This is a genomic window from bacterium (assembly GCA_018814885.1).
Classification (GTDB): Bacteria; Krumholzibacteriota; Krumholzibacteriia; order LZORAL124-64-63; family LZORAL124-64-63; genus JAHIYU01.
Genome location: JAHIYU010000087.1, coordinates 1 through 55,392, shown reverse-complemented (window position 1 = coordinate 55,392; position 55,392 = coordinate 1). Strand labels below are relative to the sequence as shown.

Sequence of the window (55,392 nt, the reverse complement as noted above, 5' to 3'; positions counted from 1 at the left end):
CTGCTGCGCGGCGCCCTGCGGCGCAAGGCGGCGACCCTGCTGATCGGCTTCGGGCTGTTCTTCGCCTCGCTCTATGCCGTGCGCTGGCTGGGCAACGAGCTGATCCCGCAGATGAGCGAAGGGGAGTTCTTCTTCGAGGTGAACCTGCCCGAGGGGGCGTCCCTGGCCGCCACCGACCGCACGATGGCCGTCATGGAGGAGGCGGCGAGCGCCGAGCCCGCCGTCGCCCGCAACTACGCGACCGTCGGCAGCCGGCTGGTCTCGGGCGGTTTGTCCATCAACACCAAGGCCGAGAACCTGGGCCAGCTGAACGTCGTGCTCGACGCGGACGTGCGCGGCGAGGCGGAGGCCGCCGTGGCCGACCGCCTGCGCGCGCGGTTCCAGACGCTGCCCGACCTGGAGGTCAAGTTCGGCCGGCCCGCCTACTTCAGCCTCAAGACGCCGGTCGAGGTGATCGTCTTCGGCGACGACCTGGATGCGCTGCGCACCTACTCGCTGGAGCTGTCCCGCGAGCTGGAGGCGGTGCCCGGCCTGGTCGACGTCCGCTCGTCCCTGGAGGCGGGCAACCCCGAGTTGCAGGTCGTCTTCGACCGCGAGCGCCTGGCGTCTTTGGGCCTGGACATGGGCGTGCTGTCGGAGACCCTCAAGAACCGCGTGCTGGGCGTGGTGCCCACGCGGTTCAAGGAGGAGGACCGCCAGATCGACATCCGCATCCGCAACCGCGAGCAGGATCGCGCATCCGTACGCGACGTGCGCAACCTGGTGCTGCCCGGCCCCGGCGGCGAACCCCTGCGCCTGCTGGCCGTGGCCGACGTGACCGAGGCCCGCGGCCCCGCCGAGATCCATCGCCTGCAGCAGCAGCGCGCGGCCGTGGTGTCGGCCAACCTGGAGGGACGCAGCCTGGGCAGCGCGATCGTGGACGTCGCGCGCATCGTGGCCGCCACGCCGCCGCCGGCCGGCCTGAGCGTGGAACTGGGCGGTCAGCACGAGGAGATGGAGCAAAGCTTCGCCAGCCTGCGCTTCGCCATCGCCCTGGCCATCTTCCTCGTCTACCTCGTGATGGCGGCCACCTTCGAGTCCTTCCTGCACCCGCTGCTGGTGATGTCCACGATCCCCCTGGCGCTCGTCGGCGTGGTGGCCGGCCTGCTGATCACCGGCACGACCGTCACCGTGATCGTGCTGATCGGCGCGGTGATGCTCGTGGGCATCGTGGTCAACAACGCCATCGTGCTGATCGACACCGTCAACCGGCTGCGCCGCGCCGGCGTCGAGAAGTCCGAGGCCGTGATCCGCGCCGGACACCTCCGGCTGAGACCCATCCTGTTGACCACGCTGACGACCATCCTCGGCCTGACCCCCATGGCCCTGGCCTGGGGCGAGGGCGCCGAGCTGCGCTCCCCCTTGGCCATCACCGTCGCCAGCGGCCTGCTGCTGAGCACCCTGCTGACGCTGGTCGTGATCCCCGCGGCCTACCAGGCGGTGCCGTCGCGGGTGGATGCCACCGAGCGGCCGGAAGATCCGGAAGGGGAGGGCGCGGCGTGACCCTGCCCGAGATCGCGATACGACGTCCCGTGACCGCGCTGATGCTGCTGCTGAGCATGGTGGTGCTGGGCTGCGTGGCGCTGGCGCGTCTGCCCCTGGCGTTCATGCCCGACATCGTCGAGCCGGAACTGTTCGTCAACCTGCCCTACGACAACGCCTCGCCCGAACAGGTCGAGCGCATGATCGTGCGTCCCGTCGAGGACGCCCTGGGCTCGGTCAAGGGTCTGCAGACCATGTGGTCCCGCTGCGGCACCGACGGCGGCCGCATCCGGCTGGGCTTCGACTGGGGCATGGACATGCACCTGGCGCGCGTGGACGTCTGGGAGCGCCTGGATCGGATCAGGGGCGAACTGCCGGACGACATGGGCGACATCCAGGTCAGCTCCAACTGGGACGCCCGCGACGCCGACATGCCCGTCCTCGAGGGCCGCCTCAGCTCCCCGCGCGACCTGTCCGAGAGCTACGACCTGCTCGACCGCAAGATCATCCGGCCGCTGGAGCGCATCCCCGGCGTGGCGCAGGTGCGCCTGGACGGCGTGAACCCCCGCGAGGTGCGCATCAACCTACGGATCGCGGACCTGGAACTGCACAACATCGACGTGCGCAGCGTGGCCCGGATACTGCGCGGCGGCAACTTCGACCAATCGCTTGGCCGGATCGTCGAAGGCGATTCGCGCTATACCCTGCGCACCGTGGGCACCCTGTCCACGGTCGAACAGATCCGCGGCCTGCCCCTGCGCGCCGACGGGCTGCGCGTCGACGACGTGGCCGACGTGCTCTACCGCGAGCCGCCCCTGGAATACGGCCGCCACCTGGACGGCGATTTCGCCGTCGGGGTGACCGTCTCGCAGGAGTCGAAGGCCAACACCGTGGAGGTCTGCGACGCGCTGGAGAGAGCCATCGCGGCCATGAACGACGATCCGGAACTCGAGGGCGTCAACTTCCTGATCTGGTTCAGCCAGGGCCGGGAGATCCGCAAGACCCTGCGCGACCTCGCGTTCACGGGCGTCTTCGGCACGATCCTGGCCTCGCTGGTGCTCTTCGGCTTCCTGCGCCGCCTGTCGACGACCTTCGTGGCCGTGTCGTGCATCCCCTTCTCGCTGATCGTCACCTGCGGCATCGTCTGGAGCCAGGGCAAGTCGCTCAATACGCTCACCCTGCTGGGCCTGATCGTGGGCATCGGCATGCTGGTGGACAACGCCGTGGTAGTCATGGAGAACATCTTCCGCCACCGCGAACTGGGCGCCGACCGCCGCACCGCCGCCCGCCTGGGCGCGCGCGAAGTGAGCACGGCGGTCGTCGCGGCCACGCTGACGTCGGTGATCGTCTTCATCCCGCTGATCTTCAACAAGCCCAGCGAGATGAATCTGTACCTCAAGGAGCTCGGCATCACGGTCTGCTTGACGCTGCTGGCGTCGCTGTTCATCAGCCAGACCCTGATCCCCCTGGCCACCTCGAAGTACATCCGCGCGAAGCCGCGGCCCAGGGGACGGGCCATGCTGTGGCTGGAGGCGCGCTACCAGCGCGTACTCGCCGGCAACCTGCGCCACCGCTGGATCGCGCCGGTGGTGGGCCTGGCGGTGATCGCGTCGGCGGTCTATCCCTTCGGCAAGGTGGAGAAGAATTTCGACACCAGCCAGAGCGAGCTCTTCGTGCAGGTCCGCTACGACTTCAGCGAGGAGATGACCCTCGCGGGGTGCGAGGCCGTGGTTGATGTCGTGGAAGCGGCGCTGGATCCGCATCGCGAGGAGATGAAGGCCCAGTCCGTGTACAGCTTCTGGAACGACCGCTGGACCATGTCGCGCATCTACCTCGAGGACGGCGAGGCCAACGAGGAGAACATCGCCAGGCTGCGCCGCCTGCTGCCCCGCCTGCTGCCCGAGATCGCCGGCGTCACGCTGGAGGTTGAGGAGCAGCGCCAGGGCTGGCGCCATCACGGCGGCGGCAAGCGCATCGGCTTCCAGCTCGTGGGTGAGGACACGGAGGTGCTGATGCGCCTGGCCGAGGAGGCCGTCGCGCGCGTGGAGGCCGTGCCGGGCCTGTTGAACGTGGAGACCCGCCACCAGGAGGCGCAGCAGGAGCTGCACATCCAGCCCGACCGCGACCTGGTCGCCCGCTACGACGTCACGCCGGACCAGATGGCCGAGGTGGTGGGCCTGACCTACCGCGGCCGACGCCTGCAACGCTTCCGCACCGAGGACGGCGAGCGGGAGATGCGCCTGACCCTCGACGAGCAACAGACCGAGAGCCTGTCCCAGCTGCAGAACCTGCCCCTGCTCACGGCCGAGGGTGAGAAGGTGCCGCTGGCCGCGGTCGCCGACTTCGTCGAGAAGGAGGGACGCGAGAACATCCAGCGCGACAACCGCCTGACCAGCATCTGGGTGAACGCCCGCTTCGAGGAGGGCACCAGCGAGCAGTACATGCCCCTGATCGAGGCGGCGCTGGCGGGCCTGGAGATGCCGTTCGGCTACCGCTGGACTTTCGGCGACTGGCAACAGCGCCGCCAGGAGCAGTCCAAGGAGTTCCTGACCAACCTGCTGCTCGCCCTGCTGCTGGTGTTCGCTGTCATGGCGGGCCTGTTCGAGTCGGTGCGCCAGGCCCTGGCCCTGATGGTGTCGCTGCCCTTCGCGCTGGCCGGCGCCGTCTGGACGCTGTTTCTGACCGGCACGTCCTTCGACCAGCCGGCGGCCATCGGGCTGCTGCTGCTGATCGGCATCGTCGTCAACAACGGCATCGTCATGCTCGAGCACATCAACCAGTATCGCCGCAACGGCATGGACCGCACCGAGGCAATGCTCACCGGAGGCCGCGAGCGGCTGCGTCCGATCCTGATGACGGCCGTCACCACGCTCATCGGCCTGGTGCCCATCGTGGTGCAGAAACCGTCGCTGGGCGGCGTGTACTACTACTCCATGGCCCTGGTGATCATGGGCGGGCTCTTCGTCAGCACTTTTTTGACGTCGGTGCTGTTGCCCACCACGGCGACGCTGGCCGAGGACGGGATCGGAGGCGCCGGGCGGATGATCGGCCGCCTGTTACGCGTGCGGGGGGGGGCGGCGTGACAGGAGGAATGGGATGGCTCACAAGCCCCCCCTGGATAGAGCGCGAGCTCGCCTTCGGCCTGCCCACCGCGATGTCCGCCGACGTGCTGGAGCGGCCGCGCGGCACCCCGGCGCGCGTCGATGTCGGCGAGCCCACCAACCACGGCAGCGAACGGGCCGATCTGGCGACCGCAGACGTGCAGTCGATCACGCATCTGGGGATATCATCTGCCGCCGGCAAGTCATTGAAAGTTGTGGGTGTCGCCATCATGAAGGGGATGGTGATCGCATGCTTGCCAGCAGGCTCATCGTGATAGGCTCCGGTTGACACCACCTGTCTTCACCCTTGCTTCGCAACCCACGGTCGTGCACGCTAGAGGCGTTCGGACACCCCGACAGGTTGTGCAACACGGCAAAGAGGCTTCGCGATGACGGATTTCACAAACGTCTACGGCGACGATGTGCGGGCCGCCTCCTACGACAAACTCGAGTTTCCCGGCACGTACCATCTCGCCTATCGCGACCTGCCCGCGCTCATCGCCGGCCACGCGACCGTCGGCCGGGCGCTGGACTTCGGCTGCGGTACGGGACGTTCGACCCGTTTCCTGGGCAGCCTGGGATACGAGACGATGGGCGTGGACGTCTCCCGGCAGATGCTCGCGCGCGCCCGCGAGCGCGACCCCGAGGGTGAATACCGTCTCGTTCCCGATGGCAACCTCGGCGATCTCCCCTCCGGCGCCTTCGACCTGGTCTTCTCCTCCTTCACCTTCGACAACATCCCCACCCTGGAGCTCAAGGTCGCCCTCTTCTCGGACCTGCGGCGCGTCCTGTCCGACCGCGGACGGATCTTGAACCTGGTCTCGTCGCCCGAGATCTATGTCAACGAGTGGGCCTCGTTCTCCACGCGGGATTTCCCCGAGAACCGCCAGGCGCGCAGCGGCGACCGGGTGAAGATCGTCATGCTGGACGTGGAGGACGCGCGGCCGGTGGAGGATATCGTCTGGTCGCCGGAGGACTACGCCAGGGTCTACGCGGCGGCAGGGCTGACGGCGATCGACTTGCGCAAGCCGCTGGGCCGGTCCGACGAGCCCTTCCCCTGGGTGAGCGAGACGGCAATCGCGCCCTGGACCATCTACATGCTGGAGCGGACATGCTGATCAGACCCGAGCAACCCGCCGACATCCCCGCCGTGCGCCTGATCAACGAGCTGGCCTTCGCGCAGCCGGACGAGGCGGACCTCGTCGACAGGCTGCGCCTGACCTGCCCCGACGCCCTCTCCCTGGTCGCCGAGGACGACGCTCAGGTCGTCGGACACATCCTGTTCACGCCCGCCCGGATCGAGGCCGAGGGCCAGACCATCGTCGGAATGGGACTGGCGCCCATGGCCGTGGCGCCCCTGCGCCAGCGGCAGGGCATCGGCTCCCTGCTGGTCGAGCGCGGCTTGTCCGAGTTGAAGACGCGCGGCTGTCCGTTCGTGATCGTGCTCGGGCATCCGGATTTCTACCCGCGCTTCGGTTTCGAGATCGCCTCGCGGCTCGGTCTGACCTGCCAGTGGGAGGATGTACCCGGCGAAGCCTTCATGGCCGTCGTCTACGACCAGGACGCCATGGCGGGCATCGAAGGCGTCGTGAAGTACCGCAGCGAGTTCGACGCGGCCCCGTGATCACCTGACCAGCGTCAACGAACCCGTGCGGGTCCGGCCGCCGTTATCCAGCCTGATCACGTACGTGCCCGACGCCGCGCCGCGCCCGCCGTCGTCCAGGCCGTTCCACTCCACACCGAGCTCACCGGCCGGCAACTCGCCGTCGACCAGCGTGCGCACGAGTCGGCCCCGCTGGTCGAGGATGCAGAGGCGCGCGCGGCCGGTCCGCTCAATCCTGAAGCGCACCGTCGTGGAGGGGTTGCAGGGATTGGGCCAGGCGCGGGGATCGGACGCCAGGACCGGCGTAGCCACGTCCGCCGCCGAGACGGGCGTGAACTCGTAGCAACCCATGTCCACCTCGGGGCCTTCCCGCCGCGGGAAGCCGTCAAGGTCGACCTCGGGCAGCCATTGCTCCGCGAGCAGGTACGATCCGGCGTTGCGGCAGGGCGAGCCCGCGCTCAGGCGGCCCGAGCCGTGGGTCACGAACAGGGGGTCCTGGTCCAGGCAGCCGACGCCCTCCCCGAATCCGGCGATGTCGCAATAGCGCGTGTAGTAGGCCTTGGGCTCGAGCACTTCGTGGTGCTCGTGGTGGTTGGTCTGGTTGGCGTATATCACGCAGCCGGTATACAGGGGTTTGCCGTGGAAGTGATCGACGGCGCCGGCGGTACGGTCGAACATCTCCGGGTTGACGCAACGGTTGAGGGTCAGGGTGTCGTGCCAGAATACCGGATACGCGTAGCTGACGAAGACCGCCCCCGCGCGACTCCAGCTCACGTTGTCCAGCAGCAGCGAGTTCATCACGACCGGCGCGCCGCCGTAGTGGACAGCCAGGGCGCCGCCGCGATCGGCGCAGTTCCGGCGAATCCTACACCCCATCACCTCGACCCGCGAGCTGCCCACGATGCGCAGCGCACCGCCGGCCCCGTCGAAGGCCCGGCCCCCCACGCGCGGTCCGTCGCCGTCGAGTCCCAGGCCGGGGACGGCCTTGGCGTATTCCAGGACGCACCAGCGCAGGTACGACTCGGGCGCGCCGGCGGGGAGGTTCAGGAACGTGATCCCGTTCCAGCAGCCGGCGGTGGACTGGCTCTCGTCGAATGCTTCCGGATAGCTCGTGGTCCAGGTTATCGGGTTGTCCGCCTTGCCCGCCGCCTGGATGGCGCCGTCGACGACCAGGATGCCGAAGTAGCCCGCGAACTCGATCCTGACGCCGGGGACGACGGTCAACAGCGCGTCGTTGGTGATGGTGATGTCGTCGGTGACGCTGACGATCGCCGCATCCCACACGGTGTCGACGGAGATCGTGCCGCCGGCGCGGGTGGTGGCGCCCTGCCGCGCGGGCGGCAGCGATCGGGCGGGCATGCGGCCAGGATCGTCCCGGAGGCCGCCGGCCGGCGGGTCGGGCACGATGCGCGAGCCGTAGCCGATGGCGCGCAAGGGATGGAAGTCGCCGCCCTCGGGATCGACCAGCCCCGGGTCGTCGCCGACGATGTTGTTGTACGGGGCCGCACCGGCCTCGTCCCACGGGGCGGGAATCGTTCAGCCGTATTCGCAGAGCAGGCAGTAGTGGCGCAGCAGCTCGGCGTTGGTTGTGCCGTCGCGGAACCAGGTCCAGTTGTCCCGTACCGCCGGCATGCCGTAGGAGCCGATCTGCACCGACAGACCGAAGGCCAGGCCTGTAGGCAGGTTCTCGCCGGTGATCCCGCTCCAGATCAGCCCGTCAGGCCCCGTATCGACGGCGTCCACCACGATGTTGCGTTCGCAGATCACGCCCGCACCGGCGCCCTCCAGCCGCACCGCGTAGTCGTGGGGGCGGAAGAAGGTGCAGTAGGTGACCGAGCCCTCGGGGATGCGGTCGATGTCCAGCGCCACGTCGCCGCGGTAGCGCACGCCGCCGTCGAGGACGATGCAGTCCTGGATGTCGAGCCTGTTGCCGCAGAATGAGATGCAGATCTGCTGTCCCTGCAGGTCGAGGATCGCGCCGTTGCCCTCGATCATGACGTCGAGACCCAGCTCGTCGTCGATGAACAGCGTGCGGTCCTCGTCCCAGGTGGGGCCGATCAGCAGCCCGCCCGTGTAGACCCGTCCCGTCTCCAGCGCCAGGTAGCGGTCGTAGCCGCCCTGGGCCACGGCCGTCTCGAAGGCGGCCTGCAAAGTGGTGGGAGGGGGGGATCCGTGGGCGGCCGAGGCGGTCAACACGACCAGGACGCCGAACAGACGGGCGGTCTTGCGCAAGGTGCTCCTCCGGGATGCGTGGATGGCCGCCGGTAATGATAACACATCCAGCAGGCGGTGGTCCAATTCCGGTTACCGGGGTATCCGGTAGCAGACGACCTCCATCTCGTCCAGCTCGGCCTCCTCCTCGTTGTCGGCCGCGCCGCCGGCCATGCTGGCGTACATGGCCGGTACGGCGCCCTTGACCAGCACCACCATGTCGTCGCGCGTCCAGAAGAGCCGGTCGTCCAGCGGATCCCCTTCGCAGACGAGGGCCACCTGTCTCTGGAAACGTCCGTCCGCGTCGAAGACGTCGAAGGTCAGGAAGGCCTCGTCGGGGCCGGTCTCGCCGCTGCGGCTGTTTTCGACCCACAGGCGGTTGTCGTCGTCCACGTAGAGGTTGGAGATCGCGGCGGCCATGCCCTCGACCTCGCTCTCCAGGCCGGCGGGGTTGCGGCCCGCCCACACGTCGAACACGGCCAGGACACGTCCAGTCTCGAGGTCGGATCGCCTGCGCGGCTCGAATTCGCGCTCGATCACCCGGACCAGTCCGCCCTCGGGGGAGTAGACGCTGATGGCGTAGTCGTCGTGGTGCGGCGCGATGTAGACGCGGCCGTCGGGTCCGGGCGTGGAGGCGAACATGGCCGGATCGAGGATCTCGAGCTCGCGGATCACGGGCCGGCTGAAGTCGATCACGCACGAGCGTTCCCACAGCTTGACCAGTTCGTTGCCCGCGGCGTCGTAGCGCGAGGCGAACCAGGTCCGCGTCTGCATGTTGTCGCCCATGGTCGCATACTGGCCCACCATCATGAAGTTCTCACCCTTGCACCGCCCCGTGTAGAGGGAGTGGAAACCGCCTTCCGACGCCTCGCCCATCGTGATGTTGCCCAGGGGCGCGCCCTCCAGGTCGATCTTGACGATCATGCCCGGGAAGCGCTGCAGGATCCCGAGGTTGCCGTCGGGCAGCATGGTCAGATCTACGGGCGAGCGCGTCTCGCCCGGACCCTCGCCTTCGCGGCTCAGGGTCTTCAGGTGCTCGCCCCCGGGCGAGAACACCGGCACCTCGCTGAGCTGGGTATCCAGCAGATAGACGTTCCCGTCCGCGTCCCCCTCCGCGCGGAAGATGTGTCCGAAGATGATCTCGTCGTCCTCGCCGCCGGCGCGCCACAATTCCTCCAGCTGGACGACCTGCAGCCCTTCGGCCGGCACGGCGCCGTTGCGCACCACCGGCGCGGAGGGTCCCGCGGCCTGGCTCGCCAGGCCGGACGCGGCGGCGAGGAAGATCGCGGCGAGGACGAACCGGGACAGGTGTTTCATGGCGGACGCTCCGGGTGACGGGTTCCGTGGCGCCGGTTTTCGGTGTATGCCGACGCGGCTCCGTGGATTACGCTCATCGAGGATCGGGGTTGCAAGACCGTCTTCGAGGTTGCCGGGGACCGCGGGATCCCGGCGGAAGGAGAGATCATGATCAAGGTGGAGAAGAAGGACATCAAGCCCGTCTGCCCGTTCTGCGAGGCGCAGCTGGAGCGCCTGGTGATGGTGGACAACGGGTGGTTCTCCACGCATCGCGTCTATTGCTGCCCCAAGTGCCGCAAGATACTGGGGATGGGCTACAACCTGTGATTCGAGGCCGGGTCCCCGGCGCGATCCGGCCGTCATTTGGCGTCCGGGCTGTTGGAGCCGGAGATCACCCGATCGCCTGTTGACGCATCCGTTTTTTGGATGCTACCGTACAATATCGATGACAACACGGATTCGACGCCCGGCGCCCTGTCGGGCTTGGTGGATATCAGCGATGGGTCGGCCAAGCGTACGATCAACTGACGAGAGGGGGATTTCGTGAAAAGATCGAATTCCATGGTGCCGGTACTGATGGCAACGGTTCTCCTCGTCTCGTTGCTCGGCTCCTCGGCGGTCATGGCCAGTCCGCGTGCCCACGACGGCGGTTTGTTCTTGCGGCTGTCGGCAGGTGGAGGATCTGCCACCTCGACACTCGAATCCGGGAGTGGCAAGGCGGAATTCTCCGGCAGCGCCGGTGATTTGAATTTCGCCATCGGCGGGATCGTCTCTCCCAACCTGGCCCTGCACGGAACTTTATTCGGCTGGCTGATGAGCGACCCCGACTTGTCCATCACGGGCCTCGGATCCGGTCAGGTCAACGCGGATGTGGATCTGACCGCGATCGGCGGGGGTTTTACGTATTTCTTCATGCCGTCGAATATCTATCTTTCGGCTTCCCTGGGCATCGGCAAACTGTCGATCGATGCCGGTAGTCTCGTTGGCGAGACGGACAACGGCATGGTCATGGACGTTACCCTGGGCAAGGAATGGTGGGTGGGCGATAGCTGGGGACTCGGCGTTGCCGGCGGATTCAATTACCACTCGGTGCCCGACGGCGACATAGACGAGAACTGGTCGGGCGCCAGCTTCGTCATCCGTTTCAGTGCGACTCACAACTAGCGGACCGTCCCGGAACCAGACTGCCGGGTCCCGCCGGGGATCCGGCAGTCCGGATTTCCAGATCGAGTCCTAGCGCGCACCGTACAGCGCCTTCACGCCGCCCCAGGTCGACGACTCCTGGGACACGTTCGAGTCGTCCAGGGCCACGATGCAGGCCACGAAGGGCATCTGTCCCCAGGAGAAGCCCTCCGCGACGGGAATGATCCCCGATCCCTTCACGTACAGCACCCGCGTCGCGTCCGCGGCCTGGGCCAGCGGGATCACCACGTCGTCCAGGTAGGCGTGGCCGGTTGCCGTGCCGTAATCCCCGTCCTCGATCACCCAGGCCTCGCCCGTGATCGTCAGGCCCAGCGAGGTGTCCTCCGAGCCGTTCAGGTCGGCGGAGAAGTCCGTCGTGAGCGTCATGGCGCCGGTCGACGGGTCGTAGTCGCCGGCGGTGATGTTCGTGAACTGGGCGGTGAAGGGGCCGTGGCCGAAGAAGGGCTCGGTGCCCGACGTCACGTGGAGCTCGGTGAAGAGCGGCTCCAGCGGGGAGAGTCCCCGCGCCACGTCCAGGTCCACCTCGGGGCTGCCGGTGATGAACGTGATGGCGTTGTAGCCGGCGGGCATGCCGTCGTCGGTCAGCCCGCTGTCGAAGTCGAAGGCGTTGTACGCGTACGTGCCCGGGTTGGGCGCGGATCCGTTCACGGGCGACAGGCCGCCGTCGATCAGGTCGTCTGCCGTCCCCACCCAGCCGTCGAGATCCGGCCAGTGGTCGGCCATATCCGTGAAGTCGGCGGTGAAGTCGAAAGTGATCGTGACGGCCGACGCGAACGCCGGCAGGATCAGCGCGGCCAGGATCAATGTGGGTCCAATTGTCATGGGCTTCATGTCTACCTCCTTGTTCCCCTTCGTGCGCGGGAGCGAAATGCGTGCGCTTGGCGACAATCAATACCATATCAATCCGACATGACAATCAATTTCATGGACGAGGCTTTCCAGGTCAAATGTGGTGGCGTACCCTGATAGCGGTCTGCGAACCGGAGGTGGGATCATGGGAAGCAGAACCTTCGCCACCGTGGCGGCGACGATTTTCGCCCTCGTGTCATTCGGGCACCTGCTGAGGATCGTATGCTCGTGGCCGTTCGTATTCGGGGGCTGCGATCTGCCCATGTGGGTCTCGTGGGTGGGGACGTTCGTCGCCGGCGGCCTGTCGGTCTGGGGCTTCGCGTCGGTGTCCAGAGGACGTTGAAAACCTGCCGCCCTGCGAAGCCTCCAGCGGCGTGGGGGACGCGCCGCCCGCGGCCGTTTGCCGTCTCGCCGCTCATCCCAACCCCTTCAACCCGTGTACGGCCATCTCTTTCGTGCTGGACCGGGAGCGGGACGTGGCGCTGTCCGTGGTCGATCTGGGCGGGAGGCTGATACGTTCCCGGGCGGCCGGGTCGCGGACCGCAGGAACCCATCGGGTGACCTGGGACGGCTGCGACGCGGCCGGCCGCAAGGTCCCGTCCGGCGTCTACTTCGCGCGCCTGAGGGCAGGGGCGGCGATCGAGAGCGGCAAGCTGGTGCTGGTACGGTGACGCATCACGGACGATGTCGCGCCGGGGGAGACGCATGGCGCCTCCCCCGGCTTCGGGGTGCGAGTTGCGCGAATCACCTGATCAGGGCGATGCGTCGGGAGTCGGACCGCTCTCCCGCCATCAGGCGCAGGAGATAGATCCCGGTCGTGACCAGGCGACCGGCGTCGTCGCGGCCGTCCCACAGCAGGCTGCGCGTGCCGGCGTCCAGCGTCTCACCGTCCATCAATCGCCGCACCAGGCCCCCGGACAGGTCGTAGACCGCCAGCTCGACCCGCGTCTCGCGGGCGAGATCGAAGGCGATGGTCGTGGCCGGGTTGAACGGGTTCGGGACGTTCTGCCGCAAACGAGTGGTCGGCGGCGTGCTGCCGCCGCCCGCGCCCGTCATGGTGGCGGGCGCGGCGAGCGGGCTCTCGTTGCCTGCGGAATCCACGGCCGTGATCAGGTAGTGATGGTCGTAGGTGCCGGTCGCGTCCGTCCAGGCCTCGTCGATCGTCGTGTGCAGGGGATGCTCCGGGTCGATCTCGAAGCCGGGAGTTGTGCCGCGGTACACCTTGAAGTAGCGAAAGTCGGTGTCGATGCTTGGTTCCCAGGAAAGATCGTTCCCGTTCCCGTAGGCCACGGCGAAGCCGGACGGCGCGTTCGGCGGCAGGTTGTCCACCGCATAGCCGCTGTCCGGCGCCGAGGCGTAGAAGAGGTAGGGATCGGCGGTCACGGCCCGCAGCAGGAACACCGACCAGCACATGCCCCAGGTGATCGTCGAGTCGCAGAGGGTGGGTGCGACGAACTGATAGACGGGATCGCCGTGGGCCGGGACGCTGTCCACCCAGTCCCAGCCGGCCAGCTTGTCCGCGAAACCGCTCCCTGGCGATTCGAGACCCGTGTCGTCGCGGCGGTAGACCTCGTAGGCGGTCACGACTACGGGGTCCAGCGGATCGTCGTGGGCGACCCGGTTCCAGACCAGCCGCACGCGGCCGCCCTGGTCGCCGGGAATGTCCGCGATGCTCGTGAAGGACGGCACGGCGCCGTAGCTGCCGACGAAGGTCAGCACCCCTCCCTCGACCAAGGTCTGGGTCTCGGGTTCCGGCGCCTGCCAGCCGGCGGCTGCCAGCCAGGTGGCCGTGTACGAGCCCGGCGCGAGATCGATCAGGGTGCTGTCGCCGGCGCCCGTCGCCAGGTAGCTGTCCGGGCCGGTCATCTGCCACGGGAATGCCGGCGTGTCGGGTTCGGCATCGATCACGACGGTTCCCAGGATACCCGACTGGTTGGGCGGCAGGGAGGACGAGAGGTTGCCCGCGAAATGGGTGATGACATCGGGATCGTAACCGTCGGTGAAAGCGTCGTCGGGCATGCCGGCGTAGGTCCACTCGAACAGGGAGGCCTCGTTGATCATGAACATCGCGAGACCGAACGTGGTCGGATCGTCCACCGCGCCCAGCGGCAGCGACAGCTCGACGAAGTTGCCCGACACGGCGAAGCTCGACGGATCCGTCGTCGTCGACCAGGACGATCCGGTCCATTCCCAGAACTGCGAGGCCCCGCTCGTCTGCCAGGCGAAGTGATACTTCGGCAGGATGTCGCTGAACGACGGTGATTGCGTGTTGTAGATCAGTCCGGACGCCGCGCCCGGACCGGGGCCGGGATCGATGTAGACCAGCAGCCGGCGCTGCGGGTCGTTGGCGCCGACGTCGGGGCCCTCGCAACCGATGTAGAAGTGAGTCGCATCCCATGTCAGGTAGGCCGTGTAGCTCCCGGACGTCGAGGTGAAAATATCGCCGGAGTTGAAATCGTTCGTGCCGTCAATCACGATCGTGTGGACGTACGGGTCGCCGAAAGAGGACCCCGGCGGCGTGAGAACGGCGAGAATGACGCACAAGAGCCAGACGGACCCGCGGTGATGGTCACCTCGGGCGTGGCGAATGTTGAACATGGCCTCCCCCCTTCGCGATCGAGTACGTGATCATCGTACAGGATTACGCCGTATGGGGTCAATATGGCCGGGATACGGGGCTTGGGGCCGGCGGATCGGCCCGGGGCTTTCCTCCTTCCTCCGAAGGACCAGGAGCGTCACCGCGTCAGCGTCCGCCAGTCCCGCAGTATCGCCCCCAGCCCCGAGGTGAAGGCCCAGACGAAGCCCGCCCGTCCGTCCCGCCAGCACTCCCGCCACGCGTACTGGCGCCAGAAGGTGGCGACGAACGCCACCGGCATGTGGACCACGGCGTAGGCGCGCGAGCGCGAGCCGGCCTCGAGCCGGGCGTAGAGCGCCGTCTTGCGCAGATAGCCGCGCCACGAGGTCATGGTGTGATGTTCGATCCGGCCGGCCAGGTCGCCTGTTTTCGCTCCCGCGGCCGGAACCAGGCCTTCGTGCACCGCCGAGGGGGAGAACGCGGCGGCGCCGGCGCGGAAGAGCCGCGCGCGCCGTTGTCCCTCCAGCTCGCGGCAGCGCATCCGCCGTCCGAGCACGTAGGTGTCGAAGGGAATGCGCCACAGGTCGTTCTCGTCGATCGTGCCGTCGTCCAGGCGGCGGCTCAGCTCGCGGCGCAATCCGGGCGTGAGACGCTCGTCGGCGTCGATCCACAGCACCCAGCCGGTCCGCACCGCGTCCAGCGAAAGGCGGCGGGCGGCGCCGAAGCCCCCGAAACCGGAGCGCCCGACCTCGACCCGCTCGAAACGGTCCGCAGCGGCCTCTCGGGACAGCAGGGCGGGAGTGCCGTCGTCGCTGCCGGTGTCGATCACCACGAGTTCGTCCGCCACGCCGGCCAGGCTGTCCAGGCAGGCGGGCAGCGCGTCTTCCTCGTTGCGAACGATCATGGCTGCCGTTAGCTTTCGCACGTGTTCCTTTCCGCGCGGCCGTCCGCGCAGCGCTCAACATACTACGGAGGCTTGCCCGTGTCCGATCACAATCTCAGCCCCGAGACGGTTCGCGTGGCCCTGCGCGAGGTGCTCGTGCCCGGCACCAAGGTCGACATCGTCAAGATCGACCTCGTCGACGACATCCAGGTGGACGGCGGCGACGTGACGGTCGTCATCAAGCACACCTCGGAGAAGCAGGAAACCATCGATGCCGTGGCCAAGCTGGTCGGCGAGAAGCTTTTGTCGCTGCCCGGCGTGGCGAAGGCCAGCGTGGACGTGCACGAATCCCGGGAGCAGGCGCAGGCCCCGTCCCATGGCCCGGCCAATCCCGACCCCTGGCAGGACCGCCAGAGCCTGCCCGGCGTCAAGCGCATCATCGCCGTGGCCAGCGGCAAGGGCGGCGTGGGCAAGTCCACCGTCGCGGTGAATCTGGCGCTGGCGTTGCAGGCGAGGGGACACCGGGTCGGCTTGATGGACGCGGACATCTACGGTCCGTCGCTGCCCACCATGCTTGGCACTTCCGAAACGCCCCAGGTCGTCCAGGGCGAGGGTATCGTGCCGGTCCAGGCGCTCGGCCTGCAATGCGTGTCGATGGGCATGCTGGTTCCCGAGGGCCAGGCGGTGATCTGGCGCGGCCCGATGGTCATGGCCGCGGTGCGCCAGTTCCTCAAGGACGTGATGTGGGAAGATCTCGACTACCTGGTGATCGACATGCCGCCCGGCACCGGCGACGCTCAGCTCACCCTCGTGCAGCAGGTGCCCGTCGACGGCGTGGTGATGGTCACAACGCCCCAGGAGCTGGCCCTGTCCGACGTGCGCCGCGGCATCCAGATGTTCGGCCAGGTCGACACGCCCGTCGTCGGCGTGGTCGAGAACATGAGCTACTTCCACTGCCCGGACAACGACAAGTCCTACTACATCTTCGGCAAGGGGGGCGGCGCCGCGGTCGCCCGGCAGTTCGGCCTGCCGTTGCTGGCGGAGATACCCCTCGATCCCGACACCAGGGCGGGGGGTGACAGCGGCACCCCCGTGGTCGTGGCCGGCGACAGCCCGTCCCGCGAGGCGTTCCTGGGCCTGGCCGACAAGGTGGCCGCCGCCGTCGCGTTATAACGGTTGCCCGAAAGGCGCCGAGGGATCACTCTGACCGGAGTGATCCCCATTTTTGGGAGGTGGACGTGACAGGCTGGCGCGACATGCTGCGGGGTGACGGGCCGGTCTTCGGCGCCCTGGTGTTGATGGCGCTGGCCGCGCAGCTGTCGGTGGCCGTGAGCCAGATCCTGCTGGGCATCGTGTTGCTGGGGGCGCTGGTGAGGTGGCTCCTGGGCAAGGACCGTCCAGTCCCCACCCGCATCGAGTTGCCGGCGCTGCTGCTGGTGGTCTGGGCGCTGGCGATGATCCCCTTTTCCCCGCGGCCGGACGAGAGCCTGATCTTCGCGCGCCGTTTCTACCTCTTCACCGCCCTGTGGCTGTGCGCCTGGTACGTTCGCGGGGAGCGCCGGCGGGCCGCCATGCTGGTCGCCGTGCTCGCGGGCGCGGTGATCAACTGCGTCTATACCATCGTGACCCAGGCCTGGCCGCCCGGCGACTTCACGCGCCGCATCACGATGATCCAGCACAGCACCATGACCGGCAGCTGGCTGGTGATGTGCGCCGCGGTGACGGCCCTGGCCTTCGTGATCCACGGTCGTGGCGTATGGCTGCGGATCCTCGCCTCGGTGTCGATGGCCCCCCTGCTGGCGGCGCTGGTCATGACCCAGAGCCGCAGCGCCTGGCTGGGATTCGTGATCGGCGCGGCCGTGACCGTCGCCTTGCGTCGCAAGCGGCTGGTCCTGTTGCTGTCCGCGGTGGTCGTCCTGCTCTTCGTGCTGGGTCCCGACGCCTATCGCGAACGTCTGCGCACCATGGTCGATCCGACCTTCCGCACCAACGTCCAGCGTTTCGCGTTGTGGGAGACGGGCTGGGACCTGGTCAAGGCGCACCCGGTGACCGGCGTCGGCGACCGCAACCTGACGGAGTATTCGCCCGTGTTCCTGCTCGGCGGCAAGGAGGTCGCGCTGCGGCACCTGCATTCGAATCCCGTGATGTTGGCGGTGATCTGGGGCCTGCCGGGGCTGGCGCTGGGGACCTGGTTCATGCTCGCGCTGGGTGTGCGCCTGTGGCGGCGGCGCCAGGTGTTCGGTCGCCATGCCAGCCGCGGTCCGCCGCTGCGTCCGGTCTGGATTGCGGCCGCCCTCGGTATCTGGACCGCCGTCAACGTAACCGGTCTGTTCGACTGGTCCTTCGGCGATCCGGAGCTGAGCCTCGTCTTCTTCTCCACCTGCGGGATCGCGCTCTCGCTGGACTGATCCCGCGCACCCTGGCGAACGCCGCCGCCGGGGTCGTCATCGCCGATCCGGTCCGCGATACGGGAGCTTCCGCGAACCTGCCCGGAGGTACGAGCCGTCCGATTTTCCCCTGTTGCGATCGCAGGTCCCGTGGGGTATCGTTGGCGCCCCGACTTTGTGAGTATTTTTCCGGGGCTGCACACGCCCCTTATCCGTCCCACCGCAAGGGAGTAAGGCCAGATGTTAAAGAAGCTCAGGTCCAAGCGCGCCCTCGGGTTGCTCGGTGTTCTGCTGGCCTGCGGGCTGGCGGCGACCGGCGCCCAGGCCCAGGCCGACCACCTGCTGCTGACCAAGGTGGTCGTCAAGACGCGCATCAGTCCGCAGATCGGTAGCGAGTACGTGGTGATCCACAACCCGACCGCGGCTACCGCCGACCTGTCGCGGTACTACCTCACCGACGCCACCTTGGCCGGTGCACCCTACTGGGAACTTGTCATGGGCGCCGGGCGGGGCGGCGGCGGCACGAACGGTGACTTCAACGCCCGCTTTCCAGACGGCGCGCTGCTGACCCCCGGCGAGACGATCGTCGTCTCCTTCGCGGGCAGCACCCACTTTCAAGGCGTGTTCGGCGTGCTGCCCGACTACGAGCTCTTCGAGGACGGGCTGGTCCTCGACGGCGTGCCCGAGCTGGTCGAGGCCCGCCCCGGCGGCATCGCGTACGGCCTGGGCAATCCCGCCGGCAACACGCCGCCGAGCCCGGGCTGGCTGGACGACGCCGAGACGCTGATGCTCTATTTCTGGGACGGCGCGGCCGACCTGGTCCAGGACATCGACTACCTGACCTGGGGCGCCACGGCCCCGCGCGTCGACAAGTCGAGCGTCGTGATCGACGGCCCCGATTCCGGCACGGCGACAAGCGCCTACCTGCCCGACACCGCCGTCGGCAGCCAGGACCCCATGGCCGTGCACGATTTCTCCGAGGCCAACGAGCGTATCGACCTGGACGAGGGCGACGAGATCCTCGCCGGCGGCAACGGTCGCGAGGACCACGACGAGACCAGCGAGAACCTGTCCGTGACCTGGGCGATCACCGCCGCCACGGCCCCGCCGGCCGGCGGGGCGACGACCATCGCCGCACCGGTCATCACCGCCGCGGCGCCCGCGACCGCGCCCCAGTACGAGAACGCGGCCGTGACGATCGGGATCACGGTGCTGTCGCCGCCGTCGAACGCGGCCGACGAGATGTCCATCTACTGGCGGGCCGACGGCGGGGCGTGGCAGGGCGTCGGCGCCAGCAATCAGGGCGGCGGCGCCTGGAGCGCCACGATCCCCGGCCAGTCCCGCGACACCGTCGTGGACTGGTGGGCGAGCGTCGGCGGCGAGAGCGGCGGCGCCGACACCTGGCCCAACGCGGCCCCGTTCTACTTCGTGTCGTATACGGTGCTGCCGCCGGTCGATCCCGGCGACGGCCCCGCGCACCTGCTGCTGACCGAGGTCTGCGTCTCCGGCAGCGACCACGAGTTCGTCGAGATCTACAACCCGACCGGCGAGGCCGTGGATCTGAGCGACTACTATCTGACCGACGCCTGCTACCTCACCGGCAACCAGGGCTACTGGCGGCTGCCCGAGGGCAACCCCTCCCAGACGACCGTGGGCGGCGGCGACTTCTTCGACTTCCATGCCCGCTTCCCGGACGGGGCGATGATCCAGCCCGGCGAGGTCCTGACCATCTCGATGGCCGGCAGCACGGCCTTCAACGGCGTCTGGGGCATGATGCCGGACCTGGACCTGCGCGCAGACATGCGCGAGATCTTCCCCGGAAGCCTGTACAACGCGGACGGCACCAACGCCACCCTGTCCAACTCGGCCGAGATCGTCGTGCTCTACTACTGGGACGGCATCAGCGACCTGGTGACGGATGTCGACATGTTCTTCTGGGGAACGAGCACCAGCGCGCGCGTGGACAAGACCGGCTACTCCATCGGCGGTTCGACCTACGCGCCCGACACGCCGCTCGCGAGCCAGGACGATTTCACCGCGGCACACGAGATCGGCGGCAGCTTCCAGCGCCTGGACGACGCCGAGACCGGCGAGCCCGCCAGCGGCGGCAACGGTCCGGCCGGCCACGACGAGACGGGCGAGCCGCTTACTGCCACCTGGCTCGCCGCCACGGGCACTCCCGGATCCTACGGCGGCAGCGTGCTGAACATCACCGGCGTGACCCGCGCGCCCAACGCCCCCGAACCCGACGACACGGTGCTGGTCACCGCCTCGATCGTGGCCCAGGAGACGCTGACCAGCGTAGACCTGTACTACCGCACCGACGGCGGCGTCTTCACCGGCCTCGCCATGACCGACAACCTGGACGGCACCTGGAGCGCCACGATCCCGGGCTTCGCCCTGGACACCGTGGTCGAGTACTACGTGGACGCCGCGGACGACCAGGGCGGCACGGCCGTCTGGCCCGCAGGCGCGCCCGCGGACCTGGCCGGCTACACGGTCGCCGAGGCGCCCGGTCCCGGCGACTACCCGCCGCACCTGCTGCTGACCGAGGTCTGCGTGCAGGGCAGCGACCACGAGTTCGTCGAGATCTTCAACCCGACGGCCGAGACCGTGAATCTAGGCAACTACTACCTGACCGACGCCTGCTACCTCACCGGCAACCAGGGCTACTGGCGGCTGCCCGAGGGCAACCCCTCCCAGACGACCGTCGGCGGCGGCGATTTCTTCGACTTCCACGCCCGCTTCCCCAGCGGCGCCGTGATCGAGCCGGGCGAGGCGTTGACCGTCTCGCTGGCCGGCGCCGACGTCTTCAACGGCGTTTGGGGCATGATGCCGGATCTGGACCTGCGCGCCGACATGCGCGAGCTCTTTGCCGGCAGCCTGCACAACGCGGACGGCACCAACGCCACGCTTTCCAACGGCGCCGAGATCGTCGTGCTCTACTACTGGGACGGTGCCAGCGACCTGGTCACCGACATAGACATGTTCTTCTGGGGCGAGAGCACAAGCGCGCGCGTCGACAAGTCCGGCTACTCCATCGGCGCCTCGACCTACGCGCCCGACACGCCCCTGGCCAACCAGGATGATTTCACCGCAGCCCACGAGATCCTTGGCAGCTTCCAGCGCCTCGCCCTCGACGAGACCGGCGAGACCACCAGCGGCGGCAACGGGTCGCTGGGCCACGACGAGACCAGCGAGCCGCTGAACACGACCTGGCAGGCGGCCGACGGCACGCCGGGCGCTTACGGGGTGATCGATCTGGCGGTCACCGGAGCCAGCTTATCGCCGGCGCGCCCGCAGCCCGACGAGGACGCCACGGTCACAGTGTCGGTGACCGGTACGGCGGACGTGTCGACCGTCACTCTCCATTACGCGGTGGACGCCGGCGCCTACCAGGATGTGGCCTGCACCGACAACGGCAACGGCACCTGGAGCGGCGTGATTCCCGGCCAGGCCGAGAATGCCGAGGTCGTCTGGTACGTGAGTGTGGCCGGGGCGGGCGGCGAGACCGCCGTCTGGCCCGAAGGCGCGCCCGGCACGGTCGAGGCGTATACCGTCGAGATCATCGTCGCCGGCGAGGGCCTGGCGCGGCTGCTGCTGACCGAGATCGCGACCCTCGGCTCCACCGCCGAGTTCATCGAGATCCACAATCCCAACGACTTCGACGTGGAACTGAAGAACTACTACCTGACCGACGCCGTCTACTACGAGGACCAGGCCTACTGGAACCTGCCGCGGGGCAATCCCACCCAGGCCACCGTCGGCGGCGGCGCCTTCAGCGATTTCACCGCCAGGTTCCCCGACGACGCGGTCCTGCCCGCCGGCGCGTACATAACCGTGTCGATGCCCGGCAGCGGATCCTTCAGCGAGGTCTTCAGCGACGAGACGACCACGAAGCTGCCCCATTACGAGATGTTCGAGGACGCCGACAATGCCGACGGCGTGCCTGACATGGAAGAGGTCTTTCCCGGCAGCATCGACGGCGACGGCGCGCCTACGTTGACCAACCTCAGCGACATGGGCACCTACATCAACGGCGAGATCGTCGTGCTCTTCTACTGGGACGGCGTTTCCGACCTGGTGGTAGATATCGACATCTTCATCTGGGGCAACGGCAACAGCTACACCGCGAGCAAGCAGGGACGCACCAACGGCGCCAGCACCTACGCTTCCGAAGCTGTTTACCCGGATCCCTTCATGACCGAGCACGCCCACCTGCAATCGTACACCCGCATCGACTTCGACGAGGGCACCGAGGTCCAGACCGGCGCCAACGGCTTCGAGGGCGCGGACGAGACCAGCGAGAACCTGACGACGACCTGGGAGGTCGCGACGGCCGATCCGGCCTTCGCGGTACAGGCCGAGGGCACCGCGGGCGTCACGCTGCGCGTGCCGCCCAGGACGTTCATACCTCTGCATAACGAGACCTTCGACATCGTGTTCACCACTGCGGCGAACTCCGAGACGGTCTTGCGCATATTCGATCTGGAGGGGCGCCTGGTGCGCATTCTCCTCGACAGCCGTTTCGACTACAACCCATCCACGGACCTGGACTTTCCGTCGAGCGAGCCCTGGGACGGCCGCAACGACGTTTTCGAACTGGTCAAGGCAGGCATGTACATCGTTCACCTGCAAGTCACGGACAAGAAGAGCGGAGCGCGCGTCGAAAAGACCGCGCCCGCCGTCGTGGCCACGCGGCTGAGCAACTAGGAGGAGTCAGGGATGAAACGGAGAATCGTTGCGACAACCGCCGTCCTGGCTCTGTGCCTCCTCGCGGGGCCGGTCCTGGCGGCTTTCGAGAACGTGGACATCAGCCCGCGGGCGCGGGGGATGGGCGACGCCGCCGTGGCCGTGGCGGACGACGCCTTCGCCCCGTACTTCAATCCGGCCGGGCTGGCGCGCATCCAGGGCGTGGCCCTGGGCAACAGCTACGTCAAACCCTACGGCCTGGGCTTCAACGAGCAGATGTACCTGGGCGGCGTGATCCCCGGCACACCGCGCCTGGGCAACTTCGGCTTCGGCATCCGTCATTTCGCCGTCGAGTACCAGGAGGTGTCGCTGGAGAAGGAGATCACCTACACCCTCGCCCACGGCATCATGCTCTACGAGGATCTCCATTCCGCGGTGAGCTTCGGGACGGCGCTGAACCTGTACAGCCTGGAGTTCGGCAAGACCGTTTCCGGTTTCGACCCCGGCCAAGACATCGTCGCCGGCTTCGACGTCGGCCTGCTGGTCACGCTGCACCGGCGCACGCGCATCGGCGTGCTGGTCAAGAACATGAACAACCCCCAGATCGGACTCGACAACGAGGAGCTGACCTCGCGCCTGCACGGCGGCATCGCGTACCTGCCCTACGACGGCGTGACGACCACCTTCGAGTTCGAGAACACGATCGACGGGGAGACCCAGTATCACGGCGGCGTGGAGTTCTCGGTGCTGGGAGACCTGCTGCTGCGCGCCGGCGTGATGACCAATCCCGGCAAGTACACCGGCGGTTTCGGCTACGCCTACCAGGGTTTCGTGGTGAACTACGGTTTCTCGTCCGGCGGCGGCGTCCTCTCGCCGAGCCACCAGTTCGGCATGACCTTCGCCTGGGGCGGTGAGACACCGTGAAAAACTGCAGCCTCACGATCCGGTTCGCGGCCCTGCTGCTGGCGGTCCTGACCGTCGGCGGCGCGCTGGCCGCACCACCGGGGCTGGTGGACCTCAACCGGGCGTCGCTGGAGGAGGTCCTCCAGCTGCCCGTGGACGAGGTGCTGGCCCGCCGGATCGTCGACTACCGGGACTATGTCCGGTACTTCGACAGCATATACGACCTCATGGAGGTGGAGGGCATGACCGCCGCCGTCCTGGCGGAGCTCAAACCCCTGGTCGCCACGCTGCCGCCCGACCCCCTGGACGCGAGCATCGCGCGCCTGGCCGAATCCTACCGCCAGGTCAACAACTACCTGGGGCAGGAGGGCGCCAGCGAGGGGCTCGTCGACGAGTACCTCGACATGATGCGCGAGCCCAAGAACGTCAACGACCTCGATCTCTTCGACCTGCAGTCGTTCCAGAACGTCTCCCCGGTCGACGCCAAGAACATCCTCATGGCGCGCGACCGCCTGGGGCGCTTCGACAACGACCGCCAGCTGCGCCGCAGCGACGGCCTGCGCTACTGGGCCTACCGCAACATCCGCGACTTCGTCGTCTACCAGGACGAGGACCGGGTGGACGAATCCGAGCAGGTGCGCGGCAACTACGAGGTGCGCTACTACGACACCCCGTACATGCTGGACGACGACGAGATCACCGGGACGACCCTGCTGACCGAGGGCGACCCGCACATGACCCACAAGATCAACCTGAACCTATCGGGCGGCTTCCGCGCGGGCCTGCTGACCCACCGCAACATGGGCGAGGAATCCTGGCACGAGACGTTCAAGGGCTACTACGGGATCAACGACAAGAGATTCGGGCCCTTCCATCTGAAGCGCCTGTACTTCGGCAACTACCGTGTCGCCTTCGGCCAGGGGCTGGTCATGGACAACACGGACTTCATCCAGTACCGGCGCACCGGCTTCGGCTGGAACAAGCGGCCGATCGGGGTGCGCGGGGACCTGAGCCGCAGCCACGAGTACGCCCTGACGGGCGTGGCGGCGGAGGGCAAGGTCGGCCCCCTTCACGCGACCGTGTTCTTCTCCCGCGAGAAGAAGGACGCCATCCTCAACCCCGACGGCACGATCAACCAGTACGTGATCATGGAGCCGCGTCCCACCGACGCCTGGCTGGACGAGCACCTGGCGTTCGAACCCGGCCGCAGCTATACCGTGGACCAGCTCCCCGACACGCCGACGCGGCTCGTCCGCGACGCCTTCACCGAGGACATCACCGGCGGCAACGTCAAGCTCATGCTGGGCACGGCGAGCTACGTGGGCGTGACGGGTTACGAGGCGAGATACGATCGCGGCTTCGTCGCCGACCCGGCGACGCTGGTCAGCGACTACAGCCTGAACACGCGCGACCTGCTCGAAGCCCGCGACAGCGAGATCTGGCAGGGCTACACCAGCGTCTTCTCCGATCCCGGCGACAGCACGCGCACCGAACACAAGTTCCGCCGCGTCTATGGCGCCGAATTCCAGACGGTGCACGACAACGTGTCCCTGCAGGGCGAATACGCCGTGCTGCAGGATCCGCGCGAGAGCTTCCTCAAGGGGGAGATCAACGACGCCCTGCTGCTCAACGCCTACGCCCAGTGGGACGATCTGCACCTGCTGGCCATCTGGCGCGACTACGACGTGGGCTTCGACAACCCCTACAACCGCGGCTTCGGCAACGACAACCGCTACGAGCAGACGCTGCTGGACTCGCCGTTCCGCCTGAACGACGACCTCTACTCGTGGCTGTCGCTGAACACGCCGCAGCCCAAGCCGGAGCGCGGCCTCTTCCTGCAGAGCCGCTACCGCGTCAGCCGCACCCTGATCCTCAACGGCCTGGAATACGACCAGTGGGAGCGCAAGGCCGACGGCGCCGACCTGCGCCGTTACACGTTGAAAGTGGAGTACCAGCCCAAGTTCAACCTGCGCCTGCGGATGCGGCACCGGTACAGCAGCCGCTCGCAGATGAACCCCAACGACGTGCGCTGGTTCAGCTCCTGGGAGACCCGCTTCGAGTTGATCGCCCTGCTGTCCAACTACAACCGCGTGCGGCTGATGTACATGACCAGCAACGTCATGTTCCCGCCGCGCCAGCGCCTCAGCGGCACGCCGTTACCCGGAGATGAACCATACGTCAACGACGGCATCCCCGGCGTGGGCACCGCGGGCATTCCCGCGCACGCCGTGCAGGCCATGTACGAGCATAACTTCGCGCCCACGCTCAAGGTCTCGGTCAGCGCGGAGATGTACGACGGCTTCCTCTGGAATTTCGAGGGCAACGAGTTCGTCGTGGTGGACGGACGCGGGTTCCGCAACTGGGCCAAGGTCGAGAGCCGTGTCTCGGACAGGCTGCTCTTCCAGCTCAAGGTCACCCGCGATCACAACCTGCCGCGCACCTACCTGGACGTGCGCTCCTACCAGGACGCCTACGGACAGCAGATAGAGAGCAGCTACGCGCCGCGGGACTGGACCGTGTTCCGCCTGCAGATGGACTACACCTTCTGATGAAGGAGATCGATAAGATGAAGCGCAAGAACAAGATCCACCTGTCGTCCGCTGTGCCGGGCGTCCTGTTCGTGGGGCTGCTGATGATCCTGCCCGGCGCCTCCGTCGCCGGATCGGTGCTCGACACCTCCTACGGTTCGCCGGCCGGCACCCTGGGCGCCGAAGTCGACGCCATGGCCGGCACCGGCGCGGCCTACTACCGTGGCGGCCTGTCCGCCCGGCTCAACCCGGCGATGCTATCCGAGGAACGGGACACGCGCCTGGACGGGTCGGTGTCCCTGTACCAGGACCACGAGGACCGCTTCCAGCCCCTGTGGGACAGCTTCGGCAGCTACGTGACCGACACGGCCATCGCCAGCAACCGCAACCACTACTTCGACTCGGACTTCGGCGCCGCCATACGGGCCGCCGAGGGGCTCGCGGTCGGCCTGTCGCTGAGCACCCTCTACGATTTCACCTACGACTTCGCGGAGGAAGTGCGCGACCCCGACCCGACCTCTACTCCCTACGACCAGATCCTCGAGGAGCGGTCGTGGCGCTACGACGGCCGGTTGCGCGCCCTGAGCCTGGGCTTCGCCATGAGCACGCCCGACCAGAGGCTTTCGGTGGGCGTCGCGGGGCATTACGCCTTCGGCACGCGCTACATAGACGTCAACCGGCGGTATTTCCAGAGCAACGACAACAGCGTCCACCTGGCGGGCGAGCACTGGCTGGAAGGCGCCAACGCCACCCTGGGCTTGCGCATCAAGGCCACCCCCCGCTTCGAGATCGGCGCGGCCTGGGAGACCCCGCTCAAGGTGTCGGGCGAGGCGACCGCCCGGACCGAGGAATACGACTCGGTCGCGGATACGGTGGCCGTCGGCGCCGTCGCCCAGGACGTCACCATCGAGTACGCGAACCGCTTTCGCGTGGGCTTCACGCTCTACCCTCGATCCGACCCGCGCACGATCTTCACGGCCGACATGGTCTTCTCCGAATGGACACAGCTCACGGACAGCAGCCTGCCGGATGACGAACAGCCTCGCTTCGAGGACACGGTCGACATGCGCATCGGCGTGGAGCACATCTTCTATAACGGCGTGCCCCTGCGCTTCGGCTTCCGCCACATGGACAGCTACAGCGACCACGAGGCCGGTGCCACGTTCTTCACCACCGGCATCGGCGTGCCCTGGCAGCACGGTGTGTTCCACCTGTCCGCCGAGCTGAGCAAGGTGACCAGCTACCAGGAACACTGGTTCCCCTACGAGTACGATGATCCGACCATCCTGACCGCGCTGACGGCGCGTGTCGAGGAGACCCGGTTCCGTCTGGGGGCGGGCTTCACCTATCTGTTCTAGCTTGTAGGCGGAGCGGCCACGGTCTGCGAGGAGAAGAGGATCATGAACGGCAAGACGACGATGACGATGATGCTGCTGGCGCTGGTGTCGGCGCTGTTCCTGGCGTCCGCCGCCGCGGCGGACGAGCCGATGCGGTTGCACCTGATCTGGACCAACGACGTCCACGGTCACATCGCGCCCGAGCCGGCGCGGTTCATGAATCCCAACTTCCCACCGCCGCTGGGCGGCGGCGCCTCGCTTGCCAACTACGTGAACCGGGTCCGCGCGGAGGCGGCCCGCCGGGGCGAATCCGTGCTGATGGTGGACGTGGGCGACTTCTTCCAGGGCACGCCCGTGGGCGCCAAGACCCAGGGCGACGCCGTGGTGGAGTACTTCAACGCCATGGGCTACGACTGCATCGTGCCCGGCAACCACGATTTCGACTTGGGGCGCGAAAACACGATGCGGCTCTCCAGCCAGACCGACGCGCCCTGGCTCTGCGCCAACCTGCGCGACGAGAGCGACGGCGAGATCGTCGACTGGTGCCGGCCCACCCTCATCATCGAGCGCGGCGGCCTGAAGATCGGCTGCATCGGCATCATCACCACCGGCACCGTCGCCATGTCCTTCCCGCAGAACATCGCGGGTCTGATCTTCGACCCCATGCTGCCCGCCATCGAGAAGTACCGCGACGAGCTGCTGGCCCAGGGCGTGGACCTGATCGCCCTGCTCATCCACGAGGGCCTGCCCTACGATCCCGAGGCCGGCTGGAAGCTCATCATCTCGGGCGAGGACGCGGACAGCGACCAGCAGGACGCCCAGGGCGGCGGCTACGGCTACGTGCAAGGCGGATCCCTGAACCTCATGGAGATCGCCAACGCCGTCGAGGGAATCGACTTCGCCGTCGGCGGCCACACCCACCGCGGCTACGACGAGCCCTGGATCGACCCCATGACGCATACCATGTGCTTCGAATCCTACGGCAACGGTTCGAGCGTGGGGCATGCCATCCTGCTCGTCGATCGCCCGACGGGTTCCCTCGTCGGCTACGAGACCCCCCACGACCGCGGCACCCTGATCACGCTCTTCGAGGACGAGCTCTGGCCCGAGGAGACGATGCGCCGGACCCTCGAGCCCTACATCGAAGAGGCCGAGGCGGCCATGAACACGGTGGTCGGCAGCTCGGCGGTGAACCTCACCCGCGGCGGTCCCGGCTCCAACCTGGTGGGCAACGTGGTGACCGACGCCATGCGCGAGTACTTCGACGCCGACTTCTCCTTCCAGAACCTGGGCGGCCTGCGCGCCGACGTGCCGTCCGGCGACATCACCGCCAAGGACGTCTTCAGCATACTGCCCTTCGGCAACGAGCTGGTCATCGTGCAAATGAGGGGGGAGATGATCCGCCACATCGTGGAGCGCAAGGTGCGCGGCGATTCGGGAGGCATCTGCATCTCCGGCGCCAAGATCGTCTTCAACAAGAACCGTCCCAACCTCGACCGCGTCTGCGAACTGCTGATCGGCGGCGAGCCCCTGGATCCCGAGCGGGTCTACCATGTCGTCTGCACATCCTTCCTCATGGAGGGCAACAGCGGCCTCGATTTCCTGACCACGATCCCGGCCGCGGACATCAACCTGACCCAGATCACGACCGCCGAGTCGGTCGAGCATTACCTCAAGCTGCACAGCCCCATCCGCCCCCGCATCGACGACCGCTGGGTGGAGAACCCCCGGGCGACGCAGAAGCCCTACCTGAAGCAGTCGGGCGATCTTCCCTAGCCCCTCTTGCGGCCGGCCCTCCGGGGCCGGCCGCAGCCGGCGCCCCGCCGGCTGTAGAACCCCCGATTGCCCGGGCAGTCACGGCCTTTCCGGCCGTGAACAGGTACTTCCTCCGGACAGTCGGGAACTCCGCGGTTTTGGGCTCAAGGAGCCGTTCATCGAGACGATGTTAGGACGGTCGGGCAAGTGCGACGCCCGGCCTCCGATAGCACAGGACGGCGGGATCCGGGGGATCCGTCTCGATGAGCAACCGAGGAGTCGGTAGTGATAGAGTTGAAATCTGGCGTGGTGAACGAACAGCTGCGCCGTTTCCGCCGGCGCATGGATCAGATGGTGGTGGGACAGCCGGCGGCGAGCGAGAGGATCTCGGACTGCTTCAGTCGTCTCATCGCGGGGATCCACGATCCCGAGCGCCCGTTGCTCACGATGATGTTCATGGGACCCACCGGCGTCGGCAAGACCGAGACGGTGCGCTGCCTGGCCGAGTCGATCTTCGGCGATCGCCGCGCCTACACGCGCATCAACTGCCAGGAATTCTCGGCCCACTACAACATCTCCAAGCTGCTCGGTTCGCCCCCCGGTTACGTGGGCGGCGAGATCCGGCCCCTGCTCGCCCAGGAGAACCTGGACAAGCACCACCTCAAGGCCGGCGAGCGTCACTGCGGCATGATCAGCGAAGAGGGCGGCAAGCTTGCCGACATGTTCCCCAGCGACTCCGAGCGCTACCTGTCGATCGTGCTCTTCGACGAGATCGAGAAGGCCCATCCCAAGATGTGGAACACGCTGCTCGGCATCCTGGAGGACGGCCACCTGGTGCTGGCCAACAACGAGGAAGTCGACTTCACCAGCACGATCATCGTCCTGACCACCAACGTCGGCAGCCAGGCCATGAACGCCCATCTTTCCGGCAGCGGCATCGGCTTCTCGCCCGGCTGGAACCTGGAGCAGGTGGACCGCGACGTCGGGGACGCGGCCACGCGGGAAGCCAAGAAGATCTTCCCCATGGAATTCCTCAACCGCTTCGACGAGCTCGTCACCTATCACACACTCAAGCGCGAGCATCTCTTCGCCATCCTCGACAATCTCATCTCCCAGGTGCACCACCGCGCGCTGGACAGCGCCGAGCCCTTCCTGCTGGAGGTCACGCGGCGGGCCAAGGCGCGCCTCGTGGACGAAGGCACCGATCCCGAATACGGCGCGCGCCCGCTCAAACGGGTCGTGGAGATGCGTGTCGTCACACCGGTCTCCCATCACATCTGCAGCGAGCAGATCCGCCGCGGCGATCTCGTGATGATCGATCACGACGGTGACGATTACGTCTTCCTCAAGGAACCGGGCATCGACTGGGAGAACGACCTCGTGGCGTCGCAGCTCAAACCGTCCAACAAGTGGACCCGCACCGACCTGGGGATCCGCGACGACGGCGGCGAGAAGAAGAAGATGGTGGAGGAGGCGGGCCAGCTCACATCCTGCGCGGAGACCCTTACGGGATCAGGCATCGAGTGATGAGCGTTTGACAGGATTGGCGGCAAGGACATCCTCCCAGCCCGCGCCGACAGCCCGACAACGAGGGGCGGCCCGCACGGACCGCCCCTCATCGATCTTGATTGATGCGGAGCTAGGGCCGGAACAGGATGCGCCCGCAGCTCTCGCAGGACAGCACCTTGTTCTCGTGGACCACCGAGTTGAACGATGTCGGCACGTTGGCGAAACAGCCGGTGCAGTGGCCGTCCCACACGGGTACCACGGGGTTGTCGTACTTCTGCTTCAATCGCGTGTAGTAGCCCTTGTGACGGGGCTCCACCTGGGCGAGCAATCCCTCGATGTCCCCCCTGATCTTGTCCTCGTCCATGGGGAAGCCCATGGCTTCGAGCTCTCGCGCCTTCTCCTCGTCCCGGGCGTCGCGAAGCTGCAGTTCGAGATTCTGGATCGAGACCAGGAGTACCAGCTGTCGGTTCATGGCCTATTCCTCCGTTAACACCTTGCAAAAAGCTTCGTAGCCGTCGGCCCGCAACGCGGCTTCGCGCACCGCGTCGTCCTGCATCTTCTCGGTCAGCACCGCCAGGGAGCGGATGTACTGGTTGCCCGTGTCCTGCGGCGGCGCGATCAGCATGAAGAAGAGGTGGGTCGGCTCGCCGTCCATCGACGCGAAGGGGACACCCTTGCGCGAGCGCGCGACCACGATGATCAGGTCCTGGGCCGCCAGAGTGCGGCCGTGCGGGAAAGCCACGCCGGGGCCCACGGCCGTGCTGCCGAGGGATTCGCGGCTCTTGAGCATCTCCAGGATGGTTTCCTTGTCGCCGATCGGGGAGCCGGCCACCAGCGCGTCGGTCATCTCGGCCAGCACGCCTTCCTTGTCTTTCGCCGCGAGTTCGGGGATGAAGCGGTCCGGAGAAGTTAACTGGAGGACTTCCTTGATGTCCATTGACACCACCTTGCGGGCTGGATGATCGTAGGGAAGCACTGGAACAATCGAAAACTAAGCAATAGATTTTAAAACCTCAAGGCTCATTTCCGGACCGCAGGGAGTGTACGGGTGGATCGAGACGGCGCAGGCGACAAGCGCGAAGGAATCGTCATTCGCTCACAGAGCGGGTTTTGCACGGTGCTCTGCGACGGGCGCGAGTATCTCTGCCAGCTGCGCGGCCGACTCAAGCAGGGCAAGCGCAGGTCGCACACGGTGGCGGTGGCGGGCGATCGTGTGGCGTTCCGTCCCGTGGCGGACGCCGGCAGCGACACGCGATCCGGCGTCGTCGAAGAAGTGCTGCCCCGCGCCAACAAGATCTCGCGCACCTCTTCCCGCAGAGACAGCGGACGCACCGAGCAGGTCCTGATGGCGAACCTCGACCAGATCGTCGTCGTGCAGTCGGTGTGCCAGCCGGCGCCCATGTCGGGTTTCGTGGACCGCCTGCTGGCGGCGTCCGCACGCTACGGGGTGGCGGGTCTGCTCTGCGTCAACAAGATCGATCTCGACGCCGCGGCCGCCGGCGATGCCCGCTGGGACTACTACGCGACCATCGGCTACTGCCTGTTGCGCACCTCCGCCGAGACGGGGGACGGCGTCGATGCTTTCCACGACGCCCTACTCGGCAGGATAACGCTGCTGCTCGGCGCCTCGGGCACCGGCAAGAGCGCCCTGCTGGCCAGGGCCACGGGACTGGACCTGGAGATCGGCGACGTCACCGAGAAGACCGGGCTCGGGCGCCATACCACCACGCGCACCGAACTCTTCCCGATCGGTGACGGCGGCTTCATCGCCGATTCGCCCGGCATCAGGGGTTTCGAGCCCTGGGACGTCGAACCGGTCGAACTACGCACGCTGTTCCCGGATTTCCTCACCCCGGCGGGGGACTGCCGTTTCGCGACCTGCGTGCATCGCGACGAGCCGGGATGCGGCATCAAGCGGGCTGTTCGCGACGGCGAGCTGCCCGCCTGGCGACATGAAGCCTATCTGTTGATCCTGGGGGCCCTGGAGACGCGCGAGGCCGAGCGAGGCCCCCGGCGCAGGAAAAAGGAATAATAGGCGGCGGCCTCCTGGCCTTCGTGGATCAGGCGATCGACGGGCGGGCTGCCGGTCCAGCGCACGAACGGCGTCCAGCGCTCGACGTCCTGCGCCTCGAACCAGCCGGGCAACGGTCCGCCCAGCCAAGCGTCGGACTTGCAGACGATCTCGTAGGAAAATAGGCCGGTCGTTGCGGCCATGGCCAGGACGAACAGCGATTTCTGCAGGCTGCGCAAGGTGCCGGACCTCCTCCTCGCCTTGGGGATCGGGACAGGCGTCGAATAGCAACGAAAGTGCCAGGAGGGCGTGTGAAGGAGCATTCTTGGCGTAAAGGGGTGAAACGGACGGTATCCGGCCTGCTGGCGCGCCTGTGGCGGCGGCAGGAGCTGAGCGCGGCCGAAGTCCGCGCCCTGCGGCCCGGTCGGATCCTGATCGTCCGACAGCACAACCAGATGGGGGACATGGTCTGCGCGACGCCCGCCCTGCGCGCCATCCGCCGCCAGTATCCCGACGCCGAGATCGGCCTGGTCTGCGCGCCGGTCAATCGCGATGTGGTGCTGCACAATCCCGATCTGGACCGCGTCTTCGTCTTCGCCAAGCGCGACTGCACGCGGCCGGTCCCCTTGCTGCGTTTCATCGGCGAGCTGAGGAACTTCGCCCCGGAGCTGGCGTTCGTGCTCAGCTCGGTTTCCTGGTCGGTGACCAGCGCGGCCCTGGCGGCCGCCTCCGGTGCCGCGGTGATCGTGGGCGGCGACAGCCGGCCTTTCGGCTTCGACATCAGCCGGCACGCCTTTTCCCTGGTCATGCCGTCCATGCCGGATATCGATCGTCACGCCGTGGATCACAACCTGGCGCCCCTGGCGGCCATCGGTTTCGAGACCGACGATTCCACCACGGTGGTCGCGTCCTCGCCGCAGGAGACGGCGCGCGCCGAGGAGCTGCGCCGGGACGTGCCCGGCGAAGGACGGCTCTGGGTCATGCATCCCGGCGCCGGCAAGGCCGCCAATCTCTGGCCGGCCGATCGTTTCGCCGTGATCGCCGCGCGAGTCGTCGCTGCCGGAAAACCCCTGCTCGTGCTGCAGGGGCCGGCGGACGGCGAGGTCATGGCGCGGTTCCGGGATGCCGGCCGGCGCCTGCTGGATCCGCACGCGCTGGCGCAGGTGGTGGAGTTGCCGCCTACCTCTTTGGGCGTTTGTGCCGCCCTGCTGTCCGTCGCGGATCGGTTCCTGTGCAACGACACGGGCTTGATGCACGTGGCCGGCGCCGTGGGCGTGCCGACGCTGGCCCTGTTCGGCCCCACGGATCCGCGGCTCTGGGCTCCCCGCGCCGCGACCCTGTCCCACCTGCGGGGGGCGGGCGGACGACTCGAAGCCCTGTCCACGGATACCATCTGGGACCGCTGGCGGACGCTGCCGCCCCGGCCCGGCACAACCTGAGGAAGACCACGATGGATGTCGCGATCGCGATCCTGGTGCTGCTGTTCTCGTTGACCGTGCACGAATCCGCCCACGCGCTGGCCGCCCTGCGCATGGGCGACGACACGGCGTCGAGGATGGGACGGATCACCCTGAACCCCTTGGCGCACATCGACCCCATCGGCACGATCGTGGTGCCGCTGGTGATGGCGCTCCTTCCCGGCGGTATCATGTTCGGATGGGCAAAGCCGGTGCCGGTGAACACGTTGCGACTACGCAACCCCATGCGCGATCACGCCGTCATCGCGGCGGCCGGCCCGGCCAGCAATCTGGTGCTGGCCGGCGTCTTCGCCGTCCTGTTCGGCCTGCTGGACGGTTACGCCCACGCGCGCCTCCAGTCAGGTATCGTCGATCTGGGCGCCGCCTATACATTCCTGCGCCTGTTGACGCAGTGGGGCGTGTTGCTGAACATCCTGCTGGCCCTGTTCAACCTGATCCCGTTACCGCCGCTGGACGGCAGCTGGATCATGATGGCCGCCCTGAAGGACGAACTGGCCAGGTCTTACGCCAGGCTGTATCCCTATGGCTTCCTGCTGGTGATCGTGCTGATGAACGTGGGCCTGGGGCGCCTGTTGTGGAGAGGCGTGCTGTACGTCAGCGCATGGTATCTCCAGATCTCCAACCTCGTGAGCCGCATTTTCGTCTGACCCGCACAAACAGCGAGGAAGCCCTGTCCGGGGCTTCCTCCGTGCGCATCCGCAGCCTGCTAGGGCAGATCGGGATGGTACGTGTCGTATTCGGATTGCAGACAGATCTCGATGCTGGCCTGGGCGCTCTCGTTTCCGCTCTGATCGACCGCGGTCACCTGGTACATGTTGTAGCCGGACGTCGGATTCACATCCAGGTACAAGTTCTCGCCCTGGGGGGTCTCGGTGAGTGACATGACCCTAGTCCCCGTGCTTCGGTAGACATTGAAGCCCGCAAAATCGGTATCGGTGGAGTTGGGCGCCCAGCTGATGGTGATCTGGGAATGCCAGGAACTGCCCGTGAGCTGGGTCGGAACGGCCGGTGGCGCCGTATCGACATTCGTCGGCGTGTTGTCGACGTCGGTATTGCTGCAGCCGGTCGAACAGAGCGCGGCGGCTAATGCGACAATCATGATTCTCCTCATAGCCACCGTTTTCTCCTTGAAGCGGGTTTCGACCTGTGTGACAAGCAGTTGCGATCGGTGGCCCAGGTCGGTTCTCGAGGTATCACGCCGTCACCGATACTGCTCCGTCGACCCGGCGGCTGCATGGCCCGTGCCAGCCCGACCCGCCTGCTTTCTCAATGCATATCTTATTGATATGTAATAAATTACATCGTTTTTGTAGCTCGTGTCGCATGCCCTTCGGTTCCTCGTCATGCCTCTTCGGACCTCGAAACGTGCCGTCCTGCAAATCGCGTGATCGTCCGGGATGCAATATGCAAGCGCTCCGGAAGCGAAAATCCCTTGACTCCTAGTCAGTTATGGGAGACGATGAACCCAGAGCCGCGTCTCCGACAGGTAGGGGACGGTCGGGGGTCAACGGAAAGGGGTTCGTGATGACCAAAGCCGATATTGTGGAGGATATCGCGCAAAAGACCGGTCTGACCAAGAAGGAAGTCGCCGAGACGGTCGATCTCTTCCTCGATAAGGTCAGCCATCTTCTTGTGCAGGGGCGTCACCTGGAGATCCGCGGATTCGGCACGTTCAAGGTGAAGGAACGCAAGGAAAGAATGGCGCGCAATCCCCGAACGGGGGAGGCCGTGCCCGTTCCCGCGCGCAGGGTCCCCATCTTCAAGGTTTCCAAGATGCTCAAGGACAAGGTAGCGGCCAGCGGTTTTTGACAACCGTATCAAAGTAGATGGCGCCATACCGCTGTGCCTATCTGCCAACTGCCTGCCAGCACCGGCCTCTCCGTCCACGACGGGAAGGCCGGTGTCCCATGAACCGGATCAAATGCGAAGGAGAGCAGGGTCATGGAGCGCGTGGATCTACGGAGCGACACGGTTACCCAGCCCGACGAGGCCATGCGCCGGGCCATCGCCGAGGCCGAAGTCGGTGATGACGTCTTCGGGGACGATCCCACGGTGAACCTGCTCCAGGAGAGGATGGCAGGGCTTCTGGGCAAAGAGGCGGCGCTTCTGGTACCCAGCGGCACCATGGCCAACCAGACCGCCCTGCGCTCGCTGACCAGAGCGGGAGATCAGGTCGTCTGCGAGGACGGCGCCCACGTCTACCGCTACGAGGCCGGTGCGCCAGCCGCTCTCTCGGGTTTGCTGCTCACCACCATCGTCGGCCGCGGCGGTTCCCTGCGTTGGGCGGACATCGCGCCGCATCTGAACACCGACGACGTGCATTGCGCGCCCCCGAGCCTGATCTGCCTGGAGAACACCCACAACCGCGCCGGCGGGCGGGTACTGCCCCAGGAGGATGTCGCCGACGTCGGCCGGGAGGCCCATGCGCGGGGTCTCGCCCTCCACCTGGACGGCGCCAGGCTCTGGAACGCCCACGTCGCGACGGGCCGGGCCCTTTCGGAACTCGCCGCTCCCGCCGACACGGTCAGCGTCTGCTTCTCCAAGGGCCTGGGCGCCCCGGTGGGCTCCATCCTGGCCGGTCCACGCGACATGATCGCCAGGGCCCGCCGCGCGCGCAAGCTGTTCGGAGGCGGCATGCGCCAGGCCGGTATCCTCGCCGCCGCCTGCCTCTACGCCCTCGACCACAATCTCCCGCGCCTGGCCGACGACCACCGCCGCGCGAGGCGCCTTGCGGAAGGCCTGGACAACCCGGCCATCAGCCTGGATCATGCCGTGGAGACCAACATCGTCATCTACCGGACGTCCGACGAGGCGGGGCTGCTCGATCATCTGCGCGAACGCGGCGTACTGGGCGTGTCCTTCGGCCGTGGGCGCGTGCGCCTGGTGACGAATCTCATGGTCGACGACGACCAGATCGTCCGGGCGCTGGACGCCTTGAACAGCTATGTGGAGGAACCAGCTTGAAGATCGTGATCGTCGGGGCGGGTGCCGTTGGCGACGATCTCGCCCGCACCGTGAGCCGCCGCGAGTCGGACGTGGTCGTCATCGAGCTCGACCACGACCGCGTGCTCCAGGCCCGGGAGCACCTCGATTGCCGTGTCCTGGAGGGAAACGGCGTGAACCCGTCCTTCCTGGACGACGTGGGCATGGCGGACTGCGACCTCTTCTGCGCCGTCACCGACAAGGACGAGGCGAACATCATCGCCTGCCTCACCGCTCACCACCTGGGGGCGTCCGTCAAGGTGGCGCGGGTGCGTTCCAGCGAATTCTACCGTTCGGGGAATCTGGTGTTCGACGGCATCGACATGGCCATCAACCCCGACATCGAGGCCGTTCGCTCCATGCGCGAGATCCTCTGGCAGCAGGCCGCCACCGATGTCTACGAGTTCGCTGGCGGTCGCGTACGCGTGGTGGGCGCGCGGGTCGGGGACGGGGCCTTCGTGGCCGGCAAGTCGCTGGCCGAGATCGAGAAGCGGCTAGGTTCCCGCTGGGCCCTGGTCATCACCGTGGTGCGGGAGGGCGCGACGCTCATTCCCCGCGGCAACACGGTCATCGAGCCCGGCGATCAGGTCTACGTGGCCGGTGCTCGCGGCGCCGTCGACACGGCGCTGACGTACGTCACGACACCGTCGGCTCAGCTGCAGAACGTCATGATCGTGGGCGCCAACGCGATGGGACTCGAACTGGCCCGCGACCTCACCAATCACGGCGTCGGCGTGAAGCTCATCGATCACGACGAGGAGAAGTGCGCGCGCGCCGCGGAGCAGCTGCACCGCGTCCTGGTGTTGCACGCCGACGGTACGGATCTCGAGCTGCTCAAGAGCGAGGGTCTGAGCGAGATGGACGGCTTCGTGTCGGTCTCCAAGGACGAGGAGACCAACGTCATGGCCTGCCTGCTCGCCCACTACTACGGCCCGGCCAAGACGATATGCCTGGTCAATCGGCCCGACTATGTGCCGCTGTTGCCCCTGCTGGGCATCGATGCGGCCATCGCGCCGCGCCTGTCCACCGCCGACGCCATCGCGCGCTTCGTCAAGCGCGGCGGCGTGGTCAGTACCCGGAGCTTGGGATTCAGCGGGTCGGAGATCCTGCAATTCCACCTGGATGCCGGGTCGCGCTGCCTGGACAAACCCCTGTCCCGGCTGATATTCCCGCGCAACGCGGTGATCGGCGCCGTGCTGAAGCGGGGCCACGTCGTCACGCCCCGGGGCGACACGGTGCTGAACGCGGGCGACGAGGTCATCGTCTTCGCACTACCCGAGGGCGTGGCCGAGATCGAGAGTTTCTTCACGGCGGGCAAGTAGATGAATATCCGCGGTGTCGGCAGGGTGCTGGGCTTCCTCTTGCTGGTGACGGCGGGAGCGCAGGTTCTGCCCCTGATCGTGGACCTGATCTACGGCGAGGGCGACTGGGACGTGTTCCTGCTCACCGGTGTCTGCGGCGCGGTGGCAGGCGCCGGGCTCATGTTTCTGGGACGCACGTCTGCCGAACTTCGCCACCGAGAGGGCTTCGCCATCGTCACCCTGGGCTGGATGGCCGTCGGACTGCTGGGCGCCGTACCATTCCTGCTCTCGGGGACGATCACTTCGGTCACCGACGCGGTCTTCGAGTCGATCTCCGGGTTCACGACCACCGGTTCGACCATCATGACGGACATCGAGGGCGTGGGCGCCGGCCACCATGCGGTGCTCTTCTGGCGGTCGCTGACCCAGTGGCTCGGCGGCATGGGCATCGTGGTGCTGGCCCTGGCCATCCTGCCCCTGCTCGGCGTCGGCGGCATGCAGCTGTTCCGGGCGGAGGCGCCGGGACCGTCGCCCGACCGCCTGACCTCGCGCATCAGCGAGACCGCACGCCTGCTCTGGGGCGTCTACCTGCTGATCACGCTGCTCGAGGTCCTGCTCCTGGTGATCATCGGAGGTATGAGCCCCTACGACGCCGTCTGTCACGCCTTCACCACCATGGCCACCGGCGGCTTCTCCACCCTGGATGCCAGCGTGGGCGGTTTCGGCTCTCCCGCGGTGGAGTGGATCGTCACGCTCTTCATGTTCCTGGCAGGGATCAACTTCAGCCTCCACTACGTCGCACTGAAGGGCAAGCCGCAAGCCTACTGGCGCGACGAGGAGTTCCGTTTCTACTCCATCGTGATGGCGGGGGCGACATTGCTGGTCCTGGCGGTGCTGATACCCGTCGCGTCCGCGGGTGTTCTCTCCGACAAGGTGCGTGCGGCCGCCTTCCAGGTCGTGTCCATCGGCACCACCACGGGCTACGGGACCGCCGACTACGTGCTCTGGCCGCCGCTCACGCACGCCGTCCTGCTGCTGCTGATGGCCCTCGGCGGCTGCGCCGGCTCCACCGGCGGCGGTATCAAGATGATGCGGGTTCTCCTGCTGCTCAAGCATGCCCATATGGAGGTGAAGAAGCTCGTGCATCCCCGCGCCATTTATACCCTGTGGTTCAACGAACGATCGCTGCCGTCGTCACTGGCCCCCGGCGTGCTGGGCTTCCTGCTGTTGTACATGATGGTCTTCGTTTTCGGGATGCTCGCCCTCACCCTTACCGGACGCGACATCGTGACGGCCGTCGGAGCCACGGCCGCCACGCTCGGCAACATCGGGCCCGGTCTGGGGGATGTGGGACCGGCGGGCAACTTTGCCTTCATGAACGAGTTCGAAAAGTGGCTGCTCACGCTCTTCATGCTGATCGGGCGCCTGGAACTCTACACCGTGCTCGTGTTGCTGCTGCCGTCCACCTGGCGCAAGACCTGATCCCCGACACGGGCGAGGAGAGGACATGAAAGACGCACGCGACTGGGATTGGCTGATACCCGCCCCCGCAGCGACAGCCCTCGCCAGCGGCTTTATCGCCGAAACCGTCGCCGCCGCCGGCGCCGCCGGCGTGGTGATCGGTCTCTCCGGGGGCATTGATTCGGCCGTGGCGGCGGCGCTGGCGAAGGAGGGCCTCGGCGCAGACCGCGTGCGGGGGGCCGCCCTGCCATACCGTGCCAGCCATCCGGATTCCCTGGCCGACGCCGAGGCCGTCGCCGCGTGCCTGGACATCGCCCTGGAACGCCGCGACATCACCGCCATGGCCGACGCCTTCATGGCCGAGATACCGGCGGACGCCCGGGTGCGGCGCGGCAACGTCATGGCCCGCTGCCGCATGATCGTGATGTACGACATCTCGGCCCGCGACGGGACGCTGGTGCTCGGCACCGGCAACCGCACCGAGACCCTGCTGGGCTACGCCACCCTCTTCGGCGACGCCGCCTTCTCGCTCAACCCGCTGGGGGACCTCTACAAGGCCGAGGTGCGGTCGCTGGCGCGGCACTTCGGCCTGCCGCGGACGATCCTGGAAAAGGCGCCCAGCGCGGATCTTTGGGCCGGCCAGACCGACGAGGACGAGCTGGGCTTCACGTACGAGGAGGCCGACCGCCTCTTGCACGCCATGGTCGACGACGGCCTGGGGGACAGGCAGCTTGCAGCCCTCGGCTTCCGTCCCGATCTCGTGACGGCGGTCCGTGCGCGCGTGCGTGCCCAGGCCTTCAAGTGGCTGCCGGTGCCCACCGCCCGCTTTCCGGGACGGCCCATGCCCGACCTGTCCGGAAAAGGCGGGAGCCGGTCATGACGTCGCCGACGCTGCCCGAGCTGGACTTTCCCGCGGGAACCTGTTTCTTCGTATGTACGCCGATCGGGAATCTGGACGACATGGCACCGCGAGGCCTGGCCGCACTCGCCGCCGCGGACGTGGTCTACGCCGAGGATACGCGGCGCACGCGGCGCCTGCTGTCGCGGTACGGCGTGCATGCCCGGCTCGAGGCCTACCACGACCACAACAAGGACCGGCAGGCGCCCCGCATCGTCGAGCGCCTGCACCGGGGTGAACGCGTGGCGGTGGTCAGCGACGCCGGCATGCCGGCCATCGCCGATCCGGGCTATGTGCTCCTGCAGGCGTTGCGGCGCGAAGGCCTGCCCTGGTCGGTTGTTCCGGGGCCGTCGAGCATACTCGCGGCGTTGGTCCTGGCCGGTTTCCCGACGGACCGGTTCCTGTTCGTCGGCTATCCGCCCCGCCGCGCGGGTCGGCTGCGCACGTTCCTCGGCGAGGTGCTGGCGGAGCGCGGTACGGTTGTGATGCTCGAATCGGTTCATCGCGTCGGCAAGACGCTTGTGGCCCTGCGCGAACTGGCCCCCGGGCGCGAACTGGCGGTGGTGCGCGAGATGACCAAGCTGCACGAGGAAACCCTGCGCGGCACGGCCGACGTACTGCTGGAGGAGATGGTGGGTCCCCGCCTCAAGGGCGAGCTGGTGCTGGTCCTGCGGGGCAACGAGAATCCGGAAGGAGCTTGACCATGGATCGCAAGGCGTTGAGAGAATGGGCGCAGCAGCGGGTTCGTCCCCTGGTCCTGGCGCTGGACCGTCTGGGCCTCACGCCCAATGCGGTGTCGCTGCTGGGCCTGCTGATCAGCATCGTCGCCGGCTGGATCGCCGCCAGGGGGGGGCTCTTCCTCGGCGCGCTGGTCCTGCTCGTGGGATCGGTCTTCGACATGCTGGACGGCAATCTGGCCCGGCTCCAGGGCAAGGTGTCGCGCCAGGGGGCGTTTCTCGATTCCAACTTCGATCGGCTCGCCGAAGCCGCGGTCTTCACGGGCCTGGCGTGGTACTACATGGACGCGCTGACCTGGCCCGATCACGGCGCGGTCGTGCTCGTCATGTTGACGCTGATCGGTTCGTTGACCACCAGCTACGCACGGGCGCGCGCCGAGGGTCTCGGCACGACCTGCTTCGGCGGCTGGCTGCAGCGTCCGGAGCGCATGGCGCTGCTGATCGCCGGCATGCTGCTCGGGCGCCACGTCCTGAAGATGGTGCTTCTGCTGCTGGCGATCGTGACGATCCTGACCACCGTGCAGCGCATCGCTTCTACGTCCCGCAAGCTGCGGCAGGAGGAGGACGCCGTGCTCGTCGCCGGTCCGGACCAGGGCGATGAGTGATCGACGGCGCAACGGTCTGCTGGTCACCTTCGAGGGGCCAGAAGGCAGCGGCAAGTCGACGCTCGTCGGGGGATTGGCCGAACTGCTCTCGGCGCGCTGCGGGGCTCCCCTGCTGCTGCGCGAGCCGGGCGGTACGCCGGTCGGCGAACGCATCCGCGAGATCCTGCTCGATCCCGCCCTGCGCGAGCTGCGGCCCGAGACCGAGCTGTTGCTGATGGTCGCCAGCCGCGCCCAGCTCGTGTGCGAAGCTATCCTGCCGGCCCTGTCGTCGGGCCGGATCGTGCTCTGCGACCGCTATGCGGACGCCTCGGTGGCCTACCAGGGGGCCGGACGCGGACTGGGCGAGGATCGCGTCGGCGTCCTGAACGACTTCGCCGTGGGAGAGGCCGTCCCGGACCTGACCCTGCTCTGCCTCCTGCCGCCGGAGGCGGGCCGGTCGCGTACGGCCGGTCGCGCCCTGGACCGTCTCGAAAGGGAGGACGCCGCCTTCCACGACCGGGTGTACGCGTCCTACCGCGCCATGGTCGATGCTGGCGATCCGCGTTTCCAGGCCGTCGACGCCACCCGGAGCCCTGAAGAGATGATGGAACAAGCCGTGTCCATTCTGCGTTCTCTGGAACACGATTTGCTGAAGGATCTCTGATCCGCTTATCATGTGGCTGAGACCGCGATGCCCCCACCAACGGGAGATACTGACAACATGAACGCCGCCAAGAGGTTTCGCTTCCTGCCGCCCCGCCGTTCACTCCTGACGCTGGTCCTTGCGGCGCTGGTGCTGGTTGCGTGTTGGCACGGCACCGTGCACGCGAAGGAAGCGGGCAAAGGTACCGATCGCCAGCAGTTCCTGGACGGCCTGAAGATTCTCGGCAGCGTCTACGAGCGTGTCTTCTACAACTACGTCGAGGACGTGGATGCCTACGAACTCCTCGAGGCCGGCATCGACGGCATGCTCGATTTCCTGGACGAGCATACCCAGTACCTGCCGCCCAGCTACTACGAGGATCTGATGATGTCCACCGAGGGCGAGTTCGGCGGCCTGGGCATCACCATCAACATCCGCGACCACTACCCGACCGTGGTCTCGCCCATCGAGGGCACGCCAGCCTTCCTGATGGGCATCCAGGGCGGCGACAAGATCATCGAGATCGAAGGGGAGTCGACCCTGGACTTCACCAGCAACGACGCGGTCGGTCTGCTGCGCGGCGAGCCCGGCACCCAGGTCACGATCACCATCCAGCGGGAGGGCCGCGACGAGCCCTTCCCCCTGACCATCACCCGCGACATCATCCAGGTGGACAGCGTTCCCTACGCCTTCATGATCGACGACATCGGCTACATACGGGTGGCGAACTTCTCCCGTACGACCACCGATGAACTGGTCGCGAAGCTGGCCGAGCTGGAAGCCCAGGGCGCGCGCGGCCTGATCCTGGATCTGCGCTGGAACCCGGGCGGCCTGCTCGAGGCGGCCAACGGCGTGAGCGAGCTGTTCCTGGACGAAGGGGATCTCATCGTCTACACCAAGGGGCGCTTGCGCAACCAGAACCGGAGCTACTACGCCGAGGGCAAGGCCGCGCCGCGCAAGACCGGCTTGCCCAGCATCATCATGGTCAACGGATCCTCCGCCTCGGCCAGCGAGATCGTCGCCGCGGCCGTCCAGGACCACGACATGGGCATGGTGGTGGGCAAGACCACCTTCGGCAAGGGCACCGTGCAGACGGTCTTCCCCCTGAGCGACGACCGCGCCCTGAAGCTGACCACGGCCAAGTACTACACGCCCTCCGGCCGCTCCATCCACAAGGACCGGCACGTGGACGACAGCGATCTCGACCTGACCGTGGCGCCGGATGGGGCGCAGGGGGACGGGGCGGAGGTCGAGAAAGACGTCCCGCGCGACGAGAAGGAGAAGTTCAGCACCGACGCCGGTCGCATCGTCTACGGCGGCGGCGGGATCACCCCCGACATGGAGATCGAGCAGCCCTTCCTCTCCGATTTCGAGGTGGCCCTCGAGCGTGACGGGGCCCTGTTCAGCTTCGCCACCACCTGGTCGGCCCACCACGAGGTTCCCCGGGACATCGTTGTCGGCGACGAGATGTTCCAGTCTTTCTCCGAGCACCTCGCCACACGCGAGAAGATCGACGAGTACCTGGGAGTCTACGACCTGGCCCGCTCCGATTCGCTGCTGGTCGCCAACGGCGATTACATCCGAAAGGGCATCAGGCGAGAGCTCATGCGCCGCAACTATGGTCCCCAGGCCGCCTATCAGGTGGCCATCGAGGATGACGTCCAGCTGCTTGAGACACTGGATATCTTCAAGCGCGCCCGCACCACCGAGGATCTGCTCGCGATCGCCGCCGAATGGGAGGCCGAGCGGGTCGCGCGCAGCGAGACGGAGGTCGAGACGGCGGTTCAATAGCCTCGAACAAGCCTGCACGGAGACACGCACCCCTCACCGCGCTCATGCGCAAGCGAAATCGCTCGGTGAGGGGTGCGTGTCTCCGTGCAGGCTCGGTGGTCTTGGGCTGCCGTCTCGACCTCCGTTCCGGTGCGGGCTGGGTGCTCGCATGTCTGGTAGGGTGGCGGGCGCATTGGGCTCGGTGATGGACGGAGAGTCGTATGGACGAGGGGGCGGCATGAGTCGGATGAAGTCGGCGATCGTCATCGTGCCGCTGTGCTGGGCGGCTTGCCTGTGGTCCGGGTCGCTGCTGCACGGTCTGGATATCTTCGATAGGCATCGGGGGGCGCATATCTTCGTTGTCGCCGGCCTGTTGGGCGGCATCCTAACCGTCGGCGTCTTCCGGCTGCGGCCCTCACGGTACTATCTGCTCGTGCTGGGCACGCTGGTGCTGCAGCTGGTCTATGTGGGATCCTGGACGTTCCGATGGATCCTGCGCGACGTGGTCTTCATCCATGCACTGGGCCTCGCCGTCTGCCTCGGCGCTGGTATGAATGGGCGCTTGTCGCGTCTCGCCTTCGGCAAGTTCGTGCTCTGGGCGCCGAACTGACCACCCTGCTGGAAGCCAAGCTGACCCGTTCGGCCGCTCCGTCCCCCCTGGAACCCTGATCGTCATCCCGATCCCGATCAGCCCAAGAGCCGCATCTGAAAGGAGTGGACGAGGCCGCACACCCCCCTGCTGGCGATTTCGCAAAGCGCATGAGTCCAGCAGGGGGGTGTGCGGCCTCGTCCACGGCCAGGCTTCAAATGCGACTCATGGCCTGATCGAGATCGTCCATGATGTCCTCAGGGTCTTCCAGACCGACCGAGAGCCGGATCATGGCGGGATCGATACCGACCTTCCGCAGATCCTTCTCGGAATACGTCGAGTGCGTCATGGTGGCGGGATGCTCGATCAGGGTGTCCACGTCGCCAAGGCTCACCGCCAGGGTGCAGAGCTCAACGTTGTCCATGACGACCTTGCCGGCGTCGCGCCCGCCGCGGACCTCGAAGGTTATCAGTCCGCCGTAGCCGTCCTGCTGGCGCTTGGCCAGTTCGTGCTGCGGGTGATTCTCCAGGCCGGGGTAGTTGACCTTGGCCACCCTGGGATGTCCCGCCAACCACCGGGCCAACGCCATGGCGTTCTCGCAGTGCTTGCGCACGCGGATGGGGAGGGTCTTGAGGCCGCGGATCAGCAACCAGGAATTGAAGGGGCTGATACAGCCGCCCACGTCGCGCAACGTCTCGAAACGGGCGCGGGTGATGAACTCCTTGGAACCGGCCAGGAGACCCGCGATCGCGTCGCCGTGACCGCCGATGTATTTGGTGCCGCTGTGCAGGATGATGTCGGCGCCCATTCCCAGCGGCCTCTGCAGCACCGGCGTGCAGAGGGTATTGTCCACCAGCAGGGGGATGCCGCGGGCGTGGGCGATCTCGGCCACGGCGGGAATGTCGGTCAGCACCAGGGTGGGATTGGCGGGCGTCTCCACGTAGATCAGCTTGGTCTTGTCGGTGATGGCGACCTCGAAATTGCCCGGATCGGTGGCGTTGACCTCGGTGACATTGATGCCCAAACGCGGCAGTGTATGCGAGAAGAGCTGGTGGGTGCCGCCGTACAGGGTGTCGCCGGATACGATATGTTCGCCGGACTCGCAGAGGGTCAGGACCGCCGTGGTGGCCGCCGCCATGCCGCTGGCCGTCGCCAGAGCCGCGGCAGAGCCCTCGAGCGCCGCAATGCGCTGTTCCAGCGCTTCCTGGGTGGGATTGCCCAGACGGGTGTAGAGAAAACCGTCATCCTCGCCGGCGAAGACGGCCGCGCCGTGGTCGGCGTTGTCGAAGGCGAAGGTGGATGTCTGCATGATGGGGATCGAGACCGGACGGGCCGTCCGCCATCTGCCGTCCGACTGGTGGCCGTGACCGTGGACGCATCGCGTGCTGAATCCGAAGGGCTTCTTCGCCATTGTCTCCCACCTCGTGTCCTGATCCGCAGGGAACGTTCTTGCAATTCCCTGCGGCTCTGTAACAATGGGCTTCCCGTGCCGTAGGAGCAGCCTGATCGATTCGGCGAACCGGCGGACAAGTGATCGAAATCCGGACTCCATGATGCCGACTGAACAAGACAAAGTCAACCGGGCCGACGCGGGCGCCATCGAGGTCGTCGGCCTGACGTTCGCCTACGGACGCGCCCCCGTCTTGCGCGACGTCACGTTCGTCCTGGAGAAGCGCGCTATCGGCCTGCTGGGGCCGAACGGGTCCGGCAAGACCACGCTCTTGCGGGCCCTCCTCGGGCATCTGAAGGTGACTCGAGGCAGCGTGAGGGTGCTGGGCAGCGACATGGCCGTCGACGCCAGCGCCGCCCGCCGTCGTCTCGGCTGGATGCCCGAGCGCGGAGGCATCCTGCCGGCCATGAGCGGCGTGGGCATGGTGGCCTACCTGGGCGAACTCTCGGGCATGCCGCCGACCGACGCCTTGCAGCGCTCCCACGAGGTCCTGAATTACGTGGGCCTGGCCGACGAGCGATACCGCAAGGCCGACACCTACAGCCAGGGTATGCGCCAGCGTTTGAAGCTCGCTCAGGCCCTGGTGCACGATCCCGAATGGCTGCTGCTTGACGAACCCACCAGCGGTCTCGATCCCAGCGGCCGCGTGAACCTGCTGGAGCTGGTCCGCGACCTGGCCCGCGCCAAGGGATTCGGCGTGATCCTCTCGACCCACCTGCTGGCCGACGTGCGCGCCGTATGCGAGGAGATCCTCGTACTGCGCGACGGCGTGCTGCTGGATCACGGCCGCGTGCAGGTGGAATCCAAGGGCGACCGGGAGGCGTTCATCGTGGAGGGTTTCGGGGACGAGCAGGCATTCGCGGACCGGCTCGCCGGCGCCGGGGCGCGCGTGGAACGGCGGGAGCGTCTGTGGGAGGTGACCCTGCCCCGGGCCTCCGGCGCCAGGCGGATCCTGGAGGCGGCGGCGGACTGCGAGTTCGCCCTGCGGCGCCTCGAGATCAAGACCGAGACCCTCGAGGATCTGTTCTTCAGGCTCGTGGACGATGGCGCGGCCGCAGCCGCCGGGAAGGAGGCGTGACATGCCCGTCTACGAACGCGGTTACCGTCACTGGGAACATTCCGGCCGGCGCGCCGCCCCCGCGTGGTGGGTGATCGCCAGACGCGGCATCGCCGAGCCCGTCAAAAGCCGTCGGCTGCTCTTCCTGCTGGTGGTGGCCTGGGTGCCGGCGATCGTCAAGGGCGGCATCCTCTACTTCACCTTCAAGATGGGCGAGCTCACCCGCCTGCTGGGCGGCGCCTGGACGGACATCACCGCCGCCGGTTTCCACGCCTTCCTCAAGTGGCAGTCGCCCTTCGTGCTGATCGTCCTGGCCATCATCGGCGCGAACCTGATCACCAAGGACCGGCGCGAGAACGGTCTGGCGCTCTACTTCTCGCGCCCGCTCGGCCTGCGCGACTACGTGGCGGGCAAGGGCGCGATCATCATGACCTACTACTTCGCGGTGACGCTCTTTCCCATCTGCGCGCTCTGCATCTTCGGCTACCTGGTGACCAACGGCGCCACCGGGATGGAGATGCTCCTGGAGATCCCCTTGCGCGCCAGCGCCTACTGTCTGCTGGCGGGAGCCGCCTACGCCCTGGTCCTGCTGGCAATTTCGGCGTTGATGACCCGGACCGCCTTCTCGGTCACGTGGTGGGTCCTGCTGGTCGCCGGCACCGACGCCCTGGCGGAGATCAACGTCCTGTTCGACGCGCGGTTGGCGATCATGAGTTTCCCGGGACAGTTCCTCAATGCCGGCACGATCTTCTTCGGCGCCCCGCGACACCTCGAGAGTGTCGCGCCCGCCGTCAGTCTGGCGCTGGTCGTCCTCTATGCGGCGGCGGGCTGGTCGATCCTGCGTAGCCGTATCCGGCCGGTGGAGGTGGTATCTTGAGCGGTTTCGCAGCCGACCGGCACTCACCGGTGCTGCACGCCGAGCGGGTCAGCAAGTGGTTCGGCGAGGTGATCGCCGTCAACGACTGCACCCTCTCCCTGGGCGCCGGCGTCACCGGTCTGCTGGGACTCAACGGCGCCGGCAAGACCACCCTGTTCAAGCTCATGTCGGGTCTGATCGTGCCCAGCCAGGGAGAGGTGATGATCCGCGGCAACCGTCTGCGCCGCGAGGTCGGCCTGTTCAGGCGCGTGGGCTTCTGCCCGGAGAGCGACGCGCTCTTCGACTGGTTGACCGGACGCGAATTCCTGTCGCTGATGATCCGGTTGATGGGCTACGACACCGCCGAGGTCGTCCGCCGCACAGGAGACGCGCTCGTGCTCGTGCATTTGACCGATGCCGCCGATACGCGAATCGGCGCCTACTCCAAGGGCATGCGCCAGAAGATCAAGATGGCGCAGGCCCTGGCCCACGATCCCGAGATCATCTTCCTGGACGAGCCCCTGAACGGCATGGACCCCGTATCGCGTCGCGAGATCGTGGCCCTGGTCAAGCGTCTCGGCGGCGAGGGACGCTGCGTGGTCGTCTCGAGCCATATCCTGCCCGAGATCGAGACCATGACACGGTCGATCGCCCTGATCCACCACGGCAAGCTCATGGCAGAGGGCGACATCACCGAGATCAGGGACGCCATCGAGGACCGTCCCACCATCGTGGCCTTCACCAGTCCCGATCCGCGGCGCCTGTCCTCGTTCCTGGCAGGCCAGGAGCTGGTGATCGGCGTGGAGTTGGACGAGTTCGGGCGGGTCGTGGTGCGCACCGATCATGCCGTGAGCTTCTACCGCGAGCTGCCCGGCTGGCTGCTGGCGGAGGATCTGCCGGTGGACGAGTTCCAGACCCTGGACGACAACCTGCAGGCCGTCTTCGACTACCTGGTGGGAGGTTGAGATGACGACGGAAAGCGCACCCGCCGTCCCCGCCGGAACCGATCGTCCCCTGTCGATCTGGATCTCGGCCTTCTGGATCGCCTTCTTCTCCTTCCGCGAGATGCTGCGGCGGCGCCGCATACTCTCGGTGGGACTGCTCATGCTGTTGCCGGTGGTGCTCGTGATCGCCTGGCGTCTGCTCGACAAGAACGGCATCATCGGGCCGGACCTGTTGCTGGCCAACCTGAGCGGCATGGTCTACGTCCATTTCATGGTCGCCGTGGTCTCGCTGGCCTTCGGCCTTTCGGCCATCGGCGAGAGCGCCGACGAAGGCACCATCATCTACTACTGGACCCGTCCCCTGCTCCGCGAAGCCATCTACATCGGCCGGCTGATCGCCGCCCAGACGGTCTCCGCGGTGCTCGTCTCGGGATCGCTGGTGGTCTGCTTCATGGTCATGACCGTCGGCAACACCGGCATCGTGTCCTGGGACTTCCTGAAGCTCTACGCCGGCGCCTGCGTGGTGATCGTGTGCGGCGCCTGCGTCTACACGGCCGTCTTCGCCTGCGTCGGCACCTGGCTGAAGAAGCCGCTGTTGCCGGCCATCCTGTTCGCTTTCGGCTGGGAGTCGATCGGCGGCAACGCGCCGTTGCGCCTGCAGGAGATGACGGTCGTCTTCCACCTGCGCAACCTGCTGCACAACGCGGCGCCGGATTCCCAGAGCATGCCAAACCTGTTGCAGGGACTGAAGATGATGTTCCTGAACGAGGTCCCCCCGGCTTCCTGGCAATCGTTGCTGGTGCTCGCGCTGGTGATCCTGGCCAGCATCGTTCTGGGTTGCTGGCTGTTGCGGCGCAAGGAACTGTTCCGTTGACCTGTTTGACACATTCGAGCGTAGATGTTAGCGTGCCGGATCGGGTCCCGTACCACCCAGATCAGCAACGCGGTTCGTTCAGGTTCCGGCCCCGGCCGGAACGTGTGGCGGTCGCTTTCTGCGCCCCGCGGCGCGGAAGGCCAACAGATGGAGGCATCATGCCCGCTTTTCCCAAGAAACTGGTTTCAGGCCTGACGGGGGTCGTGCTGCTGCTGGCGGCCGGCGCAGCCGTCGGCAGCCCCCAGGATCTCCAGGACCAGGTCCAGGAGTTCACCCTCGACAACGGCATCCACTTCATCGTGCTCGAGCGGCACGACGTGCCCGTCTTTTCCTTCAACACCTACATGAACGTCGGCAGCTCCGACGAGTTGACCGGGCACACGGGCATGGCCCACATCCTCGAGCACATGGCCTTCAAGGGCACATCTGAGATCGGCACCACCGACATCAAGAAGGAGCTCAAGGCCATGCAGGCCGAAGACAAGGCCTTCGCCGCGCTGCTGAAGGAGCGCAACAGGGGCGACCGGGCCGATCCCGACAAGCTGGCCGAGCTGCAGTCCGCCTTCGACGCCGCCGTGAAGGCCGCCCTCGAGTTCGTGACCCCCAACGAGTTCGGCGAGATCGTCGAGAACAACGGCGGGCGCGGCATGAACGCCGGCACCTGGACCGACGACACCAACTACTTCTACAGCTTCCCGAGCAACCGGCTGGAGCTGTGGGCCTATCTCGAGGGCACGCGCATGGCCGACCCCGTGCTGCGCCAGTTCTACACCGAGAAGCACGGCCCGGTGCTCGAGGAACGCCGCATGCGCACGGACAACAGTCCCTTCGGCATGCTCATGGAGCAGTTCCAGAACCTGGCCTTCATGGCGCATCCCTACCACCACTCGACCATCGGCTGGATGAGCGATATCCAGAACGCCACGCGCGCCGACTGCCAGGCCTTCTACGACAAGCACTACGTGGGCAAGAACATGACCGTGGCCATCGTGGGCGATGTCGACTTCGCCGAGGTCAAGAAGCTGGCCACGAAGTACTTCGCCGGCGTCTCCGCCGCCGAGCCCCCCGTGATGGACACCTTCGAGCCCGAGCAGAAGGGCGAGCGCCGCATCGTCATCGAGGACGAGGCCCAGCCCTTCTACATGTGCGGCTTCCACATCGGCAACTACGACGAGCCAGACTACGCCGTGTACGAGGCCATCGCCGACATCATCGGCCAGGGCCGCACCAGCCGTCTCTACGGGCGCCTGGTGAAGCGGGACAAGATCGCGGCCCAGGTCGTCTCTTTCGCCGGTTTCCCCTCGAACAAGTACCCGACCTTGCTGGCCTTCCTGGGCATACCGGCCAAGGACGTGACGGCCCTCGAGATCGAGGGGGCCATTTTCGAGGAGATCCAGAAACTGGTCGACGAGGGTGTGACCGAGGAGGAGCTGGCGGGCGTGAAGCGCCGCGCCAAGGCCAACTACGTGCGGTCGCTGCAGGGCAACCTGGGCCTCGCGCGCCAGCTTGCGGCGTACCAGGGTCTCAACGGCGACTGGCGCGAGATGTTCACGCAGCTCGACGACATCGAGGCCGTCACGGTGGAAGACGTCCAGCGCGTGGCCAAGGAGATCTTCGTGCCCAACAATCGCACCGTGGCCTACATCGAGACGGTCGAGGCCGAGTAGAAACCGCCGCGCCGCGCGCGGAAAGAAAGGATAGACCATGAAGCGATTCCTACTGAAGACGACGGCGCTGCTGCTGCTGGCGCTGGTGGTCGTAGCAGCGGCGGCCCCCGAGGCGGCGGCCGCCAAGAAAACCTGGGAGAAGTTCAAGTATCCCGATCTGGGCGAGATCAGTATGCCCGAATACGAGCGGATCGAGCTGGACAACGGCATGATCCTGTATCTGGCCGTCGACCGCGAACTTCCGCTGGTCCAGCTCTCGGCCACCATCCAGGCGGGCAGCATCTACGAGCCGGCCCATCTCACCGGTCTGGCCTCGATCACCGGCGACGTGCTGCGCACCGGCGGCACCGCCAAATGGACGGGCGACGAGATCGACGAGATGGTCGAAAACATGGGCGCCTCGGTCGAGACCTGGGTGGGCTCCGCCACTGGCGGGGCCTACCTGTCGGCCCTGACCGAGGACGCCGACAAGGCGCTCGAGATCCTCGGCCAGATCCTCATGCACCCGGTCTTCGACGAGGACAAGATCACCCTCGCCAAGACCCAGGCGAAGGCCGGCATCTCCCGCCGCAACGACGAGCCCATGAGCATTGCCATGCGCGAGTTCACGAAGGTCATCTTCGGTGCGGACCACCCGCTGGCCCGCGTGGAGGAATACGACACCATCGGCAGCATCACCCGTGATGACCTGCTCGCCTTCCACGACATGTTCTTCCACCCCGACCGCATGTACCTGGTCGTGATCGGCGATTTCGACACCGCGGACATGATCGCCAAGATCGAGGCGACCTTCGCCGGCTGGGAGAAGGCTGCGGCGCCCCTGCCCCCCGATCCGGACATCCCCAACTTCCCGCGCACGGTCAACGTGGCGGCCAAGGAGGACCTGACCCAGTCCATGGTCCTGATGGGCCACAAGGGCATCCGCAACGATCACCAGAACTACGCGGCCATCCAGGTCGCCAACAAGATCCTCGGCGGCGGCTTCTCGTCGCGGCTGTTCAACGAGGTGCGCAGCAAGCGCGGGCTGGCCTATTCCACGGGCAGCCAGGCCGGCACCGGCTGGCGCTTCCCCGGTACCTTCGTGGCGTTCTCAGGCACCAAGTGCGAGACCACCGAGGAGGCGCTGGACGTCATGCTCGAGCAGATCGAGCGCATGACCACAGAGGCCGTCTCCCAGAAGGAGCTGCAGGACGCCATCGACGGCATCATGAACAGCGACGTCTTCAACTACGACACCAAGCGCGAGGTCCTGGACCGTGCGGTGATCTTCGAGATGTACGGTTATCCGCTCGACTTCCTGACCACCTACCGCGACAACGTCCTGGCCCTGACGCCCGAAACCGTGCTCGCCGCCTGCCAGGACGTCTGGAAGCCGGGCCAGCTCTCCCTGCTCGTGGTCGGCAACCCGGAACTCTTCGACGGCGACCTGAGCAAGTACGGACTCGTGAACGATGTCGACATCACCATCCCCGAGCCGAAGCTGACCCTGGATGTCCCGGCGGCGACCGAGGAGACGCTCGCCGCGGGGCAGGCCCTGATGGCCAAGGCCGCCACGGCCATCGGCGGCAAGCAGCTCGCCACCCTCAAGGGCTTCATGAGCGAGTTGTCGTTGGACCTGGAGATCCAGGGCATGCCGCTGACCTTCGGCATCGAGCAGACCATCGTCTACCCGGACAAGCTCAAGACCATCCAGAAGACCCCCTTCGGCGAGATGGCCCAGTGTCTGGACGGCGATACGGCCTGGGCGCGGGGCCCCATGGGCGTGCAGGATCTGCCCGCGGAACAGCTGGGGGACATGAAGCAGGAGATCACCGGCTCCACCATGACCCTGTTGCGCGATCACGGCCAGCGGGCCTGCCAGGCCCTCGCACAGGAAGAGCTGGACGGCGTGATCTGCGACCGCGTCTACGTCACCAAGGAAGACGGCGACTTCACCCTGTTCTACCTCGACGCCGCCACGGGCCTGATCGTCATGGAGCAGGGCAAGGGGCAGGATCCGATGTCCGGGAGTCCCGTCCAGGAGAAGATCATGTACGCGGACTACAAGGACTACGGTGGTTTCAAGCGTCCGTCGACCCTCACCATCCTCCACGACGGTGAGCACTTCGCGGCCGGCGTGCTGAAGAAGTTCGAAGCGAATCCGAAAATCGCCGACGGTTACTTCACGAAGCCGGAATAGCCGCTTTTTACGTGTCAAAACGACGGGCTCCGGATCTCTCCGGAGCCCGTTCCCTTGAGGGAGTCCACGAACCCCGCCCCGCACGGGGTCGAGAAAAGAAGCCGCTTCCATGGTCACCCGAGTTCCCCAGGTAGCGCGAGGCCTTACCGAATCCCGAGACGTCACCAAAGGCTGCAGCTTCTTCGTAGATAGTATTATATCATAAATGCGATTTGATTGTCATCAAAGATAATCATAATGCAATATATCCGTCGCGGAATAGTGGCGTGTCGTCACTTGATGTCATGCAACCTCGTGGAGGCGTGATGCGTATGTCAGGAGGATTTGGCCTGGAAGAGGGAGGAGTTCCGATGTTCATCGAATTGATCATAGGTCTGCTGGCCCTGCTGGTGGTCCTCAGCGTGGGCCTGTTCCTCCTGAAGGTCGTCTTCGCACTGGTGCTGCTGCCCTTCAAGCTGCTCTTCCTCCTCACCAAGGGGCTCTTGGCGCTGGTGATCGGCATTCCTTTGCTGATCATCGTGGCCGTGTTGTTGACCACGGCCCTGCCGTTGCTGCTGGTGGTGGTGGCATTGCCGCTCTGCATACTGGGCGGTCTCGTTCTATCGGTCGTTTCCTGAGCCACCGGCGGTCGGGTCCTGGCGGATGATCGGGGCCCGTGCCATTTCGGGTATCGAAGCGCGAATCTCCCTCTCGACCGCGGATCTTTCCGGTAACCATACACCTGCGCGATTCCCGTACCAGAGCAGTGCGGCGCTATCGGTGAAGAGAGGCCCGGGCGGGATCTTCTCCAGGTTCTCCAGTGCCGCGGGCAAGGTCGATGCCGATCGGGCGGCTTCATCCCTCGCCCGTTCCCAGCCCGGCATGCGGGCCGGCAGGAACCAGATGCAGGCGGCCGTCAGGGCCACTAGCAAGGCGATGCGCCTCGTCCGTCCGCCGCGGCCGGGCAGGCGTGCGGCCAGTTCCCCGGACACCGCCGACCACATCTCGAGCGTCAGGACGGGCAGGACGACGGCCATGTAGCGCAGGGTGTAGGAAATGGGCGCATATGCCAGGGTCATTGCCGCGAGGCTGACACCAAGCACGGGCAAGGGATCGCTGAAACGACGCGTCCGCCTGAACCTCACGGCCGCGGCGAGGCAGCCGCAAACCCACAGCACCACGGGCAGCCAGCCGTCGAGTCGCGTCAGGTAATAACGGAGACCGGCCAGGGTCTTGCGGGCGATCAGCGCCGGATCGTGGCTCAACGTGTGCCAGATGGACTGCGGATCCAGGGATGCGTAGATGGAGTATCCCGGCCACGCCGGCGTCTCCTTGAGATGCTCGGCGTAGGCCTGCAGCGTGAAGAAGGGGTTGCCGCTCAAGGCGGCGTTGCGGATCCACCAGGGCGCCAGCACGGCCGCCCAGCACAGGGCCGCGACGAGCAGCTGCCGGCGCCCGCGCAGACGTCCCGGCCAGATCATCCAGAGCCAGGGCAGCCAGAACAGATCGGCCCGCAGGAGCGCGATCGCGCCGGCCAGCAGCCCGTTTGCGGCGGCCGCGCGCGCGGCCGGCGTCCCGG

The 55,392-nt window shown here is 66.9% G+C and carries 49 protein-coding genes; 37 read left to right on the top strand and 12 right to left on the bottom strand.

Annotated elements, in window-relative coordinates; genetic code table 11:
* From KJ554_05445 to KJ554_05425, 5 genes are all read left to right on the top strand, one after another.
* Positions 1-1,542 (top strand): efflux RND transporter permease subunit (locus KJ554_05445; GenBank protein ID MBU0741782.1); only part of this gene is annotated, 1,542 nt, incomplete at its 5' end.
* A complete protein-coding gene (locus tag KJ554_05440; GenBank protein MBU0741781.1) occupies positions 1,539-4,604 on the top strand; it encodes an efflux RND transporter permease subunit in 3,066 nt (1,021 codons plus the stop codon). The genes KJ554_05445 and KJ554_05440, both read left to right, overlap by 4 nt.
* Before the next feature lie 8 nt (positions 4,605-4,612).
* On the top strand, positions 4,613-4,897 hold the full coding sequence (locus KJ554_05435) for a hypothetical protein (GenBank protein ID MBU0741780.1): 285 nt from the start codon (positions 4,613-4,615) through the stop codon (positions 4,895-4,897).
* A gap of 114 nt (positions 4,898-5,011) precedes the next feature.
* A complete protein-coding gene (locus tag KJ554_05430; GenBank protein ID MBU0741779.1) occupies positions 5,012-5,740 on the top strand; it encodes a methyltransferase domain-containing protein in 729 nt (242 codons plus the stop codon).
* Complete coding sequence (locus tag KJ554_05425) at positions 5,734-6,246, top strand: N-acetyltransferase (GenBank protein MBU0741778.1); 513 nt, start codon at positions 5,734-5,736, stop codon at positions 6,244-6,246. The genes KJ554_05430 and KJ554_05425 overlap by 7 nt, the downstream gene beginning before the upstream one ends.
* Here the strand turns inward: KJ554_05425 and KJ554_05420 are convergent, their stop codons facing one another.
* The 3 genes from KJ554_05420 to KJ554_05410 form a co-directional block, all read right to left on the bottom strand.
* The gene (locus tag KJ554_05420) at positions 6,247-7,659 is read right to left on the bottom strand and encodes a hypothetical protein (GenBank protein ID MBU0741777.1); all 1,413 of its coding nucleotides are present in this window, start codon (positions 7,657-7,659) and stop codon (positions 6,247-6,249) included.
* A gap of 102 nt (positions 7,660-7,761) precedes the next feature.
* A complete protein-coding gene (locus KJ554_05415; protein ID MBU0741776.1) occupies positions 7,762-8,457 on the bottom strand; it encodes a hypothetical protein in 696 nt (231 codons plus the stop codon).
* Between the two features lie 72 nt (positions 8,458-8,529).
* The gene (locus tag KJ554_05410; GenBank protein ID MBU0741775.1) at positions 8,530-9,753 is read right to left on the bottom strand and encodes a hypothetical protein; all 1,224 of its coding nucleotides are present in this window, start codon (positions 9,751-9,753) and stop codon (positions 8,530-8,532) included.
* 147 nt (positions 9,754-9,900) lie between these two features.
* Between KJ554_05410 and KJ554_05405 the strand changes: the two genes are divergently transcribed.
* Complete coding sequence (locus tag KJ554_05405; protein ID MBU0741774.1) at positions 9,901-10,059, top strand: hypothetical protein; 159 nt, start codon at positions 9,901-9,903, stop codon at positions 10,057-10,059.
* Positions 10,060-10,275: 216 nt separating this feature from the next.
* Positions 10,276-10,896 carry a hypothetical protein gene (locus KJ554_05400; GenBank protein MBU0741773.1) on the top strand — a complete coding sequence of 207 codons (621 nt, stop codon included), beginning with the start codon at positions 10,276-10,278 and terminating at the stop codon, positions 10,894-10,896.
* A 69-nt stretch (positions 10,897-10,965) separates the two neighbouring features.
* Here KJ554_05400 and KJ554_05395 read toward each other — a convergent pair whose 3' ends face one another.
* On the bottom strand, positions 10,966-11,766 hold the full coding sequence (locus tag KJ554_05395; protein MBU0741772.1) for a hypothetical protein: 801 nt from the start codon (positions 11,764-11,766) through the stop codon (positions 10,966-10,968).
* A 163-nt stretch (positions 11,767-11,929) separates the two neighbouring features.
* On the opposite strand from KJ554_05395, the gene KJ554_05390 reads away from it, so the two are divergent.
* Positions 11,930-12,127: a hypothetical protein gene (locus tag KJ554_05390; protein MBU0741771.1), complete on the top strand. Its 198-nt coding sequence runs from the start codon at positions 11,930-11,932 to the stop codon at positions 12,125-12,127.
* Between the two features lie 31 nt (positions 12,128-12,158).
* The gene (locus KJ554_05385; GenBank protein MBU0741770.1) at positions 12,159-12,455 is read left to right on the top strand and encodes a T9SS type A sorting domain-containing protein; all 297 of its coding nucleotides are present in this window, start codon (positions 12,159-12,161) and stop codon (positions 12,453-12,455) included.
* Positions 12,456-12,528: 73 nt separating this feature from the next.
* Here the strand turns inward: KJ554_05385 and KJ554_05380 are convergent, their stop codons facing one another.
* Positions 12,529-14,382, bottom strand: coding sequence for a hypothetical protein (locus tag KJ554_05380; GenBank protein ID MBU0741769.1), 1,854 nt, complete (start codon positions 14,380-14,382; stop codon positions 12,529-12,531).
* A 137-nt stretch (positions 14,383-14,519) separates the two neighbouring features.
* Positions 14,520-15,284 carry a glycosyltransferase family 2 protein gene (locus KJ554_05375; GenBank protein ID MBU0741768.1) on the bottom strand — a complete coding sequence of 255 codons (765 nt, stop codon included), beginning with the start codon at positions 15,282-15,284 and terminating at the stop codon, positions 14,520-14,522.
* 57 nt (positions 15,285-15,341) lie between these two features.
* Between KJ554_05375 and KJ554_05370 the strand changes: the two genes are divergently transcribed.
* The 8 genes from KJ554_05370 to KJ554_05335 all read left to right on the top strand — a co-directional run bounded on the left by KJ554_05370 (position 15,342) and on the right by KJ554_05335 (position 30,371).
* The gene (locus KJ554_05370; GenBank protein MBU0741767.1) at positions 15,342-16,415 is read left to right on the top strand and encodes an Mrp/NBP35 family ATP-binding protein; all 1,074 of its coding nucleotides are present in this window, start codon (positions 15,342-15,344) and stop codon (positions 16,413-16,415) included.
* Positions 16,416-16,480: 65 nt separating this feature from the next.
* On the top strand, positions 16,481-17,650 hold the full coding sequence (locus KJ554_05365; protein ID MBU0741766.1) for an O-antigen ligase family protein: 1,170 nt from the start codon (positions 16,481-16,483) through the stop codon (positions 17,648-17,650).
* Between the two features lie 219 nt (positions 17,651-17,869).
* Positions 17,870-22,342, top strand: coding sequence for a lamin tail domain-containing protein (locus KJ554_05360; GenBank protein MBU0741765.1), 4,473 nt, complete (start codon positions 17,870-17,872; stop codon positions 22,340-22,342).
* A 12-nt stretch (positions 22,343-22,354) separates the two neighbouring features.
* Positions 22,355-23,245: a hypothetical protein gene (locus tag KJ554_05355; GenBank protein MBU0741764.1), complete on the top strand. Its 891-nt coding sequence runs from the start codon at positions 22,355-22,357 to the stop codon at positions 23,243-23,245.
* Positions 23,242-25,773, top strand: coding sequence for a helix-hairpin-helix domain-containing protein (locus KJ554_05350; protein ID MBU0741763.1), 2,532 nt, complete (start codon positions 23,242-23,244; stop codon positions 25,771-25,773). The genes KJ554_05355 and KJ554_05350 overlap by 4 nt, the downstream gene beginning before the upstream one ends.
* 17 nt (positions 25,774-25,790) lie before the next feature.
* Positions 25,791-27,110 carry a hypothetical protein gene (locus tag KJ554_05345; GenBank protein MBU0741762.1) on the top strand — a complete coding sequence of 440 codons (1,320 nt, stop codon included), beginning with the start codon at positions 25,791-25,793 and terminating at the stop codon, positions 27,108-27,110.
* Positions 27,111-27,152: 42 nt separating this feature from the next.
* Complete coding sequence (locus KJ554_05340) at positions 27,153-28,865, top strand: bifunctional metallophosphatase/5'-nucleotidase (protein MBU0741761.1); 1,713 nt, start codon at positions 27,153-27,155, stop codon at positions 28,863-28,865.
* Between the two features lie 264 nt (positions 28,866-29,129).
* On the top strand, positions 29,130-30,371 hold the full coding sequence (locus KJ554_05335) for an AAA family ATPase (protein ID MBU0741760.1): 1,242 nt from the start codon (positions 29,130-29,132) through the stop codon (positions 30,369-30,371).
* Between the two features lie 112 nt (positions 30,372-30,483).
* Here KJ554_05335 and KJ554_05330 read toward each other — a convergent pair whose 3' ends face one another.
* Positions 30,484-30,825: a hypothetical protein gene (locus KJ554_05330; protein ID MBU0741759.1), complete on the bottom strand. Its 342-nt coding sequence runs from the start codon at positions 30,823-30,825 to the stop codon at positions 30,484-30,486.
* Positions 30,826-30,828: 3 nt separating this feature from the next.
* Positions 30,829-31,290, bottom strand: coding sequence for a PTS sugar transporter subunit IIA (locus KJ554_05325; GenBank protein MBU0741758.1), 462 nt, complete (start codon positions 31,288-31,290; stop codon positions 30,829-30,831).
* A gap of 111 nt (positions 31,291-31,401) precedes the next feature.
* Between KJ554_05325 and rsgA the strand changes: the two genes are divergently transcribed.
* Complete coding sequence (rsgA, locus tag KJ554_05320) at positions 31,402-32,385, top strand: ribosome small subunit-dependent GTPase A (GenBank protein ID MBU0741757.1); 984 nt, start codon at positions 31,402-31,404, stop codon at positions 32,383-32,385.
* Here the strand turns inward: rsgA and KJ554_05315 are convergent.
* Complete coding sequence (locus KJ554_05315) at positions 32,313-32,603, bottom strand: hypothetical protein (GenBank protein MBU0741756.1); 291 nt, start codon at positions 32,601-32,603, stop codon at positions 32,313-32,315. The genes rsgA and KJ554_05315 overlap by 73 nt on opposite strands.
* A gap of 99 nt (positions 32,604-32,702) precedes the next feature.
* On the opposite strand from KJ554_05315, the gene KJ554_05310 reads away from it, so the two are divergent.
* Both KJ554_05310 and KJ554_05305 read left to right on the top strand, forming a co-directional pair.
* On the top strand, positions 32,703-33,803 hold the full coding sequence (locus tag KJ554_05310; GenBank protein ID MBU0741755.1) for a glycosyltransferase family 9 protein: 1,101 nt from the start codon (positions 32,703-32,705) through the stop codon (positions 33,801-33,803).
* Between the two features lie 11 nt (positions 33,804-33,814).
* Positions 33,815-34,489 carry a site-2 protease family protein gene (locus KJ554_05305; protein ID MBU0741754.1) on the top strand — a complete coding sequence of 225 codons (675 nt, stop codon included), beginning with the start codon at positions 33,815-33,817 and terminating at the stop codon, positions 34,487-34,489.
* 59 nt (positions 34,490-34,548) lie between these two features.
* Here KJ554_05305 and KJ554_05300 read toward each other — a convergent pair whose 3' ends face one another.
* The gene (locus tag KJ554_05300; protein ID MBU0741753.1) at positions 34,549-34,941 is read right to left on the bottom strand and encodes a hypothetical protein; all 393 of its coding nucleotides are present in this window, start codon (positions 34,939-34,941) and stop codon (positions 34,549-34,551) included.
* A gap of 425 nt (positions 34,942-35,366) precedes the next feature.
* Here KJ554_05300 and KJ554_05295 point away from each other — a divergent pair, with 425 nt between their 5' ends.
* The 10 genes from KJ554_05295 to KJ554_05250 all read left to right on the top strand — a co-directional run bounded on the left by KJ554_05295 (position 35,367) and on the right by KJ554_05250 (position 44,828).
* A complete protein-coding gene (locus KJ554_05295; protein ID MBU0741752.1) occupies positions 35,367-35,651 on the top strand; it encodes an integration host factor subunit beta in 285 nt (94 codons plus the stop codon).
* A gap of 132 nt (positions 35,652-35,783) precedes the next feature.
* Positions 35,784-36,806 carry an aminotransferase class I/II-fold pyridoxal phosphate-dependent enzyme gene (locus KJ554_05290; protein ID MBU0741751.1) on the top strand — a complete coding sequence of 341 codons (1,023 nt, stop codon included), beginning with the start codon at positions 35,784-35,786 and terminating at the stop codon, positions 36,804-36,806.
* Complete coding sequence (gene trkA, locus KJ554_05285; GenBank protein MBU0741750.1) at positions 36,803-38,146, top strand: Trk system potassium transporter TrkA; 1,344 nt, start codon at positions 36,803-36,805, stop codon at positions 38,144-38,146. Before KJ554_05290 ends, trkA begins: the two co-directional genes overlap by 4 nt.
* Positions 38,147-39,607, top strand: coding sequence for a TrkH family potassium uptake protein (locus tag KJ554_05280; GenBank protein MBU0741749.1), 1,461 nt, complete (start codon positions 38,147-38,149; stop codon positions 39,605-39,607).
* A 25-nt stretch (positions 39,608-39,632) separates the two neighbouring features.
* Positions 39,633-40,466 (top strand): NAD+ synthase, encoded by an 834-nt coding sequence (locus tag KJ554_05275; GenBank protein MBU0741748.1) that lies wholly within the window; start codon positions 39,633-39,635, stop codon positions 40,464-40,466.
* Positions 40,463-41,185 (top strand): 16S rRNA (cytidine(1402)-2'-O)-methyltransferase, encoded by a 723-nt coding sequence (gene rsmI / locus KJ554_05270; protein ID MBU0741747.1) that lies wholly within the window; start codon positions 40,463-40,465, stop codon positions 41,183-41,185. Before KJ554_05275 ends, rsmI begins: the two co-directional genes overlap by 4 nt.
* Positions 41,186-41,187: 2 nt before the next feature.
* Positions 41,188-41,826, top strand: coding sequence for a CDP-alcohol phosphatidyltransferase family protein (locus KJ554_05265; protein MBU0741746.1), 639 nt, complete (start codon positions 41,188-41,190; stop codon positions 41,824-41,826).
* On the top strand, positions 41,819-42,469 hold the full coding sequence (gene tmk, locus KJ554_05260; protein ID MBU0741745.1) for a dTMP kinase: 651 nt from the start codon (positions 41,819-41,821) through the stop codon (positions 42,467-42,469). Before KJ554_05265 ends, tmk begins: the two co-directional genes overlap by 8 nt.
* A 57-nt stretch (positions 42,470-42,526) precedes the next feature.
* Positions 42,527-44,239 carry a S41 family peptidase gene (locus KJ554_05255; protein MBU0741744.1) on the top strand — a complete coding sequence of 571 codons (1,713 nt, stop codon included), beginning with the start codon at positions 42,527-42,529 and terminating at the stop codon, positions 44,237-44,239.
* A gap of 217 nt (positions 44,240-44,456) precedes the next feature.
* The gene (locus tag KJ554_05250; protein ID MBU0741743.1) at positions 44,457-44,828 is read left to right on the top strand and encodes a hypothetical protein; all 372 of its coding nucleotides are present in this window, start codon (positions 44,457-44,459) and stop codon (positions 44,826-44,828) included.
* 193 nt (positions 44,829-45,021) lie between these two features.
* Here the strand turns inward: KJ554_05250 and KJ554_05245 are convergent, their stop codons facing one another.
* Positions 45,022-46,218 carry an aminotransferase class I/II-fold pyridoxal phosphate-dependent enzyme gene (locus tag KJ554_05245; protein ID MBU0741742.1) on the bottom strand — a complete coding sequence of 399 codons (1,197 nt, stop codon included), beginning with the start codon at positions 46,216-46,218 and terminating at the stop codon, positions 45,022-45,024.
* 142 nt (positions 46,219-46,360) lie between these two features.
* On the opposite strand from KJ554_05245, the gene KJ554_05240 reads away from it, so the two are divergent.
* The 7 genes from KJ554_05240 to KJ554_05210 all read left to right on the top strand — a co-directional run bounded on the left by KJ554_05240 (position 46,361) and on the right by KJ554_05210 (position 54,451).
* Positions 46,361-47,335 (top strand): ABC transporter ATP-binding protein, encoded by a 975-nt coding sequence (locus KJ554_05240; protein ID MBU0741741.1) that lies wholly within the window; start codon positions 46,361-46,363, stop codon positions 47,333-47,335.
* Position 47,336: 1 nt separating this feature from the next.
* Positions 47,337-48,191: a hypothetical protein gene (locus KJ554_05235; protein MBU0741740.1), complete on the top strand. Its 855-nt coding sequence runs from the start codon at positions 47,337-47,339 to the stop codon at positions 48,189-48,191.
* Entirely contained in the window at positions 48,188-49,135 is a 948-nt protein-coding gene (locus tag KJ554_05230) for an ABC transporter ATP-binding protein (GenBank protein ID MBU0741739.1), read from the top strand. The genes KJ554_05235 and KJ554_05230 overlap by 4 nt, the downstream gene beginning before the upstream one ends.
* A 1-nt stretch (position 49,136) precedes the next feature.
* Complete coding sequence (locus tag KJ554_05225) at positions 49,137-49,988, top strand: ABC transporter permease (GenBank protein ID MBU0741738.1); 852 nt, start codon at positions 49,137-49,139, stop codon at positions 49,986-49,988.
* A 158-nt stretch (positions 49,989-50,146) separates the two neighbouring features.
* Positions 50,147-51,655 carry an insulinase family protein gene (locus KJ554_05220; GenBank protein ID MBU0741737.1) on the top strand — a complete coding sequence of 503 codons (1,509 nt, stop codon included), beginning with the start codon at positions 50,147-50,149 and terminating at the stop codon, positions 51,653-51,655.
* A gap of 37 nt (positions 51,656-51,692) precedes the next feature.
* Positions 51,693-53,834, top strand: a complete 2,142-nt coding sequence (locus KJ554_05215; protein MBU0741736.1) for an insulinase family protein — start codon at positions 51,693-51,695, stop codon at positions 53,832-53,834.
* A 350-nt stretch (positions 53,835-54,184) separates the two neighbouring features.
* Positions 54,185-54,451, top strand: a complete 267-nt coding sequence (locus KJ554_05210) for a hypothetical protein (protein ID MBU0741735.1) — start codon at positions 54,185-54,187, stop codon at positions 54,449-54,451.
* Here the strand turns inward: KJ554_05210 and KJ554_05205 are convergent.
* On the bottom strand, positions 54,434-55,392 hold a 959-nt coding region (locus tag KJ554_05205; GenBank protein MBU0741734.1), incomplete at its 5' end, for a hypothetical protein. The genes KJ554_05210 and KJ554_05205 overlap by 18 nt on opposite strands.

Bases quoted from the DNA above. Each gene is read 5' to 3' on its own strand.
- KJ554_05435 (MBU0741780.1), top strand. From the start codon at position 4,613: ATGGGATGGCTCACAAGCCCCCCCTGGATAGAGCGCGAGCTCGCCTTC.
- KJ554_05430 (MBU0741779.1), top strand. From the start codon at position 5,012: ATGACGGATTTCACAAACGTCTACGGCGACGATGTGCGGGCCGCCTCC.
- KJ554_05425 (MBU0741778.1), top strand. From the start codon at position 5,734: ATGCTGATCAGACCCGAGCAACCCGCCGACATCCCCGCCGTGCGCCTG.
- KJ554_05410 (MBU0741775.1), bottom strand. From the start codon at position 9,753: ATGAAACACCTGTCCCGGTTCGTCCTCGCCGCGATCTTCCTCGCCGCC.
- KJ554_05405 (MBU0741774.1), top strand. From the start codon at position 9,901: ATGATCAAGGTGGAGAAGAAGGACATCAAGCCCGTCTGCCCGTTCTGC.
- KJ554_05395 (MBU0741772.1), bottom strand. From the start codon at position 11,766: ATGAAGCCCATGACAATTGGACCCACATTGATCCTGGCCGCGCTGATC.
- KJ554_05390 (MBU0741771.1), top strand. From the start codon at position 11,930: ATGGGAAGCAGAACCTTCGCCACCGTGGCGGCGACGATTTTCGCCCTC.
- KJ554_05380 (MBU0741769.1), bottom strand. From the start codon at position 14,382: ATGTTCAACATTCGCCACGCCCGAGGTGACCATCACCGCGGGTCCGTC.
- KJ554_05360 (MBU0741765.1), top strand. From the start codon at position 17,870: ATGTTAAAGAAGCTCAGGTCCAAGCGCGCCCTCGGGTTGCTCGGTGTT.
- KJ554_05355 (MBU0741764.1), top strand. From the start codon at position 22,355: ATGAAACGGAGAATCGTTGCGACAACCGCCGTCCTGGCTCTGTGCCTC.
- KJ554_05345 (MBU0741762.1), top strand. From the start codon at position 25,791: ATGAAGCGCAAGAACAAGATCCACCTGTCGTCCGCTGTGCCGGGCGTC.
- KJ554_05340 (MBU0741761.1), top strand. From the start codon at position 27,153: ATGAACGGCAAGACGACGATGACGATGATGCTGCTGGCGCTGGTGTCG.
- KJ554_05330 (MBU0741759.1), bottom strand. From the start codon at position 30,825: ATGAACCGACAGCTGGTACTCCTGGTCTCGATCCAGAATCTCGAACTG.
- KJ554_05325 (MBU0741758.1), bottom strand. From the start codon at position 31,290: ATGGACATCAAGGAAGTCCTCCAGTTAACTTCTCCGGACCGCTTCATC.
- KJ554_05305 (MBU0741754.1), top strand. From the start codon at position 33,815: ATGGATGTCGCGATCGCGATCCTGGTGCTGCTGTTCTCGTTGACCGTG.
- KJ554_05300 (MBU0741753.1), bottom strand. From the start codon at position 34,941: ATGATTGTCGCATTAGCCGCCGCGCTCTGTTCGACCGGCTGCAGCAAT.
- KJ554_05295 (MBU0741752.1), top strand. From the start codon at position 35,367: ATGACCAAAGCCGATATTGTGGAGGATATCGCGCAAAAGACCGGTCTG.
- KJ554_05290 (MBU0741751.1), top strand. From the start codon at position 35,784: ATGGAGCGCGTGGATCTACGGAGCGACACGGTTACCCAGCCCGACGAG.
- KJ554_05280 (MBU0741749.1), top strand. From the start codon at position 38,147: ATGAATATCCGCGGTGTCGGCAGGGTGCTGGGCTTCCTCTTGCTGGTG.
- KJ554_05275 (MBU0741748.1), top strand. From the start codon at position 39,633: ATGAAAGACGCACGCGACTGGGATTGGCTGATACCCGCCCCCGCAGCG.
- rsmI (MBU0741747.1), top strand. From the start codon at position 40,463: ATGACGTCGCCGACGCTGCCCGAGCTGGACTTTCCCGCGGGAACCTGT.
- KJ554_05265 (MBU0741746.1), top strand. From the start codon at position 41,188: ATGGATCGCAAGGCGTTGAGAGAATGGGCGCAGCAGCGGGTTCGTCCC.
- tmk (MBU0741745.1), top strand. From the start codon at position 41,819: ATGAGTGATCGACGGCGCAACGGTCTGCTGGTCACCTTCGAGGGGCCA.
- KJ554_05255 (MBU0741744.1), top strand. From the start codon at position 42,527: ATGAACGCCGCCAAGAGGTTTCGCTTCCTGCCGCCCCGCCGTTCACTC.
- KJ554_05250 (MBU0741743.1), top strand. From the start codon at position 44,457: ATGAGTCGGATGAAGTCGGCGATCGTCATCGTGCCGCTGTGCTGGGCG.
- KJ554_05245 (MBU0741742.1), bottom strand. From the start codon at position 46,218: ATGGCGAAGAAGCCCTTCGGATTCAGCACGCGATGCGTCCACGGTCAC.
- KJ554_05240 (MBU0741741.1), top strand. From the start codon at position 46,361: ATGCCGACTGAACAAGACAAAGTCAACCGGGCCGACGCGGGCGCCATC.
- KJ554_05235 (MBU0741740.1), top strand. From the start codon at position 47,337: ATGCCCGTCTACGAACGCGGTTACCGTCACTGGGAACATTCCGGCCGG.
- KJ554_05225 (MBU0741738.1), top strand. From the start codon at position 49,137: ATGACGACGGAAAGCGCACCCGCCGTCCCCGCCGGAACCGATCGTCCC.
- KJ554_05220 (MBU0741737.1), top strand. From the start codon at position 50,147: ATGCCCGCTTTTCCCAAGAAACTGGTTTCAGGCCTGACGGGGGTCGTG.
- KJ554_05215 (MBU0741736.1), top strand. From the start codon at position 51,693: ATGAAGCGATTCCTACTGAAGACGACGGCGCTGCTGCTGCTGGCGCTG.
- KJ554_05210 (MBU0741735.1), top strand. From the start codon at position 54,185: ATGTTCATCGAATTGATCATAGGTCTGCTGGCCCTGCTGGTGGTCCTC.